Here is a 55,468-nt window from a genome sequence, read left to right as displayed (position 1 = left end):
ATCCCCGCGATGGTCTTCAACGTCCGGCGTTTCCGAAGGAGTCAGCGATGAACGCGGTGAGGCGGGGGCTGGGCAACGGGCTGGTGCAGGCCTTCCTGGTGGTGGTCGGCCTGATCTGGCTGACCCCGCTGGCGGGGCTGTTCGTGTCGTCGCTGCGGTCGTCGGAGGACACGGCGAAGGGCGGCTGGTGGACAGCGCTGGTCAGCCCCGGGCAGCTGTCCTTCGACAACTACTCGACGCTGCTGAAGAACGCCGGGATCACGCAGGCCTTCTGGAACACCGTGCTGATCTCGGTGCCGGCGACGGTGCTGGTGGTCGTGCTGGCGGCGCTCGCCGGGTACGCCTTCGCGTGGCTGGACTTCCCCGGGCGGGAGCCGCTGTTCCTGCTGGTGGTGGCGCTGCTGGTGGTGCCGGTGCAGATCGGTCTGCTGCCGGTGGCGAAGCTCTTCGGCGCGCTGGGCCTGTTCGGGACGATCCCCGGCGTCGTCCTCTTCCACGTCGCGTACGGGCTGCCGTTCGCGGTGTTCCTGCTGCGGAACTACTTCGCGGAGATGCCGAAGGAGATGCTGGAGGCGGCGCGGATGGACGGGGGGAGCGAGTGGCGGATCTTCACCCGGCTGGTCCTGCCGGTGGGGCGGCCCGCGATCGCGAGCCTCGCCATCTTCCAGTTCCTGTGGGTGTGGAACGACATGCTGGTGGCGCTGCTGTTCGCGGACAGTTCCTCACAACCGCTGACGGTCGCACTCCAGTCCCAGATACGGCAGTTCGGCAGCAACATCGATGTACTGGCGCCGGGCGCCTTCCTGTCACTGATCGTGCCGGTGGTCGTGTTCTTCGCGTTCCAGCGGCACTTCGTGCAGGGGGTGATGGCGGGCTCGGTCAAGTGACCGAGCCACGCGACGGCGCCTCGTGCGGGGGCAGGCCTGGGAGTCGGCCGCCCCCGCTCACGCGTACGTCCAGCGCCAGGCGCCCGCGCCGGGCGCACCTGATCCGCCGTACTGCCCGCGTTGGTGGTCAGTGCCCCGACGTCGCTACGGCAGAACTGCCCACGTGGTAGCAGTTGCCCGCGTTGCGACGCAGGCGGGCCGCAGCCACGTGTGTCCGTGCCGCGGCCGGATGCCGGCCGGTCGTCACGTGCGCCGGTACCGTTTCGGGTCGTCCTCCCGGGACGGCGCGGCGTCAGCCGTGGAAGGTGATGTAACCGTTGCCGTCCCGGTCGTTCTGGGACTTGGTGTAGGCGTGGGTGTCCGCGTGGGCACCGGACGGCTTGTACAGGTAGATGGTGTCCTTGTCGTTGTTCCAGATGAAGTTGCAGTTCTGGCGGTAGACGACGTTCCCGGCGTCCGAGTCGGTGCCGTGGCCCCCGCGCAGGTTCACGTAGTCGCCGGGCTGGAGGTAGTGGTTGGCGGGGAAGGTGAACCGGTTGCCGACGGCGTCCTTGACGACGTAGCCCTTCAGGTTGACCGTCGTGCTGCGCGAGTAGTTCTTGATCGTGAGGTACTCGTTCTTGGTGTTGCCCGTACGGCAGTTGTTGGAGTCCCGCCCCGGTGCGTCGTACTGGACGCCCTTGATCTTCAGGGCGGAGGAGTACTCGGTGGCCTGGGCCGGGCTCGCGACGACGACGGCGAGCGCTGCGGCCGTGACGGCGGTCAGTGCGAAGCGTATACGCATGAGGTCCCCCCTCAGTGGTGCGGTTGATGCGCCAGGAGCCTACACAAAGTTGACCAGTGCATGAATGTCTGGTGCAGAAAATGTGAAGGCTCGTGAGGGGGTCAACTGAGGCGACGGGGGCGGCAGTCGGGTCATCCGCTGCCGCCCCCGTTCCTCACGGCGACGCAGGTGGGTACAAAGAGCGCGGTAGCTTCGACGCCGCCGCCGCGTCCAGCAGCCACAGCGTGCGCGAGCGGCCGTGCGCGCCGGCCGCCGGCGCCTGGATCTCGCCGGCGCCCGACAGGGCGATGGCCGCCGCCTGCGCCTTGTCCTCGCCCGCCGCCAGCAGCCACACCTCGCGCGCCGCCCGGATCGCCGGCAGCGTGAGGGAGATACGCGTGGGCGGCGGCTTCGGCGCGCCGTGGACGGCGACGACCGTTCGTTCCGTTTCCCGCACCGCCGGCAGTTCCGGGAACAGCGACGCCACATGCGTGTCCGGGCCGACGCCCAGCATCAGTACATCGAAGGTGGGCACCGAGCCGTGGTTCTCGGGACCCGCGGCACGGGCCAGTTCCGCCGCGTACGCCTCGGCCGCGGACTCCACGTCCGCACCGTACGGGCTGTCGGACGCGGGCATGGCGTGCACGCGCTTGGGGTCCAGCGGCACGGAGTCGAGCAGAGCCTCCCTGGCCTGGGTCACGTTGCGCTCCGGGTCGCCCTCCGGCAGGTACCGCTCGTCGCCCCACCACAGGTCCAGGCGGCCCCAGTCGACGGCGTCCCGGGCCGGTGCGGCGGCGAGCGCGGCGAGCAGGCCGTTGCCGTTGCGGCCACCGGTGAGCACGACCGACGCCGAGCCGCGTGAGGCCTGCGCGTCCACGATCTTCGTGATCAGCCGGGCCGCCGCGGCCTGGGCCATCAACTCCTTGTCGCGGTGCACGACGAGCTGGGGAGCAGTCACTTGGCGGCCGCCTTCTTCGCCGGGGCCTTCTTGGTGGCCTTCTTCGCGGGTGCCTTCGCGGCCGTCTCCACGGGGGCCTCGACCGCCTCCGGCTCCTGAGCCGCAGGCTCGCCTGCCACGGGATCGCCGGCCACGGACTCGTCGGCCTCCGTGTTCAGCCGGTCCACCCCGTACCGCAGCGCCGACGCGTACGTGTCGTCCGGGTCCAGCCGCCGCAGCTCCTCCGCGATCAGCTCGGCCGTCTCCCGGCGCTTGAGCGCCACGGCACGGTCCGGCTGACCCTGGATGGACAGGGTCGCGAGCGAGCCGTCCGCGCGGCCCAGCGTGATCGGGCCGCAGCTCGTCTCCATGCGGACCGCGGTCAGGCCGGGGCCGGAGGAGAGCGAGCGCTTCACCGGGACGTGCAAGCGGTCCGCCAGCCACATCGCCAGGAGTTCGCAGCTCGGGTTGAACTCCTCGCCCTCCACCTCGACCTTGCGCACCTCGCAGGTGACCTGGTCGAGGGCCGCGGCCAGCATCGACCGCCAAGGCGTGATGCGGGTCCACGACAGGTCCGTGTCGCCGGGTGTGTAGGCATCGGCCCGGGCGCTCAGCTCCTGTACCGGCGCCTGCGCCGTGTAGGAGTCCGTCACCCGGCGCTGCGCGAGGGCGCCGAGCGGATCGTTCGCCGGGTCGAGCGGTGCGTTCACCGGCCACCAGGCGACGACCGGCGCGTCCGGCAGCAGCAGCGGCAGCACCACGGACTGGGCGTGGTCCACCACCTCGCCGTACAGCCGCAGCACCACCGTCTCGCCGGTGCCCGCCTCCGCGCCCACCCGCACCTCCGCGTCCAGACGCGAGGAGGTGCGGTCGCGCGGCGAACGCGAGACGCGCTTGATGACCACGAGGGTGCGCGAGGGGTGCTCGCGCGAGGCCTCGCTCGCGGCTTTCAGCGCGTCGTAGGCGTTCTCCTCGTCGGTGACGATGACCAGCGTGAGCACCATGCCGACGGCGGGCGTGCCGATCGCTCGGCGGCCCTCCACCAGCGCCTTGTTGATCTTGCTGGCCGTGGTGTCCGTGAGGTCTATCTTCATGGCCGGCGCCAGCTCCGTCCGTCTCGCTGAAGCATCTCGTCCGCCTCGACGGGCCCCCAGGTTCCGGCCGGGTACTGCGCGGGCCTGCCGTGCTTGTCCCAGTACTCCTCGATCGGGTCGAGGATCTTCCAGGACAGCTCGACCTCCTCGGTCCGCGGGAAGAGGTTGGCGTCACCCAGCAGTACGTCCAGGATCAGGCGCTCGTACGCCTCCGGGCTGGACTCCGTGAAGGACTCGCCATAGGCGAAGTCCATGGACACGTCCCGGATCTCCATCGAGGTGCCGGGCACCTTGGAACCGAAGCGCACGGTGACGCCCTCGTCCGGCTGGACGCGGATGACGACCGCGTTCTGGCCCAGCTCCTCGGTGGCCGTGGTGTCGAAGGGGGAGTGCGGGGCCCGCTGGAAGACGACCGCGATCTCCGTCACCCTGCGGCCCAGCCGCTTGCCGGTGCGCAGGTAGAACGGCACGCCCGCCCAGCGGCGGTTGTCGATCGCCAGCTTCACCGCGGCGTAGGTGTCGGTCTTCGACTTCTTGTCGATGCCCTCTTCCTCGAGGTACCCGATGACCTTCTCGCCGCCCTGCCAGCCGGCCGCGTACTGCCCGAACACGGTCGAGGCGCCCAGGTCCTTCGGCAGCCGGACCGCGCCGAGCACCTTGGTCTTCTCCGCGGCGAGCGCGTCGGCGTCGAAGGAGGCGGGCTCCTCCATGGCCGTCAGCGCCAGCAACTGGAGCAGGTGGTTCTGGATGACGTCCCGGGCGGCACCGATGCCGTCGTAGTAGCCCGCGCGGCCGCCGATGCCGATGTCCTCCGCCATGGTGATCTGCACATGGTCCACGAAGGACCGGTTCCAGATCGGCTCGAACATCGTGTTGGCGAAGCGCAGCGCCAGGATGTTCTGGACGGTCTCCTTGCCCAGGTAGTGGTCGATGCGGAAGACCTGGTCCGGGGCGAAGACCTCGTGCACGACCTTGTTGAGTTCCTCGGCCGACTTCAGGTCGTGGCCGAACGGCTTCTCGATGACCGCGCGCCGCCAGGAACCGCCCGACTGCTCGGCCAGGCCGTGCTTCTTCAGCTGCTGGATGACGACCGGGAAGGACTTCGGCGGCACGGAGAGGTAGAAGGCGAAGTTGCCGCCCGTGCCCTGCGCCTTGTCGAGCTCCTCGATCGTCGAGCGCAGCCGCTCGAACGCGTCGTCGTCGTCGAAGGTGCCCTGGACGAAGCGCATCCCCTGGAGGAGCTGCTGCCAGACCTCCTCGCGGAACGGCGTGCGGGCGTGCTCCTTGACGGCGTCGTGGACCACTCTGGCGAAGTCCTCGTGCTCCCAGTCGCGGCGGGCGAAGCCGACGAGCGAGAAGCCCGGGGGCAGCAGACCCCGATTTGCCAGGTCGTAAACGGCCGGCATCAGCTTTTTACGTGACAAATCGCCCGTAACGCCGAAGATCACCAGGCCCGACGGCCCCGCGATGCGCGGGAGCCGTCGGTCCGCGGCGTCACGAAGCGGATTCGCTCCGTGTGCGGATGTCAAGATGTCAGCCCTCCGAGGGCGCGAGGCGCTGCAGTTCCGCCTCGGTCGACTTGAGCAGGTCGTTCCAGGAGGCCTCGAACTTCTCGACGCCCTCGTCCTCCAGGAGCTGGACCACCTCGTCGTACGAGATCCCGAGCTTCGCGAGCGCGTCGAGGTCGGCGCGCGCCTGCTCGTAGGTGCCGGCGATGGTGTTGCCGGTGATCTCGCCGTGGTCCTCGGTGGCCACCAAGGTGGCCTCCGGCATGGTGTTCACCGTGTTCGGCGCCACCAGCTCGTCCACGTACAGGGTGTCCTTGTACGCCTTGTCCTTCACGCCGGTGGAGGCCCACAGCGGACGCTGCTTGTTCGCGCCCGCCTTCTCCAGCGCGCTCCACCGGTCCGAGGAGAAGGCCTCCTCGTACGCCTCGTACGCCAGGCGCGCGTTGGCGATGGCGGCCTTGCCGCGCAGCGCCTTGGCCTCGTCGGTGCCCAACTTGTCGATCCGCTTGTCGATCTCGGTGTCGACGCGGGAGACGAAGAAGGACGCCACCGAGTGGATCTTGGAGAGGTCCAGACCCTTCTCGCGGGCCTTCTCAAGGCCGCTGAGGTAGGCGTCCATGACCTCGCGGTAGCGCTCCAGCGAGAAGATCAGCGTGACGTTGACGCTGATGCCGTTGCCGATCGTCTCGGTGATCGCCGGCAGGCCCGCACGGGTCGCCGGGATCTTGATGAGGGTGTTGGGGCGGTCGACCAGCCAGGCCAGCTGCTTGGCCTCGGCGACGGTGGCCCGGGTGTTGTGCGCGAGCCGCGGGTCGACCTCGATCGACACCCGGCCGTCCTGGCCCTCGGTGGCGTCGAACACCGGACGCAGGATGTCGGCGGCGTCCCGGACGTCCGCCGTGGTGATCATGCGGATCGCCTCTTCGACGGTGACCTTGCGGGCGGCGAGGTCAGCGAGCTGCTGGTCGTAGCCGTCGCCCTCGGAGATCGCCTTCTGGAAGATCGTCGGGTTGGTGGTGACGCCCACGACGTGCTGCTGGTCGATCAGTTCGGCGAGGTTGCCGGACGTGATCCGCTTGCGCGACAGGTCGTCCAGCCAGATCGCGACGCCTTCCTCGGAGAGGCGCTTGAGTGCGTCTGTCATGGAAAATGCATCTCCTACGTGTCGTGTATCAGCGTCAGCGCTGGGCTGCGGCGATCGATTCCCGGGCGGCGGATGCGACGTTCTCGGCAGTGAAACCGAACTCGCGGAAGAGCACCTTGCCGTCGGCCGAAGCACCGAAGTGCTCCAGGGAAACGATGCGTCCCGCATCCCCGACGTACTTGTGCCAGGTGAGGCCGATCCCGGCCTCGACCGCGACCCGCGCCTTCACAGACGGCGGCAGGACGCTGTCCCGGTACCCCTGGTCCTGCTCCTCGAACCACTCCACGGACGGCATCGACACGACCCGCGTGGGAACGCCGTCGGCCTGGAGCTGCTCGCGCGCCTCCACGGCGACGTGCACCTCGGACCCGGTGGCGATCAGGATCACCTGCGGCTCGCCGCCTTCCGCCTCGAACAGCACGTAGCCGCCGCGTGCGGTGTCCTCGTTCGGCTCGTACGTCGGCACGCCCTGACGGGTCAGCGCCAGACCGTGCGGGGCGCCCTTGCCGAACTCCTTCGTCCAGCGCTTGAGGATCTCGCGCCAGGCGATGGCGGTCTCGTTGGCGTCGGCCGGGCGCACGATGTTCAGGCCCGGGATCGCGCGCAGGGATGCGAGGTGCTCGATCGGCTGGTGGGTGGGGCCGTCCTCACCGAGGCCGATGGAGTCGTGCGTCCACACGTACGTCACCGGCAGGTGCATCAGCGCGGACAGGCGCACGGCGTTGCGCATGTAGTCGGAGAACACGAGGAACGTGCCGCCGTAGATACGGGTGTTGCCGTGCAGGGCGATGCCGTTCATCTCCGCGGCCATGGAGTGCTCGCGGATGCCGAAGTGGATCGTGCGGCCGTAGGGGCTCGCCTCCGGCAGCGGGTTGTCCGCCGGGAGGAACGAGCTGTTCTTGTCGATCGTGGTGTTGTTCGACCCGGCGAGGTCGGCGGAGCCGCCCCACAGCTCGGGGATGACCGCACCGAGGGCCTGGAGCACCTTGCCGGACGCGGCACGCGTGGCGACGCCCTTGCCCGCCTCGAAGACCGGGAGCTTCTCCTCCCAGCCGGTGGGCAGCTCGCCCTTGCTGATCCGGTCGAACTCGGCGGCGCGCTCGGGGTTGTTGTCCCGCCACTGCTGGAAGGACTTCTCCCACTCGGCCTTGGCCTCACGGCCCCGCTGAAGCGCCTCGCGGGTGTGCGCCAGGACCTCGTCCGCGACCTCGAAGGACTTCTCCGGGTCGAAGCCGAGGACCCGCTTGGTGGCCGCGACCTCGTCCTCGCCCAGCGCGGAGCCGTGCGCGGCCTCGGTGTTCTGCGCGTTCGGCGCGGGCCAGGCGATGATCGAACGCATCGCGATGAAGGACGGCCGGTCCGTGACCTTCTTCGCCGCCTGGATGGCGTTGTAGATCGCGTGCGGGTCCAGGTCGCCGTCCGGCTTCGGGGCGACGCGCTGCACGTGCCAGCCGTAGGCCTCGTACCGCTTGACCGTGTCCTCGGAGACAGCGGTCGCGGTGTCGCCCTCGATCGAGATGTGGTTGTCGTCCCACAGAAGGATCAGATTGCCGAGCCTCTGGTGCCCGGCCAGCGAGGACGCCTCCGCGGAGATGCCCTCCTGCAGGCAGCCGTCACCGGCGATGCAGTAGATGAAGTGGTCGAAGGGGGACTCGCCCTGCGGGGCGTCCGGGTCGAACAGGCCGCGCTCGTAGCGGGCGGCCATCGCCATGCCCACGGCGTTCGCGACACCCTGGCCCAGCGGGCCGGTCGTCGTCTCCACGCCCACCGTGTGCCCGTACTCGGGGTGGCCGGGGGTCTTCGAGCCCCAGGTGCGGAAGGCCTTCAGGTCGTCCAGCTCCAGGCCGAAACCGGCCAGGTAGAGCTGGGTGTAGAGGGTCAGGGACGAGTGGCCGGCGGACAGCACGAAGCGGTCACGGCCCACCCAGTCGGCGTCGGCCGGGTCGTGGCGCATCACCTTCTGGAAGAGGGTGTAGGCGGCCGGAGCCAGGCTCATCGCCGTACCCGGATGGCCGTTTCCGACCTTCTGTACGGCATCGGCGGCCAGGACACGCGCGGTGTCGACCGCACGCTGGTCCAACTCGGTCCACTCGAGGTCTGTGGTGGTCGGCTTGGTGCTCACCCTGGGTCAGGGCTCCTCTCCACATGTCGAATGCCGGTGCACTGGGCGCCCACCGGCCGCTGCTGAGCCTACCCCTGTAAGTACGTGCGTCTTTTCGGGTCATTCCAGACTGCCGGGAGTCTTTGAGGTCCGCCTCCCGACCCGCCATATCCGTAGTCGGCAACTGAATACGGACCCGCTCATCCGATCGCTCAATCGAGCTCTGTCCGGCTCTCCCATCCCCCGCACTCACCAGCGGCACGGCCACCGTCCAACACGACCCACCCCCCGCGAAGGGCGCGCTTCGGGCAACGTCTAAAGTTGCGTGAGTACGCGCGAGCCTTTACTGGGCGTTCACAGCCACGGCTCGCTGGGAAGTCTCTGTCAGGGGTGTGCGTGACGGCCGTCGAATCCCGTCCTGGGGGCACCTCCCAGGCCCTTAAGGCGCTGGGGGAGGGGGTGCTCGGTGCGAGCCAGAGCCCGAGCCACCGGCCGTTCGGGGCCCGTGTCAAGGCGTTCGTGGCACTGACCAAGCCGCGGATCATCGAGCTGCTGCTGATCACCACGGTCCCGGTGATGTTCCTCGCCCAGCAGGGCGTGCCGGACTTGAAGCTGGTCCTGCTCACCTGCATCGGCGGCTACCTGTCCGCGGGCGGCGCCAACGCGCTGAACATGTACATCGACCGTGACATCGACGCGCTCATGGACCGCACCTCCCAGCGCCCGCTGGTCACCGGCATGGTCAGCCCGCGGGAATGCCTCGCCTTCGGCATCACGCTGGCGGTCGTCTCGACGCTCCTGTTCGGCTTCACCGTCAACTGGCTGTCGGCGTGGCTGTCGCTCGGAGCCCTCCTCTTCTACGTCGTCGTCTACACGATGATCCTCAAGCGCCGTACCTCGCAGAACATCGTGTGGGGCGGCATCGCCGGCTGCATGCCGGTGCTCATCGGCTGGTCCTCCGTCACCGACTCCATGTCGTGGGCGCCGGTCATCCTCTTCCTCGCGATGTTCTTCTGGACGCCGCCGCACTACTGGCCGCTGTCCATGAAGGTCAGGGAGGACTACGCGCGCGTGGGCGTGCCGATGCTGCCGGTCATCGCCTCCAACAAGGTGGTCGCCCGGCAGATCGTGATCTACAGCTGGGTGATGGTCGTGGTCTCCCTGCTGCTGACCCCGCTCGGCTACACCGGCTGGTTCTACACGGCGGTCGCGCTCGCGGCGGGCGGCTGGTGGCTGTGGGAGGCGCACGCGCTGCAGAACCGGGCGAAGGCGGAGGCCACCGGGGCCAAGCTGAAGGAGATGCGGCTCTTCCACTGGTCGATCACGTACGTCTCGCTGCTGTTCGTCGCGGTGGCGGTGGATCCGTTCCTCCGCTGACGAAGACCTCGGGCAGCGGACGTACGTCACAGGGCACTGCTCTCGCCAGTCGATCTACTCGTCGGTAGCATCCTGACCATGGCAGACACGCAGCAGGTTGACCCCAAGGACGAGCGCAGGGCGGCCCGGATCGCCCGGCGGATCGACTCCTTCTCCAAGGCCCACGGCGGCGCCGAGGGCCAGGTCGCGTACATCGGGCAGCGCGGGGCCCGCATCGTGCTCGTCGGTGAGGACGGCACCTGGGGCGACCTCGTGGCGCCCACCTACGCCGTGGCCGAGAAGGCGGTGGAGAAGTCCGGCATCACCGTCCACGAGGCGTTCGACGGCGAGTTCGCGGGCAAGGTGAAGACCGGCCCGTACGAGTGGACGCGCATGGCGGGGATCCAGGTGGGCGGTACGCGCACCGCCCAGTAGCAACACCTCACGCCGGGTTCACCCGTTAGGACCTTCAGGAGGCACGGTCCAGTCACGGGAGTCCGGATGATCGAAACGCCGTCCCTGGTGGACCAGTACTGTCACGGCGTGGTCCGTACCGAGCTGGGCCTCGGCACCTTCGAGGCCCACCTCGCCCGTACCGAGGGCCCGCCCGCCGCCGGTACGACCCTGTTCGACACCCAGACGGGCTTCGCCGTACGCCGCTGGTGTCCGCCGCTGCTCGGTCTGGAGCCGCACTGCCCGCCGGCCCGCTATCTCGCCCGGCGGCGCGAACTCGGAGTCCTGGAGGCGGGGCGCAGGCTGCTCCGCGGCAGCGGCATCACCACCTACCTCGTCGACACCGGGCTGCCCGGCGATCTGACCGGGCCCGCCGAGATGGCCTCCGCCGGTGAAGCCGAGGCACACGAGATCGTCCGCCTGGAACTGCTCGCCGAACAAGTGGCCGACACCTCCGGCACGGTCGAGGGATTCCTCGCCAATCTCGCCGAGTCGATCCACGGGGCGGCGGCCCACGCGGTCGCGTTCACCTCGGTGGCGGGCGTACGGCACGGTCTGGCGCTCGCGCCGGAGCCGCCGGGCCCGGGGGAGGTACGAGGCGCGGCCGGCCGCTGGCTGGCGGGACGCAGAGTCGGAGGCACCCTGTCGGACCCGGTGCTGCTGCGCCATCTGCTGTGGAGCGCGGTGGCCTCGGGCCGGCCGCTCCAGCTCCACGCGGGCCTCGGCGAACCTGGCCTGCGCATCGACCGCACCGACCCCGTCCTGCTCACCGACTTCGTGCGCGCCACGGCCGGTCTCGGCACGGACCTGATCCTGCTGCACGGCTATCCGTACCACCGGCACGCCGCGCATCTGGCCGGGGTCTTCCCGCACGTCTACGCGGACCTGGGCGCGGCCCTGGTGCGCACCGGCGCCCGGGCCGCCGCGGTCCTGGCCGAGGTCCTGGAGCTGGCGCCCTTCGGCAAGGTCCTCTTCTCCAGCGGCGCCCACGGCCTGCCCGAACTCCATGTGATCGGCGCCCGCCTCTTCCGCGAGGCGCTGTCCCGACTACTGGGCGGCTGGGTCGCCGAGGGCGCCTGGTCGCTCGCGGACGCGCAGCGGGTGGCGGGGATGATCGCGGCGGGGAACGCGCGGCGGGTCTACGGGCTGGAGTGAGCCGTACGGCCGGGGCGCGGAGACCGTCAGGCGTTGGTGAGGGCCGACTCCGTCGAGGGACCCGGAAGGCCGGCGGTCACGCCGGTGCGTTCGCGCAGCGACAGCAGCACCCGCAGGACCCCGATCCACACCAGGCAGGAGCCGAACATGTGCAGGCCGACCAGAAGCTCCGGCAGGTGCGTGAAGTACTGGACATAGCCGATGACGCCCTGGCCGAGGAGGATCAGGAACAGCTCACGGGTGCGGTGCAGCGGGCCGCTCGGCGCGTCGACCGCCTTCAGGACGAACCACAGGGCGAACGTCAGCGTCACCACGATCCAGGCGAGCACGGCGTGCAGCTTGGCGACGGTCTCCCAGTCGATCGGGATGCGCTCGACCTCCCGGGAGTCGCCCGCGTGCGGTCCCGCACCGGTGACGACCGTGCCGACCGCGATCAGCAGCACCGAGGCGACGACCAGGAACCACACCAACTGCTGGACGGCCTTGCCCACCAGCGGGCGCGGCTCCGCGTCGCCCTCCCGTGTGCGCTGCCACATCACCGTGGCCACCGTGATGAGCGCGGTGGACAGCAGGAAGTGGGCGGCGACGGTGTACGGGTTGAGGCCGACGAGGACCACGATGCCGCCGAGGACGGCATTGCTCATCACGATCCAGAACTGCGCCCAGCCGAGCCGGGTGAGGCTGCGCCGCCGCGGCTTCTCCGAACGGGCCGCGATGATCGCCCAGCCGACGGCCGCGCACAGCACGTACGTCAGCATGCGGTTGCCGAACTCGATGGCGCCGTGCCAGCCCATGGCGCGGGTCGTGGTCAGCGAGCCGTCCGTGCACTCGGGCCAGGTGGGGCAGCCCAGCCCGGAGCCGGTCAGGCGCACGGCACCGCCGGTGACGACGATCACCACCGACATCAGGAGCGCGGCGAGCGCCGCCCGCTGAACCGTCCTGGGATGCGGGGTCCAGCGTGCGGCGATGAAGGCGAGCGGGTTGCGCGCGGCCGCTACGGCGTCGGCGCGGGTCACGTATGGCACGCCTTTCATGGTAGGGGGCCGCTTGTGCACGCTTTCACGAGGGGTCGGCCCAGGGGGAACGGGTCACTCCCAGCGGAAGAACCTCCCGGCCGCGGACAGCCCCACCACGGCCCACACCGCCAGGATGCCCAGGTCGCCCCAGGGCGTTGCGGCCCCGTGCTGCAACACGGACCTGAGGCCGTCGGAGAGGGCGGAGATCGGGAGCAGACCGAGCACGTCCTGGGCGCCGGAGGGGAACTTGTCCAGCGGCACGATCACGCCGCCGCCCACGAGCAGCAGCAGGAACACCAGGTTGGCTGCGGCCAGGGTGGCCTCTGCCTTCAGCGTGCCCGCCATCAGCAGGCCGAGCCCGGAGAAGGCGGCCGTGCCGAGGACCAGCAGGAGCAGCACGGCGAGGGGGTTGCCGTGCGGCGACCAGCCCAGCGCGAACGCGATCACCGTCAGCAGGACCACCTGGAGGACCTCGGTGACCAGGACTGAGGCCGTCTTGGCGGTCATCAGCCCCCAGCGGGGGAGCGGGGAGGACGCGAGCCGCTTCAGCACGCCGTAGCGGCGCTCGAAGCCGGTCGCGATGGCCTGCCCCGTGAACGCGGTCGACATCACGGCGAGCGCCAGGATGCCCGGGGCGAGGAAGTCGACGGCCTTGCCCGCACCGGTGTCGACGATGTCGACCGAGCTGAAGAGGACCAGCAGCAGTGTGGGGATGACGACCGTCAGGAGCAGCTGCTCGCCGTTGCGCAGCAGCATCCGCGTCTCGAGCGCGGCCTGCGCGGCGATCATGCGGGGCAGGGGGGCGGCGCCGGGCTTGGGCGTGTAGGTGCCGACGGTGGTCACGAGCGCAGCTCCTTGCCGGTGAGCTCCAAGAAGACGTCCTCCAGGGTGTGCCGTTCGACCGAGATCCTGTCCGGCATCACCCCGTGCTGCGCGCACCACGAGGTGACCGTGGCCAGCAGCTGCGGATCGACCTTGCCGATGACGCGGTACGCGCCCGGCGTCAGCTCCGCCGCCGAACAGTCCGCCGGCAGCGCCTTCAGCAGGGAGCCCACGTCCAGGCCGGGCCGCCCGGTGAAGCGGAGCGTGTTCTCGGCGCCGCCGCGGCACAGCTCCTCCGGATGGCCCTGGGCGATGACCCGGCCCGCGTCGATGATCGCGACGTCGTCGGCGAGCTGCTCGGCCTCGTCCATGTAGTGGGTGGTCAGGATGACGGAGACCCCGTCGGTGCGCAGGTCCCGGACGAGGTCCCAGGTGGCCCTGCGGGCCTGCGGGTCCAGGCCGGCGGTCGGCTCGTCCAGGAACACCAGCTCGGGGCGGCCGACGACGGCCATGGCGAGCGCGAGCCGCTGCTGTTGCCCGCCCGACAGGCGCCGGTACGGCGTCCGCCCGCAGCTGCCGAGCCCCAGCCGCTCGATGAGCGCGTCCACGTCGAGGGGGTGCGCGTGCAGCTTGGCCACGTGCCGGAGCATCTCCTCCGCCCGGGCACCCGAGTACACGCCGCCGGACTGGAGCATCACACCGATCCGGGGGCGCAGTGCGGCGGCCTCCCGGACCGGGTCGAGGCCCAGGACGCGGACCGTGCCCGAGTCCGGCTTCCGGTAGCCCTCGCAGGTCTCGACCGTGGTCGTCTTTCCCGCCCCGTTGGGGCCGAGAACAGCGGTGATGCCCGCCCGGGCCACCAGGTCGAGCCCGTTCACCGCGGTCTTCGTGCCATACCGCTTCACCAGGGCCTGTACCTGGACGACCGGCTCACTTCCCATGGGTCCAGAGTCTAGGTAGGCGCGCCGTCCACCGGACGAGGGGGGCCGGAAACCGATTGCACCGGGTACGACCACGTCCGGAAACTACTCGTCACGCGGCCTGTGCAGTGCCAGCCACCGCTCCGCATAGGCCACCGCGTCCGCGACCGGGAACAGCCGCGCGTCGGCCGCGCCCACCTTTCCCCGTGTGACGGGCCGGTCCCGCTCGAAGTCGTGCCCCAGTTCGTCGAAGAGCTCGGAAGTGATCGACACCTCGGTCACCACTTCCCATCCGTTCGGTCCCGGCCGCCCCACCCGGACGAGCGGCGAGGGTATGCGGTACTCGGCCAGATGGAAGCAGGTGCAGGAGTCGTATCCGGCCCCCAGCAGCAGCACGCGGGCGCCCAGGGCCTCCAGCCGGGCCAGCGGGCTGCTCCCCCACTGCCTTAAGGGCGTGGGCGGTGCCCCCAGCCCAGGCGGCAGTCGGCCGAGTGTCCCTCGACGATCTCCGCGGCGTGCGGGCCGACCGCGGCGAAGGACGTCTGGGGGTGCGCGCTGCGCAGGGCGCCCGGCCAGGTGCGTACGGTCTCCGGGACCACGCCTACCCCGCGCGTGGGCGTGGTCCGCGGGTCGTAGGCGGGCATGGTGGCCCGGATGGTCTCCCACCATTCCTCGGGCACCGGCGGATTTCCCCACAGCGCCGGGTCGGACAGATCGCCGGACTGCGTCGGCACCACCAGCGTGCCGTCCGGGCCGAGGGCGTCGAGCAGTGCCTGGACGACCGTGACGGCGCCTCCGTTGACCCAGCCGAGCGCGCTGAGCGAGGAGTGGACGAGGAGGATCTCGCCGGGGGTGACGCCGAGCGCGCGCAGCTGTGCGCGAAGGCCGCCCCTGGTGACAAGAGGGCCGGTCGGAAGGGGTGTGGGCATGGCCCCGGAGTCTTGTCCACACCGCCGGTGCCCGCCACCGGTTTGATCGGTCGCCCAGCGTTTCCGCAGGTCGGCTTAGGTATGCCTAAGTGACGTACCGCACCGGCCGCCCGTCCGGACGGCGCTTGTCAGCTTCTGCGGAATTACGCAACAATGGCGTTGTGAAAAACGTCGGCGAGGCTCGGGAGACCCCGGTGGGGGCCCCTCAGGAGGAACTCGCGACCGGGGAGCGCTCGACGCGCAACCGGGTCGCGCGGTCCATCCTGGACCACGGCCCGTCGACCGTCGCCGAGCTGGCCGGACGGCTGGGACTCACCCAGGCGGCCGTACGCCGTCATCTGGACGCGCTCGTCGCCGACGACGTCGTGGAGGCGCGCGAGCAGCGTGTGTACGGCACGCGCACGCGCGGGCGGCCCGCCAAGGTCTTCGCGCTCACGGACTGCGGCCGCGACGCCTTCGACCAGTCGTACGACAAGCTCGCAGCGGACGCCCTGCGCTGGATCGCCGAGCACGAGGGCGGTGAGGCGGCCGTGACCGCGTTCGCCCGCGCCCGGATCGCCGCCCAGGCCGGCGCGTACCGCGAGGCGATCGAGGCCGCCGCGCCCGAACGGCGCACCGAAGCGCTGGCCAAGGCCCTGAGCGCGGACGGGTACGCTGCTACGGCGCGCAGCGCACCGGTCGGCGAGCAGCTGTGCCAGCACCACTGCCCGGTCGCCCATGTCGCGGAGCAGTTCCCGCAGCTGTGCGAGGCCGAGACGGAGGTCTTCTCCCAGCTGCTCGGCACGCACGTTCAGCGACTGGCCACGATCGCGCACGGCGACGGCGTCTGCACGACGTTCATCCCCAAGGCGGCGCACCAGACGCCCCGCAAGGCTTCGAAGATTTCCGAGACCACCCACAACGCATCTGCAAGCACGGCCGGGAGGAACCCCGCATGACTCTCCCCACGGAGACTGCCCACCCTGAGCTCGAGGGCCTGGGCAAGTACGAATACGGCTGGGCCGACTCCGACGTGGCCGGTGCCTCCGCCAGGCGCGGCCTCAACGAGGAGGTCGTCCGCGACATCTCGGCGAAGAAGTCCGAGCCGGAGTGGATGACCAAGCTGCGCCTGAAGGGCCTGAAGCTCTTCGAGAAGAAGCCCATGCCGAACTGGGGCTCGGACCTGTCCGGCATCGACTTCGACAACATCAAGTACTTCGTGCGCTCCACGGAGAAGCAGGCGGAGTCCTGGGAGGACCTCCCCGAGGACATCAAGAACACGTACGACAAGCTGGGCATCCCGGAGGCGGAGAAGCAGCGCCTCGTGGCCGGTGTCGCGGCCCAGTACGAGTCGGAGGTCGTCTACCACCAGATCCGTGAGGACCTGGAGCAGCAGGGCGTCATCTTCCTCGACACCGACACGGCGCTGAAGGAGCACCCGGAGCTCTTCAAGGAGTACTTCGGCACGGTCATCCCGGCCGGTGACAACAAGTTCGCCGCGCTGAACACCGCCGTGTGGTCCGGCGGCTCCTTCATCTACGTGCCGAAGGGCGTGCACGTGGAGATCCCGCTCCAGGCCTATTTCCGCATCAACACGGAGAACATGGGCCAGTTCGAGCGGACCCTGATCATCGTCGACGAGGGTGCCTACGTGCACTACGTCGAGGGTTGTACGGCCCCGATCTACAAGAGCGACTCCCTGCACAGCGCGGTCGTCGAGATCATCGTCAAGAAGAACGCCCGCTGCCGCTACACGACCATCCAGAACTGGTCGAACAACGTCTACAACCTGGTCACCAAGCGCGCCGTCGCCTACGAGGGCGCGACCATGGAGTGGGTGGACGGCAACATCGGCTCCAAGGTGACGATGAAGTACCCCGCCGTCTACCTGATGGGCGAGCACGCCAAGGGCGAGACCCTCTCCATCGCCTTCGCGGGCGAGGGCCAGCACCAGGACGCGGGCGCCAAGATGGTCCACATGGCGCCGAACACGTCGTCCAACATCGTGTCGAAGTCCGTCGCGCGCGGTGGCGGCCGTACGTCCTACCGTGGTCTGATCGAGATCGGCGAGGGCGCCGCCGGGTCGAAGTCGAACGTGCTCTGCGACGCGCTGCTCGTCGACACCATCTCCCGGTCGGACACGTACCCGTACGTGGACGTCCGTGAGGACGACGTCTCCATGGGGCACGAGGCCACCGTCTCCAAGGTCTCCGAGGACCAGCTCTTCTACCTGATGAGCCGCGGCCTGTCCGAGGACGAGGCGATGGCGATGATCGTGCGCGGCTTCGTCGAGCCGATCGCCAAGGAGCTGCCCATGGAGTACGCGCTGGAGCTCAACCGGCTGATCGAGCTGCAGATGGAGGGTGCGGTCGGCTGACGACCGCCGCCGGACAAGCAGCACGCAGATTTCTGACGCAGGAAGAGAGCACAACGACAGCCATGGCTGAGGCCCAGAACATCCCCGTGGGATCCACCACCGCGGGCTCGATCGCGGTCGCCGCCGAGTCGACCGTCGCCACGCGCATGAGCGCGCCGCCGTCCTTCGACGTGGCGGACTTCCCGGTGCCGCACGGTCGCGAGGAGGAGTGGCGGTTCACCCCGCTGGAGCGGCTGCGCGGGCTGCACGACGGCACCGCCGTCGCGAACGGCGACGGCGTGAAGGTCGACGTCCAGGCCCCCGAGGGCGTCACCGTCGAGACCGTCGGCCGCGACGACGCGCGGCTCGGCAAGGCGGGCACCCCGGTGGACCGCGTCGCCGCCCAGGCGTACTCCGCCTTCGAGAAGGCCTCGGTCGTGACCGTCGCCAAGGACACCGTCCTCACCGAGCCGATCCGTATCGCGGTGCACGGCGAGGGCGGGACCGCCTTCGGCCACCAGGTCATCGAGCTGGGCGCCTTCGCCGAGGCCGTCGTCGTCATCGACCACACCGGTGACGCGGTGCTCGCCGCCAACGTCGACTACATCGTGGGTGACGGCGCCAAGCTGACCGTCGTCTCCGTCCAGGACTGGGACGACAAGGCCGTGCACGTGGCCCAGCACAACGCGCTGGTCGGCCGGGACGCGAGCTTCAAGTCCGTGGTCGTGACCTTCGGCGGCGACGTGGTCCGTCTGCACCCCCGGGTGACCTACGCCGGCACCGGCGGCGAGGTCGAGCTGTTCGGCCTGTACTTCACCGACCGTGGCCAGCACCAGGAGCACCGGCTTTTCGTCGACCACAACACCCCGCACTGCAAGTCGAACGTCGTCTACAAGGGCGCGCTCCAGGGCGACGACGCGCACGCCGTGTGGATCGGTGACGTGCTCATCGAGGCCAAGGCCGAGGGCACGGACACGTACGAGATGAACCGCAACCTCGTCCTGACGGACGGCGCCCGCGTCGACTCGGTCCCCAACCTGGAGATCGAGACCGGCGAGATCGTCGGCGCCGGCCACGCCAGCGCCACCGGCCGCTTCGACGACGAGCAGCTGTTCTACCTGATGGCCCGCGGTATCCCGGAGCACGAGGCGCGCCGCCTGGTGGTCCGCGGCTTCTTCGCCGAGCTGGTCCAGCAGATCGGCGTCGCGGACATCGAGGAGCGGCTGATCGCCAAGATCGAAGAGGAGCTGGAGGCGTCCGTCGCATGAGCGCCTTCGTACGTGTCTGCGGTCTGAGCGAGCTGGAGGAGGACACCCCGAAGCGGGTGGAACTCGACGGCACGCCCATCTCCGTCGTGCGCACCGAGGGCGAGGTGTTCGCGATCAACGACATCTGCTCGCACGCGAACGTCTCCCTGTCCGAGGGCGAGGTCGACGACTGCCACATCGAGTGCTGGCTGCACGGCTCGCGCTTCGACCTCCGCTCCGGCAAGCCGGACGCCCTTCCCGCGACGCGCCCCGTCCCCGTATACCCCGTAAAGATCGAAGGGGACGACGTGCTCGTCTCCCTCACCCAGGAGTCCTGAGGCACCCATGGCAACGCTTGAAATCCGAGACCTGCACGTCACCGTCGAGGCCGACAACGCCACGAAGGAGATCCTCAAGGGCGTCGACCTCACCGTGAAGCAGGGCGAGACGCACGCCATCATGGGCCCCAACGGCTCGGGCAAGTCGACCCTCGCCTACTCCCTCGCGGGTCACCCCAAGTACACGATCACCAGCGGCACCGTGCTGCTCGACGGCGAGGACGTCCTGGAGATGTCCGTCGACGAGCGCGCCCGTGCGGGCCTGTTCCTGGCGATGCAGTACCCGGTCGAGGTCCCCGGCGTCTCGGTCTCCAACTTCCTGCGCACCTCCGCCACCGCCATCCGCGGCGAGGCCCCCAAGCTGCGTACCTGGGTGAAGGAGGTCAAGGAGGCCATGGAGCGCCTCAACATGGACCCGTCCTTCGCCGAGCGCAACGTGAACGAGGGCTTCTCCGGCGGTGAGAAGAAGCGTCACGAGATCCTCCAGCTCGAGCTGCTCAAGCCGAAGGTCGCGATCCTGGACGAGACCGACTCGGGCCTGGACGTCGACGCGCTTCGCATCGTCTCCGAGGGCGTCAACCGCGTCCGCGAGACCGGCGAGGTCGGCACCCTGCTGATCACGCACTACACGCGCATCCTGCGCTACATCAAGCCCGACTTCGTCCACGTCTTCTCCGGCGGCCGGATCGTCGAGTCCGGCGGCGCCGAGCTCGCCGACAAGCTGGAGGACGAGGGCTACGAGGCATACACGAAGGGTGGCGCATCCGCGTGACACAGCTGCCGGGCCTCCTCGACACCGAGGCGATCCGTAAGGACTTCCCCGTCCTGGACCGACTGGTTCACGACGGCAAGAAGCTCGTGTACCTGGACAACGCGGCGACGTCGCAGAAGCCGCGCCAGGTGCTGGACGCCCTCAGCGAGTACTACGAGCGCTACAACGCCAACGTCCACCGCGGTGTGCATGTGCTCGCCGAGGAGGCCACGGCGCTGTACGAGGGCGCGCGTGACAAGGTCGCCGAGTTCATCAACGCGCCGAGCCGCGACGAGGTGATCTTCACCAAGAACGCCTCCGAGTCGCTGAACCTCGTGGCGAACATGCTCGGATGGGCCGACGAGCCCTACCGGGTGGACTCCGAGACCGAGATCGTCATCACGGAGATGGAGCACCACTCCAACATCGTGCCGTGGCAGCTGCTGGCGCAGCGCACGGGCGCGAAGCTGAAGTGGTTCGGCCTGACCGACGACGGCCGCCTCGACCTGTCCGACATCGACGAGATCATCACGGAGAAGACGAAGATCGTCTCCTTCGTGCTGGTGTCGAACATCCTGGGCACCGTGAACCCGGTCGAGGCGATAGTGCGCCGCGCCCAGGAGGTCGGCGCCCTGGTCTGCGTCGACGCCTCCCAGGCCGCGCCGCACATGCCGCTGGACGTACAGGCCCTGCAGGCCGACTTCGTGGCCTTCACCGGCCACAAGATGTGCGGCCCGACCGGCATCGGCGTGCTGTGGGGACGCCAGGAGCTGCTGGAGGACCTGCCTCCCTTCCTGGGCGGCGGCGAGATGATCGAGACGGTGTCGATGCACTCGTCGACGTACGCTCCCGCCCCGCACAAGTTCGAGGCGGGCACCCCGCCGATCGCGCAGGCGGTCGGTCTCGGCGCGGCCATCGACTACCTGAACTCGATCGGCATGGACAAGATCCTCGCCCACGAGCACGCGCTCACCGAGTACGCGGTGAAGCGGCTGAGCGAGGTTCCCGATCTGAAGATCATCGGCCCCACCACGGCCGAGGACCGGGGCGCCGCGATCTCCTTCACGCTCGGCGACATCCACCCGCACGACGTGGGCCAGGTCCTCGACGAGCAGGGCATCGCGGTCCGCGTCGGCCACCACTGCGCCCGCCCGGTGTGCCTCAGGTACGGAATTCCTGCGACCACGCGAGCGTCGTTCTATCTGTACTCCACGCCGGCCGAGATCGACGCTCTGGTCGAGGGCCTGGAGCACGTTCGGAACTTCTTCGGCTGAAGGGCGTGAGCTGAAACGTGAAGCTGGACTCCATGTACCAGGAAGTCATCCTGGACCACTACAAGAACCCGCACGGGCGGGGCTTGCGGGATGGCGACGCCGAGGTGCACCACGTGAACCCGACGTGCGGCGACGAGATCACCCTTCGCGTGAAGTACGACGGCACGACGATCAAGGACGTCTCGTACGAGGGCCAGGGCTGCTCCATCAGCCAGGCCTCGGCCTCCGTACTGAACGAGCTGCTCGTCGGCAAGGAACTGGCCGAGGCGCAGAAGATCCAGGAGACCTTCCTGGAGCTGATGCAGTCCAAGGGCAGGATCGAGCCCGACGACGCGATGGAGGAGGTCCTGGAGGACGCGGTCGCGTTCGCCGGGGTGTCCAAGTACCCGGCGCGGGTGAAGTGCGCCCTCCTGAGCTGGATGGCGTGGAAGGACGCGACGGCCCAGGCGCTGGGCGGAGCCGAGGCCGAAAGGAAGACGGCATGAGCGACACCGTGGAGATGAAGCCGGTCTCGGAGGAGGAGCTCCGCGAGGCCCTGATGGACGTCGTCGACCCCGAGCTGGGCATCGACGTCGTCAATCTGGGTCTGATCTACGGCATCCACATCGACGAGGCGGCGAACATCGCCACCGTCGACATGACCCTGACCTCGGCGGCCTGCCCGCTGACGGACGTGATCGAGGACCAGGCCAAGTCCGCCACGGACGGCCTCGTCAACGAGCTGCGCATCAACTGGGTCTGGATGCCGCCGTGGGGCCCCGACAAGATCACGGACGACGGCCGCGAGCAGCTGCGGGCGCTCGGGTTCAACGTCTGAGATCCACGAGGCGAGAGCCACGAGGCACGAGCCGCAAGCGGGAGGAACGGCGAGGTCCGATGGGGCCTCGCCGTTTCGCATGCCCGGACGGGTTCAGGCGAGTCCGTCCACCAGACGGAACGCCGAGTCCGCCCGGTACAGGTCGCCGGCCTGGTACGGGTCCAGCTTGAGCTGGAAGTTCCGGTGGCGCAGGAAGCGGCCGGGGTAGTTGACCGACTCCAGCATGACCGCTCCGGAGTACGACGACGGGCGGGGGCAGAAGGTCGCGTCCTGCCGGAACAGGGAGGAGCCGTCGTCGGGCTCGTCGCGCAGGAGGAAGCTCCGGTGGCGCAGGTAGGTGCCGTCGGCCGTGGTGAAGGAGTAACAGGAGCCGTCCGCAAGGCCATTGACGACCTTGAAGGTGGCGTCGCGGCGGGCCGGGGCGGAGCCGATCGGGTCGAGCTTCACGTAGTCGCCGCTGATGTGCCAGTACCGGTCGGGGTAGTTGACCGAGCGGACCGAGCTCCAGGTGGCGGACGGCGCGGACTTCGGGGGCTTGGGGGCGGACGGCTTCGAGGCGTGAGAGGCGGGCTCGGCCCCGGCCGTGTGCTTGGCGGGCTCGGGAGAGGGCGAGTCGGCCCGGGTGGCCGGGGACGCCTTGCCGGACGTCAGGCCGCTCTTCCCGCTGGGCGCCGCCGCGGGGGAGGGGGGCAGCGAGAAGTCGGGCACGTCCGGGTCGCCCAGTGCGACGGCCGTGTCCTGCGCGCGTTTCGGTGACGGCGAGTCACTTGTCCTGCCCAGCACGGAGATCGCTATCGCGCTGGTGGAGAAGACGGCCACGGCGAGCAGCCCTGCCGCCCAGAGTCTGCGGGATCCCGGTGCCCGGGCTTCGCCCGGGACATTGCCGGTCTCCCACACCGGGGAAGGGGCGGGCCGGTCCGGAGCGGGTGGGGGGTTGGTGTCTGGCATGCGCGGTTCCCTCGGCGTCGCCGTACGGCGGACGCGGAATCGTCAGAAGGCGGGTCGTGGCACAACGGGAGAAAGCGGGGAAGACAGGGGCCGACCCGGGCCACGGGCACGCGGAACGGCGGCGACCGTGAAAGCCGAGTGATCGACCGGTGAAACTGTAGTGGACATGACGGGTTCTCAGCACCCGTTTGAGAGCGGTTTCTCGACGGCGCGCCCATGCGTCCCCGTTTCGTGCGCGCACCCATGTGTACGGTCGTACACATCGATGCGTACACTCGTACACATGGGATACGCGTTCCTCTCCGGGGCCATCGCCGCCGAAGTCGCGGCCACGACCGCCATGAAGTACAGCGACGGGTTCAGCAGGCTCGGGCCCTCGCTGGTGACCCTCCTCGGCTATGTCCTCTCCTTCCTGCTGCTCGCACAGACCCTGAAGACCCTGTCGATCGGCACCGCGTACGCGATCTGGTCCGGCGCCGGAACCGCCACGGTGGCCATGATCGGCCTGGTGCTCTTCGGGGAGGGGCTGGGCCTTGCGAAGATCGCCGGCATCACGCTGATCGTCGGCGGGGTGGTGGTCCTGAACCTGGGAGGTGCGCACTGATGCCCCGCCGCTACGACCCCGAGCGGCGCCGGCGGATCATCGACGCGGCGATCCGGGTGGTGGGGAAGAAGGGCATCGCCGGACTGAGCCACCGCTCGGTCGCCGCCGAGGCCGACGTGCCGCTCGGCTCCACGACGTACCACTTCAAAACCCTGGACGAACTGATGGTCGCCGCGCTGCGGCAGGCGAACGAGGGGTTCGCCAGGACGCTCACCGAGAGCGGCCTGCTGGAGGACACCGAGGGCGACCTCGCGGCGGGCCTCGCCCGGCTGCTGGGTCAGTGGCTGGGCGGCGACCGCGCGGGCGTCGAGCTGGAGTACGAGCTGTATCTCGCGGCCCTGCGCCGCCCGGCGCTGCGGCCCGTCGCCGCCGAGTGGGCGGAGCAGACCGCCGAGTGGCTGGCGCGGCGTACGGATCCGGCCACGGCGCGGGCGCTGCTCGCCCTGCTGGACGGGATCTGTCTCCAGGTACTGCTGACGGGGGCGCCGTACGACGAGGAGTACGCGCGGGAGGCCCTGGCCCGGGTCATCCCCTGATCCGTGCCCGACTCCGGCGACGAGGCCGACCGGCACCTGAGACGCCCCCCGCACCGGTTCGCCCCTGCGCGCCCGGCCACGTTAGGTTTCCCCTATGACCGACACGACTGCCCCCCGTACCACCGGTGCCGTGGCCGCCGGCCTCGCCACCGTCGCCGCCGACGGCACCGTTCTCGACACCTGGTTCCCCGCGCCCGAGCTGGCCGACGAGCCCGGCCCGTCCGGCACCGAGCGGCTGTCCGCCGAGAAGGCCGTGGAGCTGCTCGGCGAAGGCGCCGTCAAGGCGATCGGCCCGGACGCCCGTCGGGGCGTCGAGGTGGTCGCGGTGCGCACGGTCATCGCCTCGCTCGACGAGAAGCCGATCGACACGCACGACGTCTATCTGCGCCTCCACCTGCTCTCCCACCGCCTGGTCAAGCCGCACGGCCAGAACCTGGAGGGCATCTTCGGGCTCCTCGCCAACGTCGCCTGGACCTCGCTCGGCCCGGTCGCCGTCGACGACGTCGAGAAGGTGCGCCTGAACGCCCGCGCCGAGGGCCTGCACCTCCAGGTGACCTCCATCGACAAGTTCCCGCGCATGACGGACTACGTCGCCCCCAAGGGCGTCCGCATCGCCGACGCCGACCGGGTCCGCCTCGGCGCGCACCTCGCCGAGGGCACGACCGTCATGCACGAGGGCTTCGTGAACTTCAACGCCGGCACGCTCGGCACCTCCATGGTCGAGGGCCGCATCTCCGCGGGCGTCGTGGTCGGCGACGGCTCGGACATCGGCGGCGGCGCCTCCACCATGGGCACGCTGTCCGGCGGCGGCAACGTGATCATCTCCATCGGCGAGCGCTGCCTGATCGGCGCGGAGGCGGGTGTCGGCATCGCGCTCGGCGACGAGTGCGTCGTCGAGGCCGGCCTGTACGTCACCGCCGGCACCCGGGTCACCCTGCCCGACGGCCAGATCGTCAAGGCCCGTGAGCTCAACGGCGCCTCCAACATCCTCTTCCGCCGCAACTCCGTCACCGGCAAGGTCGAGGCCCGCCCGAACAACGCGGTCTGGGGCGGTCTGAACGAGATCCTGCACAGCCACAACTGACCAACGGCGGCCGTGACCTGCGGCCGCCTCATCGATCAACGCCCTGACCTGCCGCCGAGGTGTGGCAGTCGTCGGCGTCGGTCATCGTTGAGCGCCCTTCCACCGCCCGAGAACGGCCCGGGAGGGCGCTCGTGTCGCTCGTGTCCTGTCCCGGACGACAGTGGGCGGGGCCAGGTTCTGGCCTGCGGCCGCCTCAGTGCTGTTCATCGCGGACGTCCACCGATCGGTTGGGAGATGCCGTGCCCCTGCAGATGAAGTTGGTCGCGATAACCCTCGACTGCCCTGATCCGCCGGCTTTGGCGGCGTTCTACCAGCAGGCCACCGGTCTCGAACCCCACCCGAAGTCGGACGCCGACTTCGCCGGTCTCAACCATGAAGACGGGCTCTTCATCGGTTTTCAACGGGTCGACGACTACCGGGCTCCGCGCTGGCCGGAACAAACCGTTCCCCAGCAGCTTCACATCTGCTTCAAGGTCGATGACTTGGACGAAGCCGAAGCCCGCCTGCTGGAGCTGGGCGCGGGCAAGCCGGATCACCAGCCTCACGAGGCCGCCAGGGCGCGGGTTCTCACCGATCCGGCTGGACATCCCTTCTGCATCACCAGGAGCTGACCGGGGATTCGGAGGGCCCGGAAGGGGCCGGCGGTCCTGCTCAGCGGCGGCGACCGGTACGCCGTCGAGGACCTGCTGCGGAACACGCCGCGCTGATCAGGCCGTCACCAGCCGCTCGTACGCCGCCAGCAGTCCGTCGACCGTCTCGCGGCCGGCGGGCCGCAGCGGCGCGCGGACCGGGCCCGCGGGCAGACCGAGCGCCCCCAGCAGGCCCTTGGCGGTCACCGTGCCGGGCAGGCCGGCGGACATCATCAGGTCGATGAGCGGGGTGGCCTGTTGCTGCAGCCGGGCCGCACGAGCCGTGTCCCCCGCGTCGAACGCGTCCAGAACCGACCGGAGCCGGCGCGGGACTGCGTTCGCGACCGTGCTGACGTAACCTGCGGCGCCGACCGCGTAGAGGGCGAGGTTGTGCTCGTCGCAGCCCGCGTAGTACGCCAACTCGGTCCGCGCCAGCACCTTCTGGGTGCCGAGGAAGTCGTACGCGCAGTCCTTGACCGCCACGATCCGCGGATGCTCCGTCAGCCGGATCATCGTCTCCGGTTCGATGCGGGTGCCGGTGCGGCCCGGGATGTCGTAGAGCATGAGTGGCAGTCCCGAGGCGTCGGCGATCTCGCGGAAGTGGGCCTCGACCGCGTCCTGCGGGGGTCGGCTGTAGTACGGCGTGACCACCAACAGTCCGTCCGCGCCCGCCTTTTCGGCCTCCAGCGCCAGCTCCACGGTGTGCCGGGTGTCCGACGTGCCGACGCCCGCGACGATGGACGCCCGCCCGCCGACCGCCTCCCGTACCGCCCGCACCAGCGCGGACTTCTCGGCGTCGGTGGTGGTCGGGGACTCTCCCGTGGTGCCCGACAGCACCAGGCCGTCGCAGCCCTCGCTCACGAGCAGGTCGGCGAGCCGCTGTGCGCCGTCGAGGTCGAGCGCGCCGGCCTCGGTGAAGGGGGTGATCATGGCGCACAGCGCGCGGCCGAAGGGACGGGCGGTGAGGGGTGTGGTCGTCATGGGAGTAGTGTCGGCATCGAGACTGTGAAGCTCCACTTAATTCTTCTACAGGATATTGATTAGTGGTGCTTGAGTGAGGAGGGGCTTCCAGCGGAGCGAGCGCCCGCAGCCCCAGGTCAGGGAGCGGTGGCGGGAGCGGCGGCGGATGTTGCTCGGGGCGCGGTGAGCCGAGCGCGGGAGGCGCGGTGCGGGGCGCGGAGTGCGCGGTGCGGGGCGCGCGCAGTGCGCGGTGCGGGACCGTCGGCGACCAGGCACTGGTGCCAAATCGGGCCGCGTGGGTCACCATGGCCGGGACGGTAACCAACAGCCGGGAGGCGTCATGAAGCTGGGCAAGGCACTCGCCACCGGGGTCGCCGAGGAGCGCCCGCAGCTGCACGAGGAACAGGCCGACCTCCGGGTCGCCGACGTCGCCGACATCGTGGAGCCCGTCGAGGAGGCGCCCGCCCCCGAAGAGGTTCCGGTCGCGCGATGAGACTGCGGCTCCCCGAGGAACGACCGACGGAGCCGCCGACCGGATACAAGATCGCCCACCCGGTGCTGTCCCAGGACGGCACCCGGGCCGGGTTCACCGGTGTGTCGCTGGGCGGCGCATTGCCCTACGCGGTCCTCGACGAGGCCCGGTGCGTCTACGGCCTGCGGCACCGCGCGCCGCACCGCCGCTGCGACTGCGGCTTCCACTGCGTCCACGACCGCGCGGAGGCGGAGGCGCTGCTGTGCACCGGGGAGCACCGGGCGGCCGTGCTGCTCGAGGTCGCGGTCCTCGGCGCGTACATCCGCTTCGAACGCGGCTTCCGGTACGCGCGCCAGCGGGTGCGGACGATGACGGTCGGCGCCTGCGCGTGCGGAGCGTCGGCCGCGGCGCTGGCCGACGCCGGCTGGGGACGGCCGGGCTGGCGCGTCCTGCAGGCGTCGTGCGCCGGGTGCGTACGCGGCCGTACGTCCCTGTCGCTCGCGGCGTTCGCCCGGCTCGCGGGGGAGGGGCTGCGGGTGCGGGCCGCATCCGGTGCCGAGGCCCCACCGGCCGATCTCGGCGTGTCCGAGCTGGTCGCCGAGGCCGCCCTGCTCCAGGCCCGGCTCGACTGGTTCCAGAGCCGACTGGCGCGTCTGGAGAACGGCGGACCCAAGCGGTGACCCGGCCTCTGGGGACCGGGTCTCGGCCCGGTCCCCAGAGGCGGGCTTGACCTCAAGCTTGGTCGAGGTCGGAACGTGGTCGATGCATGCTGAAACAGCGACCACGGAGGCCTTTCATGACCCGTCGTACCATCGCGCACCCCGACTTCACGGATTCCAGGGCGCAGGCGCCCTTCTTCAGCACCTGGCGGGTGGGGACACCGCTGCGGCAGCGGCAGACGGTCGAGGCCATCGCCGAGACCTGGGAGCGCCGGCAGTGGCCCGCCGACGGGCTGCTCGGCTACTTCGTGTACACCGGACACGACGGCTCCACCCTGCTGCACCACTCGCGCTGGGCGGACGAGCAGGCCTACGAGGCGTACCTCAAGACGCAGCGCCAGGAGCGCGTCGATGAGGTCGACACCGCCGTGCCGGGCATCGAACGGCTGTGGCTGGGCCGGTACCGGTACTACCGCAGCCACGGTCCGGCCGACCGGGCGGGGCGGGCGCCCGGATGCATCGTGATCGTCGACGTCGAGTTCGACGGGCCCGACCCCGAGCGGCAGCGCGCGTGGGTCGACGCCGTCGTCGAGGCGCTGGAGAGCGAGCCGAACCCGCGTCCCGGCGGCATCGGCGCCCATTTCCACCTCAGCACGGACGGCACGCGGGTCCTGAACTACGCCGAGTGGGAGAGTGCCCAGGCCCACCTGGAGGCGCTCGCCGCGCCCGGCGACGGCATCGGTTCCGGCACGGCGCAGTGGGGGCGCGTGCAGACGTGGCCAGGGCTCAGGAGCACCACCGTCAACCGCTACGACTACGCGCTCGGACTCCTGCCGGACTGAGACCTGGGACAGGGCCGGCCGGACGAGGTGTCCAGCCGGCCCCGGGCCCGAGGGACGGCTACGGCCGGAACCGCAGCACCTGCGGGTCGTGGTCGCTGATCTGGTCGTGGAACTCCGAGTTGACGTGCACGCTGTCGTAGTCCAGGTCGCAGCCGCGGCGGATCGACGGACTGACCAGGATCTGGTCCAGGACCTGCTCGTTGCCCTGGTAGTCGTACGTGTACCGCTCGCTCTTCGGCAGCGACTTGATCGCCGACCACAGCTCGCCGTCACCCTCGAGGATCTTCGCGGTGTCGGAGAACTCGAAGTCGTTCATGTCGCCGAGTGCGATGACGTCGGCGTTCTTCTGCGTGTCGAGGATGTCCTTGACGAAGGTGTTCACCTCGGTGGCCTGCAGGTGGCGCTGTACCTCCGAGCTGCGGGTCGGCGGCTGGTACTGCGCGTGCAGCGACTGGTCGCCGCCCTTGGAGGTGAGGTGGTTGGCGATCACGAAGACGGTCCGGCCGCGGAAGACGAACTCGCCGACCAGCGGCTTGCGGCTGGATTTCCACGCGGCGCTGGCCGGGTCGATACGACCGGGCGACACCGTCAGCTGCGCCTTGCCGTGCACCCTGGTGACACCCACGGCCGTCGTGGAGTCGCCGCCCGGCCGGTCGGTGAAGGAGACCCGCTGCGGATTGAACAGGAAGACCTGGCGGATGTTGCCGCCGGGCTCGCCGCCGTCCTGGTCGTTGACCGGGTCGATCGAGCGCCAGTCGTACTTCGGGCCGCCCGCCGCGACGATCGCGTCGATCAGCTTGTTCACGGTCTGGCTCGCGTCGACCGTGCCGTCGTCCTTGGCGCCGTTGTCGTCCTGGATCTCCTCCAGGGACACGATGTCCGGCGACTGCAGGTTGTTCACGATCGCGGAGGCGTGGGCCGCGAACGTGGTGTCCGACGGGTCCAGGTTCTCCACGTTGTAGGTCGCCACGGCCAACTCGCCGCGCTCCTGCTTGCGGGTGGTCTCCCGCTGCAGCCCGCCGCTCTCGAGCGACCCCAGCCGGCCGGCGACCAGGGTGTAACCGCCGAACTGGTTGTAGTCCAGCGGGCCGGTCGTGGTGCCGGCGAGCGTGTCACCGACGTTCGCCTGCGGGAAGTCGGCGGTCGAGCCGAGGGACTGGATCTGCAGCCGGCCGGTGTTCTGGGAGTCGTAGGAGCCGTAGACCGTGCCGCCGCGGCGATTGGCGTGCTCGTACGGCTTCACCGTGACCCACAGCTCGCTGTACGGGTCGGTGGCGGTGACCACGCGGGCGTCGGCGACCTGGACGTTCATGCCCTCCAGGGACTCGTAGTAGTCCAGGGCGTACGTCGACGGCCGAAGCGTCAGGCCGTTGATCGAGCCGTTCGCGGCCGGGTCGCCCGCAGGGGTGTACTCGGCGGGGACGGAGTCCTCGTCGATCACGACCGGCGCCGGGACGGCGTTGCCGCTGGAACGGACCGTCACCGTCGGCTTGGTGATCTCCGTGACCGACTGGTTGCCGGACGAGGTGCCGCCCGGGACGTACTCCGAGACCGTGCCCGTCACCGTCACCGCGTCGCCGACCGCGACCTTCGGGGTGGAGCCGGTGAAGACGAAGACGCCCTCACTGGTGGCCGGGTCGTCGTCCGGGGTCGGGTCCTGCATCCAGAACCCTCTCGACGAGCCGTAGGTCCGCACACCCGTGACGATTCCGGCCACGTCCGTGACCTTCTGGCCCGCGAGCGGTGATATCCGGGTGGTGCCCTGGATGTCGTGGATGCGCACGGTGTCCGCGTGCGCGGGAGAGGTGAGGACCACACCGGACACGGCGGAGCAGACGGCGGCGACGGTGAGCGCCGCGAGGCGCGCGGAAGACTTGCTCGGCAACGGAATCCCTCCGGGGAGATACGTGGGCGCCGGGACGAAGTGGAGCGTGGAACCGGGGGCCGCGACCGGTGGGGCGGTGGCGACGCGCGTAGCAGGCGACGGACGGCACCGAACCTCAGTGAACAGCTGTCCCCCGACTTCTACGCGCGTCAATCTCCTGCGTTCACAGGCCAGTTGTCAAGGTTTCGGCCATGTACGGCAGCCGGCGAGGAGATGAACCGGGCGGCATGGGTGGAAATCCGTCTAGGCTGAGCAGTGTGTTTCGGGGCGCCCCTCGGCCACCACGTACGTCCCCCAAGGAGACCCAGCCGATGTCACACAGCTCCCTCCTGCCGCCGGTCCGGCTGCGTTCCGAGGCGGAGCTCGCACGGGACGCGCTCGCCACACCCCTGCTCTCCCGCGCCGCCCGGCTCGCCCGCTGGGCCGGACCGGACACACGCGTCGGCCCCGGGGGCGAGCTGGTCGAGGAGCAGCTGCCCGCCGCGGCCGAAGTCCTCGGGCTGACCGGCGAGGGCGCCGTCGCCGACGCGAGCGAGGCCTGGCGGGTCGCCGTCGACGCCGGCCTCGTCCAAGTCGTCGACCAGGAGGCGGGGACGGTCACCACTGGCGCCGACCTCGCACTGCTCACCTCCGGCAGCCCGGGCGAGGTGCTCGGCGTCTGGCTGGGCGCGCTGGAGGCCGTGCTCGCCGACGCGAGCGTGCCCGAGCTGGACGGGCTCGCCGACGCCATGGGGGAGGACGGCGGGATCGACCTGTCCTCCCTCGACTGGGACCCGGAGGCGGAGGCCGAGTTCCTCGACGGAGTGCTCGGCAACCTCTACGTGCTGACGGTCAGTGAGGAGGGTCCCGGAGACAGCGCGGTGCCGCTGCCCGCCCTCGCCGCGTCGATGATCGTGCCCGACGACATGGGCGAACCCACCAACGACGTCCTGGAGCAGGTCTCGGACGCCATGATGCGGCTGGACGACCAGTTCCGGATCCTTCAGCCCATCGGGCTCGTCGACTTCCAGCCGGTCGACGAGGCGCTGATGACCGACGCCGAGGACGAGTCCACGGAGGGCGTCGACGTGACGGACGTGAGCCGGTACGGGATGGTACGGCTGACGCCGCTCGGGCTGTACGGGATGCGGACCCGGCTGCAGGAGGCCGGGATGACGGCGCCCGCGGTGGGGGAGCTGGCCGACAAGGGCGCGGACGCCCTGCTCGACGGCACGTCGGGGTTCCCGCCCGCGGCCGCGCAGGCGGAGACGGAGCAGTGGCTGGCACGCCGGGAACCGCTGACGGCGGCGCGGGAGCTGCTGGCTGCCGCACGGGGCTCGGACGCCGGGGCGCCCCTGCGCAGGCTCCGCTGCCAGCAGGCGCTGTCCCTCGTCGGACTGCAGGCGGAGCCCGCGCTGCGCGAGGTGCTGGACGACGCCGAACTGGGCGGCCTGGCACGGGTATGGCTCACCGAGCGCGGGGCGGCCGACGTGCCGGCACCGCCGGAGTCGATGGTGTTCTGGCTGACCATCGACACGGTGGCCGCGCAGCTGGCGGCCGAGGGCAACTCGGAGGAACTGCAGGGCCTGGTGGAGGGTCTGGCGGCCCAGCACAGCGGCTTCTTCGCGACGGCGTGGCGGGTGGACCATCCGGCCACTCCGGACGTCCTGGAGGCGATGGGGCGTCTGCACCCGGACAAGAAGGTGGCGAAGGAGGCGAGGAAGGCGGCGTTCAAGGCGCGGTCGCAGCAGGGGGGTTGACCGTCGGCGCCGTGGCCTCGCTCGGTGGGTGACGGGGCGGGACGTTGCCGTGGCATTGCCCGGTATTGGTGTGCGCCCTGCCCGCCCCAGAGCTGTGCTTTGCGGATTCATGGAAAAACGTGCCCAGCCGTCGGCTGCCGTTCAACGGGAGTTCAGGAGCGAGCGCGAGCGTGTGCGCCCGGCGGAGGTCCGCCAGCCACCCCCCGACCGATTCCCTCCCCTCCTACAGGAGACAGCATGTCGCTCACCCGCAGGGACTTCACCAGGCAGTCCGCGCTCACCGGTGCCGGCATCGCCCTGGCCGGCAGTGTCGGCGCCCTCGCCACCGCTCCCCACGCCCTCGCGTCCACCGACACCGAGACCACGGACGGCCACGAGGAGCAGCGGCACCACGGCGTGGGCTACGGACCGCTCGTCCCCGACCCGAACGGCATCCTCGCCCTGCCCGCCGGGTTCTCGTACCGCGTCATCACCTACAGCGGCAGGACCAAGCTGGAATCCGGCGAGTTCACCCCGTCCAACCACGACGGCACCTCCACCTTCCCCGGCCCGCGCGGCGCCACCCTCCTCGTCAACAACCACGAGCTCAAGGGCCCCCGCTCCAAGTGGAAGTACCCGGTACCGCTCACCGAGGGCCTCGTCTACGACCCGGCCGCGTCCGGCGGCTGCACCGTCGTCGAGGTCCGCCACGACCACGTCGCCGAGTGGGTCGGCATCGCCGGCACCTCCACCAACTGCGCCGGTGGCAACACTCCCTGGGGGACCTGGCTGACCTGTGAGGAGACCGAGGACAAGGCCGGCCAGAACGGCATGACCAAGGACCACGGCTACGTCTTCGAGGTGGACCCCGCCGACCGGCGCGCCAACCGCGACCCCAAGCCCGTCAAGGCGCTCGGCCGTTACGCCCACGAGGCCGTCGTCGTCGACCCCAAGCGCGGCCACCTGTACCTGACGGAGGACGCCTCCGGCCCGAACGGCCTGCTCTACCGCTGGACCCCGCCGGAGGGCTTCGAGCACGGCCGCGGCAAGCTGCGCGCCCTCGCCGACGACGCGGGCCGTCTGCAGGCCTTCAAGTGCTTCGACTCCGGCGGCCGGTTCGTCGACGACCTCTCCCGCGCCACGAAGATCGGCACCGTCTACGGCGTCGACTGGATCGACGTCCCGGACCGCGACGCCAAGACGGTCCCCGTGCGCAAGCAGTTCGCCGACGGTGAGATCACCCGGGCCCGCAAGCTGGAGGGCATGTGGTGGGGTGACGGCGGCACCTACATCGTCTCCTCCTACGCCCGCGAGGAGAGCCCCGGCCGGCACGACGGCCAGGTCTGGTTCTACGACCCCAAGCGCCGCACCCTCACCTTGAAGGTCCTGCTCGGGGTGAACCCGGACCCGGCCGAGGACGGTAGCTTCGACGGCCCCGACAACATCACCGTCTCGCCGTACGGCGGCCTGGTCATCGCCGAGGACGGCGAGGGCATCCAGCACCTCTTCGGCGCCACCGACAGCGGCCGCACGTACCCCATCGCCCGCAACGAACTGAACATCGGCACCGAAGAGGAGCCGGAATACAGCGAGTTCACCGGCGTCACCTTCTCACCCGACGGAAAGACCCTGTACGCCAACATCCAGGAGCCCGGCATCATGCTGGCCATCACCGGCCCCTGGAAGCGCCAGCGGCGCTAGAGCAGAGAGTCACTCGTACGGGTGGGCCCGTCCTGTTCGGCGGGCGGTCCTGGGCGCCGGCCAGGCCCGCACCTTCACGAGGGTGCGGGCCACACCCTTGTTCGGGCCGCTATTGATATCTAACATTTCAATTCGTGGAAGCCCTTCGACCCGTGCCCCGAACCCTGCTGCGGGACCGGGCCTACGAAGCCATTCGGGACGCCATCGTGGCCGGGGAGATCGAGCCCGGCGCGGTGGTGCGCGACACCGAGCTCGCCGCGCGGCTCGGGCTGTCGCGTGCGCCCGTGCGGGAGGCTTTCTCGAGGCTCGTGGACGAGGGGCTGCTGGAGAGCAAGCCGCAGAGCTACACACGGGTGACCCCGGTCGTCGCCGACGACGTACGGGACGCGGCGGCCGTCGTGGGAGCCATGCACGAGCTGGCCACGAGGGTCGCCGTGCCCCGGTTGCGGGCAGCGGACGTGGCGGAGATGCGCGCGGCCAACGAGCGGTTCGCGGGCGCCGTACGCGCCGGTGACGTGGACGCCGCCCTGCGCGCCGACGACGAGCTGCACGACGTGCTGGTCCGGGTCTGCGGCAATCGAGCGGCCGCCGCCACCATCGCCCGTTACATGCCGCTCATCCGCCGCCTGGAGCGTCGGCGCTTCGGCGAGGGCGGCACCTGCCGCTCCGCCGGGCTGCACGAGCGGCTCATCGAGGCCTGTGCGGACGGTGACGTGGACGGGTCGGTTCGCGTCACCGCGGAGATCTGGCGCACTCTCGCAGACCTGGCCGACGAAACCGACCGAACCGACGAAGAGGCCCGCTGAACCCGGGAGGTCCCATGTCCCTGTCCGCGTACGAGCGTTGTCCCCTGCTCTTCGGGCCCTCCCCGGTCCACCCGCTTCAGCGGCTCACCGCCCACCTCGGCGGTGCCTCTGTGTGGGCCAAGCGGGAGGACTGCAACTCCGGCATCGCGTACGGCGGGAACAAGACCCGCAAGCTGGAGTACCTCGTCGCCGACGCGCTCGCACAGGGCTGCGACACGCTGGTCTCGATCGGCGGGGTGCAGTCCAACCACACCCGGCAGGTCGCCGCGGTCGCGGCCCACGTAGGGCTCAAGTGCGTGCTGGTCCAGGAGAGTTGGGTCGACTGGCCCGACTCCGTGTACGACAAGGTCGGCAACATCCTCGTCAGCCGGCTCGCCGGGGCCGACGTACGGCTGGTCAGGGCCGGGTTCGGGATCGGCTTCAAGGAGAGCTGGGAGCAGGCGCTGCGGGAGGTCGAGGAGGCGGGCGGCAAGCCGTACGCCATCCCGGCCGGTGCCTCCGACCACCCGCTCGGCGGTCTCGGCTTCGCGAACTGGGCGTACGAGGTCGCCGAGCAGGAGCGGGAGTCGGGCGTCTTCTTCGACACCGTGATCGTGTGTTCCGTGACCGGCTCCACCCAGGCCGGCATGATCGCCGGGTTCCGCGCGCTGGAGGAGGCGGGCGGGCGTCCGCGCCGTGTGATCGGCATCGACGCGTCCGCGGAGCCCGCCCGCACACGGCAGCAGATCGCCCGGATCGCCCGCGCCACCGGACGGCTCATCGGAGTGGAGAAGGAGTTGACGGAGGCGGACGTCGAGCTGGACGAGCGGTACCACGCGGGCACCTACGGCATCCCGGACGAGAGGACGCTGGAGGCGATGCGGCTCGCCGCACGCACGGAGGGGATGGTCACCGATCCCGTCTACGAGGGGAAGTCGATGGCCGGGCTCGTCGACCTGGTCTCGCGCGGGGAGATCGGCCGGGACTCCACCGTCCTCTATGCCCACCTGGGCGGACAACCCGCGCTGAACGCGTACAGCGCGCTCTTCTAGCCCGTCATCCAGCCTGACGGCCGCTGAGCATGGCGGCCACGGCAGGTAGTCACCCCATCGCGTGAGCCACCGCGAGGCCGTCCATGTAGTCGCGCACGTGCACGATCAAGCCGTTCCGGACCCGCATCACCAGAAGTCCCGGGAAGGCGAACGGTTCACCGGTGGTGGCCACGGTCCCGGTGACGATCTGCTCCACGGTGATCACCTCGGGATCGGTGGACGCGTGCACGGCCACCTCATGGATCTGCCGCGGCTGCGCCGGGCTTGCGCCCCAGGCGGCCCTGTACCCCGCGCGTACCTCTTCGCGTCCGTGATAGCGCGCGGGCATGCCCGGGAAGAGGAACGGAAACTCATGGACGGCATCGACCGAGTACAGGTCGGCCAGATCGTCCGCCGACTTGTCGACCATGGCACTCCGGTAGCGGGCGAGAACGTCTCGGGGGCCGAGGGCGGCCGGGGCAGCGGGGGGCATACGGTGGGACTCCGTTCACTCGGCCGAGGCTCAGATAACCGGGGACTGTCTCCGGTTCAAGTGCCGGATAAGATACGGAGAGAGTCCCCGGTTCGCAAGGAGTAGCTGGATGGCGCAGGTCAGGCCCATGCGAGCGGACGCACGGCGCAACTACGAGCGGTTGCTGAAGGTGGCGGCGGAGGCTTTCGCCGAGCATGGCGAGAACGCGTCGCTCGACGACATCGCGAAGCGGGCGGGGGTCGGGTCGGGGACGCTGTACCGGCACTTCCCGAACCGTCAGGCGCTGCTGGAGGCCGCGTACGTCGACCGGATCGAGGCGATCGCGACCCGGGCCGACGAGATCGCGAAGGCGCTTCCGCCGGGTGAGGCGCTGGTGGAGTGGCTGCACGAGCTGTGCGTCGGGACGATCCAGGTGCGCGGGATGAAGGCCCTGCTGGGTTCGGCCGTCACGGACGGCAGCTCCGCCGCGGTCACGGCCTGCGGCACCTCGATGAAGGAGGCGGCGTCACGACTGGTGGAGGCGGCGCAGCGGGAGGGGACCCTGCGGGCCGACGTCGAGCCGATCGAGGTGCTGCGGCTGGCCCACGGCATCGCCATCGCCTCGGAACTGGCGAACGGTCAGGGCGCCTACATCCGCCGCTATCTGTCGCTGCTGACGGAGGGACTGCGGCCGTAGACCCCCGGCTGCCGCACCCGCGGGCGCCCGCCGAGGGGCACCCGCGAGTGTGGTGGCTGCCGTACGACCGGCTACAGCGCCTCGGCCGCCGGCTTGACCATGTTCCGTACCGTGCGGGCCTTGACGAAGTCGCCCATCGCGGTCATGTCCCACTCGCCGGAGAACTGGCGGACGAGCTTGGCCATCATCACGCCCGTCTGCGGCTCCGCGCCCGTGAGGTCGAAACGCACCAGCTCCTGGTCGGTGGCGGCGTCCACGAGGCGGCAGTACGCCTTGGCGACCTCCGTGAACTTCTGGCCGGAGAACGAGTTCACGGTGAAGACCAGGCCCGTGACCTCCTGGGGCAGGCGTCCGAGGTCGACGGCGATGACCTCGTCGTCGCCTCCGCCCTCGCCCGTGAGATTGTCCCCGGAGTGCTTGATCGCGCCGTTGAGGATGGTCAGCTTGCCGAAGTAGCAGCTGTCGATGTGGTTGCGCTGCGGGCCGTACGCGATGACGGAGGCGTCCAGGTCGATGTCCTTGCCGTGGAAGGCGGGCTCCCAGCCGAGGCCCATCCTGACCTGGGAGAGCAGCGGGCGGCCGCCCTTGACGAGGGACACGGTCTGGTTCTTCTGGAGGCTGACACGGCCCTTGTCGAGGTTGATCTTTCCGGCGCCGGGGGCCGGGGTGGGCGGTGCCGGCGGAGCTACGGGTGCCGGGGGCATGGTCTGCGGCGGGGCGACGGGCTGTGGCGGCGCGGCCGGTTCCTCCACCGTGACGCCGAAGTCGGTCGCGATGCCCGCGAGGCCGTTGGCGTAGCCCTGCCCCACGGCACGCGCCTTCCATGCGCCGCCCCGCAGATAGACCTCCACGACCACCAGCGCGGTCTCGGTGCCGAGCTGCGGCGGCGTGAACGTGGCCAGCACGCTGTTGTCGTCCGCGTTGCGGAGGGTGGCCGTCGGCTCGATGCCCTGGAAGGTCTGGCCGGCGGCGTCGGGGCTCGCGGTGACGACGATCTTCTCGATGCCCGGGGGGAGGGAGGCGGTGTCGACGGTGATCGAGTCGGGGCTCGTGCCGCCGCCGGAGCGGTAGGTGACACCCGGGCCCATCGGCTGGTTGTAGAAGATGAAGTCGTCGTCGGAGCGCACCTTGCCGTCGGCGGTGAGCAGCAGGGCCGACACGTCGAGCCGCACCGGGGCGGCGACGTCGACGGTCACGCGGGGGACGCCGAGGGCGATGTTCGAGCCGGGGGTCATAGCTGTCATGCCAGGGGTAACGAGCGAGGCCGCTTTACCGTTCCCTTACCCGATGCCCCACCGCACGGCCCTCGCCCCCGCCGCCCCTACCCGTCCCACCTCCAGGGGCTCCGCCCCTTCAACCCCATCAGGGTCTCCGCCCCTGCACATCGCCGGGGGCTCCGCCCCAGGTCCCGTCCGGGGGCGGCCCCCGACCTCCGCTCCTCAAACGCCGGAGGGGCTGATTTTTCGCCGGTCGGCATTGTTGAGCCCGTCCGGCGTTTGAGGACGAGGCCGTTCAGGCCGAAGGGGGTCTGGGGGCGGCAGCCCCCAGGGACGGGAAGGGTAGGGGCGGCGGGGGCGAGAACCATCCACGCCGCGCCCCTACGGCACCACCACGATCTTCCGCCCCACCCCCGCCGCGAACTGCTCCAGCGCCTGCGGATACCGCTCCAGAGGCAGGCGATCGCTGATGAACACCTCGGGGTTCAGCACCCCGTTCGCGAACAGCTCCGCCGCCCGTTCGAAGCTGTGCAGCACCGCCATCGAGCCCGTGATCGTCAGTTCCTGGTTGTAGATCCGGTACGGATCGATCGTGACCCGCGTCGCATAGTCCGCCACCCCGAACTGCAGAAACGTCCCCGCCTTCGCCACCCGCTCCAGGCCGTCCTGGATCGCCGCCGCGTTGCCCGTGGCGTCCACCACCACGTCCCAGCCCTGCGGCCGGTCCAGTTCGTCCGCGTTCGCCGCCGAGCCCGAGACACCCAGCCGCCGTGCCGTCTCCAGCCGCGCCGGGTTGACGTCCACCACGTCCACGCTCGCCGCTCCGGTCCGCTTGGCCAGTTCCAGCATCATCAGGCCCATCGTTCCCGAGCCGTAGATCAGGACGTGTGCCCCGAGACGGGATCGCAGGACGTCGTAGCCGCGCACCGCGCACGACAGCGGCTCCACCAACGCCGCGTCCTGGGTGCGGACATGCTCCGGGAGCTTCACGCAGTTCGCCACCGGCGCCACCGCGTACTGCGCGGCCCCGCCGGCCGTCGTCACCCCGATCGCCGCCCAGCGCTCGCACAGGTTGTTGTGACCCGTACGGCAGTACCGGCACTCGTGGCAGTACAGGGACGGGTCCACGGCGACCCGGTCGCCGACCGCCAGCTCCGTGACCTGCGTACCCACCCCGACGACCTTGCCCGCGAACTCGTGCCCGGGCACGATCGGCAGCTTGGGCGCGAACTCTCCCTGGAGGATGTGCAGGTCGGTGCCGCACAGTCCGCAGGCCGCGACCTCGACGACGACCTCGCGCGGTCCGGGCGTCGGGTCCGGGACCTCGGAGACGACGGCGCGGCCCACGGACTCGATGACGGCGGCCTTCATTTCACGGCTCCCAACGACAGGCCCTGGACCAGTTTGTCCTGGGCGGCGAACCCCGCGGCGAGCACCGGCAGGGAGATGACGAGCGACGCGGCGCACACCTTCGCCAGGAACAGGCCCTGGCTGGTGATGAAGCCGGTCAGGAAGACGGGGGCCGTCTCGGCCACCACGCCGGTGAGCACCCGGGCGAAGAGCAGCTCGTTCCAGCTGAAGATGAAGCAGATCAACGCCGTCGCCGCGATGCCGGGCAGCGCGATCGGGGCCACCACCCGCGCCAGGACCGTCGGCAGGCGCGCCCCGTCCACCCGAGCCGCCTCGATCACCGCGACCGGCACCTCGGCGAGGAACGACTGCATCATCCACACCGCGATCGGCAGGTTCATGGATGTGTAGAGGATGACGAGCAGCCAGATGTTGTCGAGCATCCCGGCGTTCTTCGCGAACAGGTAGATCGGCAGCAGGCCCGCCACCACCGGCAGCATCTTGGTGGACAGGAAGAAGAACAGGACGTCCGTCCACTTCCTCACCCGGCGGATCGAGAGCGCGTAGGCCGCGGGCAGCGCCAGCAGCAGCACGCACAGCGTCGACACCACCGACGCCACCGTCGAGTTGATCAGGGCGGGCCAGGGGCTCGCGCCGCCTCCCACGCCGAAGAAGTCGCGATAGCCGTCCAGGGTCAGGGCGGCCCCGAAGGACGGGGGGTTCGTGGCCGCGTCCGCCTCCGAGTGGAACGACGTCAGGGCCATCCAGGCGATGGGCAGGAAGAACAGCAGACCGGCCAGCCAGGCCAGCAGGCCGAGCCCGACTCCGCGGCGACGGCGGGGGCGTACGGTGGCGGTGCGTGCGGCGGTGGCGCTCATGCGCGGGACACCTCCTCGCGGAACAGGGACGACACCACGCGCAGGGCGAAGGTCGCGATGATGATCGAACCGATGACGACCAGAACGCCGGCGGCCGAGGCGAGGCCGTTCTCGTGGGCCTGGTAGAAGGTCTGGTAGACGGTGTAGGGGAGGTTCGCGGTGCCCAGACCGCCCGAGGTGAGCGTGAAGACCGCGTCGAAGTTCTGGACGATGTAGATCGAGCCCAGCAGTGCGCCGAGTTCCAGATAGCGGCGCAGGTGCGGGAGCGTCAGGTGACGGAAGATCTGCCAGTCGCTCGCGCCGTCCACCCGCGCGGCCTCGATCTGCTGGTGGTCGCGGCTCTGCAGACCGGCCAGCAGGATCAGCATCATGAACGGTGTCCACTGCCAGATGAGGGAGGCCTCGACCGCGAGCAGCGGGGTGCCCGAGATCCAGTCCGGCTGGGGGCCGCCCACATAGTGCAGCAACCCGTTGAACAGGCCGTATTCAGGGTTGTAGAGCACATGCTTCCAGAGCAGGGCCGCCGCCACGGGGACCACCAGGAAGGGTGCGATCAGCAGGGTGCGCACCATGCCCCGGCCGCGGAACTTCCGGTCCAGGAGCAGCGCCAGCGCGAGGCCCAGGACCAGGCTGACCAGCACCACGGCGACCGTCAGCAGGATGGTCGTCCACACCGAGTGGCGCAGGTCCGGATCGGTGAGGACCTGGCGGTAGTTGTCGACGCCGGTGAAGTGGCGGGCCTTCGGGTAGAGGGCGTTCCAGTCGAAGAAGGAGATCACCAGCGTCGCCACGAACGGCAGCTGGGTCACGACGATCATGAAGATCAGGGCGGGCAGCAGCGGGGCCCTCGTGGCCCAGGCTCGCAGCCGGGCCGACGGTTGGTGCGCGGTGCGTACGGGAGTGGCGGCCACGGGGGCCGTGGTCGTGGCGGTCATCGTCCCTCGTACTCCTTGGAGATCTGCTCGGCGAGCTTCTGGGACTTCTTCAGGGCCGACTCGACGGACTGGCGTCCGGCGATGGCCGCGCTGATCTCCTGGGAGACCTTGGTGCCGAGGTCGGTGAACTCGGGGATGCCGACGAACTGGATGCCGGGCGCGGGACGCGGCTGCACGCCGGGGTCGCGGGGCCGTGCGCCCTCGATGGCCTCGCGGGTCATCTCCTGGAAGGAGGCGGCGGCCTTGCGGTAGTCGGCGTTCTCGTAGGTGGAGGCGCGTTTGCCCGCCGGAACGTCGGCCCAGCCGCTGGTGTCGCCGACGAGCTGTTCGTACTGCTTGCTGGACGCCCAGGAGACGAACTTCCAGGCCTTGTCGGGGTTGCGGGAGGCCTTCTGGATGCCCCAGGCCCAGGTGTAGAGCCACCCGGAGGACCTGGTCTCCTCCACGGGGGCGGGGGCGTAGCCGAGCTTGCCCTTGACGGGGGAGCCGGACGCCTCCAGGGAGCCGGCCGCGGAGGTGGCGTCATACCACATGGCGACCTTGCCCTGGGTCATGTTGTTGAGGCACTCGGCGAACCCGGACTGCGCGGCGCCCGACTCGCCGTGCGTGCGGACGAGGTCGACGTAGAACTTCGTCGCCTTCTCGAACTCGGGGGAGTCCAGGTGCGCCTTCCAGTTCTTGTCGAACCAGGTGCCGCCGAAGGTGTTCACGACCGTCGTGAGCGGCGCCATGAGCTCGCCCCAGCCGGGCAGGCCGCGCAGACAGATGCCCCGCATCCCCGGCTTCGCGCCGTCCACCTCGGCGGCGAGGTCGGCGACCTGCTGCCAGGTGGGGTGGGCGGGCATCGTCAGGCCCTTCTCGGCGAAGACGTCCTTGCGGTACATGAGGAAGGACGACTCGCCGTAGAACGGCTGTCCGTACAGCTTGCCGTCGTCACCGGTCAGCGACTGGCGCATGGGGACCAGGACGTCCTGCTCGTCGTAGGCGTGGTCCTTGGCCACATACGCGTCCATGTCCTGCAGCCAGCCGTTGCGGGCGTAGATCGGTATCTCGTAGTTGCTGAGGGTGGCGACGTCGTACTGGCCCGCCTGGTTGGCGAAGTCCTGGCTGATCTTGTCGCGGACGTCGTTCTCGGGCAGCACGGTGAAGTTCACCTTGATGCCGGTGTCCTTGGTGAAGTGTGCGGCGGTGAGCTTCTGCAACTCCACCATCTGCGGGTTGTTGACCATCAGGACGTTGATGGAGTTGCCGCCGGAACCGGACCCGCCTGCTCCGACCCAGCAGCCGGAAAGCAGCGGGGCGAGCAGCGTCCCTGCGGCGGCCATGGCGAGCACGGCTCGCGGCCTCCGTCGGCTCTGGGTGCGCATGGATCGCTCCTGGACTTATGGGGAGATAAGGGGCGCACTGGGGCGTGAGCGTCCCTGGGGAGGGGTTATGGCATTCACATGTTCTCGGACGGTGTCAGACCCGGATGACCTGTGGGCCCAGCAGTGAGTAGCGGTGCGCCTCGGTCGTCGGCAGGAGCGTGCTCGTGACGATCGCCTCCAGCGCGCCGATCTCCGCGAACCGGCAGAAGCTGACCGCGCCGAACTTGGTGTGCACCCCCGCGAACACCGTGCGCCGGGACGCGCGGATCGCCTGGGCCTTGACCTCGCTGACCGCGGGGTCCGGCGTGGTCAGGCCGTGTTCGCGGGAGATGCCGTTCGCGCCGATGTACGCCAGGTCGATCACGAAACCGGCGAGCATCTTCGTCGTCCAGTGGTCGACGGTGGCGAGCGTGCCGTGCCGCACCCGGCCGCCCAGCAGCAGGACGGTGGTGTTCTCGGCCTCGGCGAGCGCGCCCGCGGTGGCCAGGGACGCGGTGACCACGGTCAGCGGCCGGTCCCGGGGCAGCGCCTCGGCGATGAGCTGGGGGGTGAAGCCCTCGTCGACGAAGACCGTCTCGGCGTCCCCGAGCAGCTCGGCCGCGGCGGCCGCGATCCGGCGCTTCTCGGGCACGTGGCTGGTGGCGCGGAAGGCGAGGGTCGTCTCGAAGCCGGCGCTCTCCACGGGGTAGGCGCCGCCGTGGGTGCGGCGGACCAGCCCGTGGTCCTCCAGGGCGCGCAGATCGCGACGTACGGTCTCCTTGGCGACGCCCAGTTCGGCGGCGAGCGTGGTGACGTCGACCGAGCCCGTGCGACGGGCGGCCTTGACGATCTCACGCTGCCGTTCCTCCGCGGTCCTGGCCGTCATCGCGCCTCCCGTCTCCGCTCAGGTGTGCCCGTTCGGGCCCGGTGGGGCCCATGGAGGATTTTCTACAGCGGGAGTGCGGCGCTGACCAGGTCTGTTACGCGATCGAGTGTGCCCGACCCCGCCCGTTCGGCGGCAAGCGTGACCGTCCCGGACCTGCGGTGAAGCGGGCCGGCCGGTGGGATCGGGCAGCCGCCGTGCCCGAAAAGCGGCGCGGGCGGGCCCGTTCGGTGCCCGCCCGCCCTTGGAGTGCGTCTCTCAGTACGGCCAGATCGGCGGGTCCGTGACGAAGTGGCCGCCCAGGTGCGCGTGCGCCGGGTTGTCCGGGTCCAGCTCGCCCTGCTCGGCGATGAGCTTCTCGGCGTACGGCTCGGAGTCGTCCTGCGGTTCGTAGCCGAGGGCCCGCGCGGTGGTCAGGTCCCACCACAGGCGGGTGTTGGCCGAGGAGCCGTAGACGACGGTGTGGCCGACGTCCTCGGCGGTCAGGGCCGCGTGAAAGAGGCGGGCGCCGTCCTCGGGGCTCATCCAGACGGAGAGCATGCGGACGCTGGTGGGCTCCGGGAAGCAGGAGCCGATGCGCACCGACACGGTCTCCAGGCCGTGCTTGTCCCAGTAGAACTGGGCCAGGTCCTCGCCGAAGGACTTGGACAGCCCGTAGAAGGTGTCGGGGCGGCGCGGGGTGTCGATCGGAATCAGCGGGTCGTCGCCCTGGGGGCGAGGGGTGAAGCCGACCGCGTGGTTGGAGGAGGCGAACACGATCCGGCGTACGCCTTCCTCGCGCGCCGCCTCGTACACGTTGTACGCGCCCTCGATGTTCGCCTTCAGGATCTTCTCGAACGTGGACTCCAAGGAGATGCCCGCGAGGTGGATGATCGCGTCGACGCCCCGTACGGCCTCGCGCACGGCGTCCTTGTCCGCGAGATCCGCGGTGATCGCGCCCGGCTCGCCCTCGATCGGCAGCAGGTCGAGGAGGCGCAGCTGGTAGCCGTACTGGGGCAGCAGTCCCCGCATCAGGGTGCCGAGTCCGCCGGCGGCGCCGGTGAGCAGAACGGTGCGGGGAGCGGGCATCCTCGGTCTCCTTGAGATCCACGGCCGCATTCGTGCACAGGATTCACATTCATGGACACGCTAAGGAGCGTCGGCCCGGCCCGTCAAGTGGGGCGCGGAAGTGCGGAATCCACCTCTGACTTGCCTGGTTGCGCGCTTGACCCGCCCCGAGGCGGCCCCATAGCGTGGATTCGTTCAGAAATATGGACACGGATCAGAAGCGTGCACCTATCCGGGGTGTGGTGGTCACCTGTCCGGGGTGTGGTCCACTCGGGAGCGCGCGTCGGTCCGCGTAGGAGCGCCTGTTCAAGGGAGAGCCCGTGACGTCAGCCCTTCTCGCCGCTCGACTCGGCATCCCGAGCGGGCCGCTGTTCTTCCCCGTCACCGCGTACGGGCCCGACGGCTCCCTCGCGCTCGACGTCTACCGCGCCCATGTGCGCAGGGGGGTTGAGGCGGGCGCCGCCGCCGTGTTCGCGTGCTGCGGCACGGGTGAGTTCCACGCGCTGACGCCCGAGGAGTTCGAGGCCTGCGTACGGGCGGCCGTCGAGGCGACCGACGGACGGGTTCCGGTCGTGGCGGGCGCCGGCTACGGGACCGCGCTCGCCGTGCGCTACGCGAAGCTCGCGGAGGACGCCGGGGCGGACGGGCTGCTCGCCATGCCGCCTTACCTGGTGGTCGCGGGCCAGGAGGGGCTGCTGCGGCACTACCGGGAGCTGGCCGCCGCGACCTCGCTGCCGACCGTCGTCTACCAGCGCGACAACGCCGTGTTCACACCCGGGACGGTGGTGGAACTCGCCCGTACGGACGGTGTCATCGGCCTGAAGGACGGGCTCGGCGACCTGGACCTGATGCAGCGCATCGTCAGCGCCGTGCGCAGCGAGGTCCCGGGCGACTTCCTCTACTTCAACGGGCTGCCGACCGCCGAACAGACCCAGCTCGCCTACCGCGGCATCGGCGTCACGCTGTACTCGTCCGCCGTGTTCTGCTTCGCCCCGGAGATCGCCCTCGCCTTCCACCGCGCGCTCACCTCCGGCGACGACACCACCGTGAACCGGCTCCTCGACGGCTTCTACCGCCCGTTCGTCGAACTGCGCTCCCGCGGCCGCGGCTACGCCGTCTCCCTCGTCAAGGCGGGCGTACGGCTGCGCGGACTCGACGTCGGCGAGGTGCGGCCGCCCCTGCACGAGCCGTCCGAGGACCACGTCAAACAGCTCGCCGCTCTGATCGACCACGGGCACGCGCTGCTCGAGGAGGGCATGTGAAGGCGTCGGCGTTCGTCTACCCCTGGGACGTCAACGGGGACCCCGAGGCCCCCGACCGCATCGCCGCGCTGGGCGTCCGGCAGGCGACCCTCGCCTCCGCGTACCACTCCACACGCGCCCTCACGCCCCGGCACCCGCACCACCGCATCGTGACCGCCCGCCATGCGGCCGTGCTCTACCCGGCGGACGCGCGCTGGGAGGGCCGCACCCTGCGCCCCTGGCCGGCCGGCGACTGGGCCCCGGGCGACGCCTTCGGCGAGGCGGCCCGCGCGCTCACCGCGGCCGGGCTCGAGGTGCACACCTGGGTGGTGCTGGCGCACAACTCCCGCATGGGCGAGGAGCATCCCGGCACCTCCGTGGTCAACGCCTACGGTGACCGCTATCCCTGGGCGCCGTGCATCGCGCAGCCCGCCACGCGCGCGTACCTCGTCGACCTGGCGGCCGAGGCGGCCGTACGGCCCGGCGCGCGCGGCACCGAGCTCGAATCGCTCGGCTGGTACGGACTGGCCCACCTGCACGCCCACGACAAGATCGGCGGCGTCACGCTCGGGGACGCCGGGCAGTACCTCATGTCCCTGTGCTTCTGCCCGAGTTGCCGTGAGGGCTACGGACGGCATGGTCAGGATGCCGGGGAACTGGCCGCGGCGGTACGGGCAGCGCTGGAGCCGGTGTGGCGCGGTGCGCCCTCCGACGGGGGCTGGGCGGGCGTCGAGAAGCTCCTCGGTGAGGAGAAAGCGGCCGCCACGCGCGCGTGGCGCGACACCACCGCCCGCACGCTCCAGGAGGAGGCCGTGGCAGCGGTCCGGGCGGCCGCGCCCGAGGGCTTCCAGGTGCTGCTGCACGCGGACCCGGTCCCGTACCACTGCGGCGCCAACGCAGGCGTCGACCCCGCGCACATCCTGTCCGTGGCCGACGGTGCGGTGGTGCCCTGCACGGGCGGCGCCGGCCTGCTGGCCCCGTTCGCGGAACAGAACCGGACGGGTGCCGTCCTCGCGGCCAACTTCACGGTGGTCTCCGGCATGGGCGGCAGCCCGGGGACACTCGCGCGGGACGCCCGGGGCGCCGCCGCGCTGGGCGCGAGCGAACTGCGGCTCTATCACGCCGGGTTGGCGTCCGACGGCGACCTCGACGCCGTACGGGACGCACTCGCGGGGCTCTGAAGCAGCGGCACCACCGCCACCGGCGCGACCAGGCCCAGCACCACCAGCACCGGCCGGTGGCCGACCAGTTCGACGAGCCCCGCCCCGACGGCCAGCCCGACCGCGTTCGGACCGAACAGCAGCGTGCTCGCCGTGGCGGCCGCACGGCCCAGCAGCGGCCCCGGCGTCTCCCGCTGCACCGCGGTGAACGCCGCGATCAGGACACACGGCAGTCCCGCACCGATGGCCGCGCTGCACACCAGCGCCAGCGGGTCGGACGGGATCGCCCTGAGCGCCACGCCGACGGCGAACAGGGCGATGCCGCAGGCCGCGAACCGGCGTTCGCCCAGGCGGCACAGGGCGGGGCCCGAGACCATGCCGATCAGCACCGAACCGGTGCCCTGGACGGCGAAGAGCACCCCGGCGTACGCGGGGGAGCGGCCGAGGCCGTCCACGACCGCGTAGACCATCGCGCCGTTGAGCCCGGCGAACAGCATGGTGGTCCCGCCCGCCAGGACCAGCGGCCGCAGCCGCTCGTGCCGCCACAGATGACGCGTGCCCTCGACGGTCCGGGCGCGCCACCCGGCGGTGGGCGGCTCCGGTCTGTCCTCGCGGACCCGCAGCAGCGCGTACAGGCCGGTGGCGAGCACGAACGTGACGGCGTCCAGGAACGCCACGCAGGGACCCCCGTACGCCGCGTAGATCCCCGCGCCGGCCAGCGGGGCGACGAGCTTCATGCCCTCCGTCGCCGTCATCCTCAGTCCGTTGAAGTCGCCGAGCAGCGAACCGTCGACGGCGGCGGCGACCACCGCCGACTCGGCCGCGTCGTGCACGATCCCGGCCGCCCCGTAGACGAACAGGACCGCGTACAGCAGCCACAGCCCGTCCCGGGAGTGGACGGTGAAGAGCGTCAGCAGGAGGGCCGCGAGGCCGAGATTCACGGCGATCAGCAGCGGCTTGCGGCGGACGCGGTCGGCAAGCGTGCCCAGGACCGGGCCGGCCAGGACCGGCGCCCACAGGGCGAGGAGGCACAGCGCGGCCAGGCCGTCCGAGCCGGTGAGGTCCTTGACCCACACGCCGGAGGCCAACCACAGCGCCGACGTGCCGAAGCCGGACACCACCACCCCGGCCAGACAGAGCCCCGCATCACGGTCGCGCAGCACGCGCGCCCCCGTCCATGTCGTCGTCATGCCCGGTCATCGTGGCTCTAAGGACACGGGGACGGGATCGGGCAGGTGCCTTAGAAGCGCCCGGGTCGGGGGCCGTGCCGGACGGAAATCTGTTGGAACATCGTCACTTGTGCCCCTGGGAGCGATACGCGTCGAGTGACCGCCCGTCACCCACACGATGCCGCAGCTCCCTTTGTCGGAAGCATTGACGAAACACAGGACCGCTCTTACCTTCGACGCGTCGTACTTCGTACGTCATATATGAGACGTGATACGCGAGATCAGATACGCGACATCACATACGCGACATCCGAGAGGCGCGCATGACCTCTGTGCCCACGCCGATCCCCTCCCGCACGCAGTACGTGCTGGAGGGGATCAAACACCGCATCCTCACCGGGCAGCTGACACCCGGTCAGGCCCTGGTGGAGACCGAACTCGCCGCACAGTTCGGGGTGTCCAAGACCCCTGTGCGCGAGGCGCTCAAGACCCTGGCCGGGACCGGGCTCGTCGTGATGAGCCAGTACAAGGGCGTCACGGTGCGCATGGTGGACGCGGACATGGCGCGCGAGGTCTACGACGTCCGGCTGCTCCTGGAGCCGGAGGCGCTGCGGCGCTCGGTGCGGCGCGGGGCCTCCCTGGACGCCGCGCGCGACGCGCTGAAGCGGGCCGACGAGGCGAGCGACACCGCCGAACGCTCCCTGGCCAACCGGGAGTTCCACCGCGCCCTGTACCTGCCGTGCGGCAACCCGCTGCTCGGCCGGATGCTCGACGAGGTCCGCGACCAGGCCGCCCTCGTCTCCGCCGTCGCCTGGGCCGCCGACCCCTCCTGGGAGCGGGAGGCCACCGAGCACCGGGAGATCCTGCGGCTCGCCCTCGGAGGCGACGCCGACGGGGCCGCGAGCGCCCTCCACGCCCACATCGCGTCGTTCGTGCGACGGGCCTTCCCCGCGACCGAAGGGGCGGAGCCGGAGGCCCAGGGAGAGGACGGTCAGGCATGACAACGACGTTCGAGACCCAGCGGACGGCATTGGCCGACGTGGTGGCGATCCCGGTGACCCCGTTCACCGAGGACGGCCGCGTGGACCAGGACGCCCACCGGGCCCTGCTGCGTCGCCTGCTCGACGGCGGGGTGAGGACCCTGACGCCCAACGGAAACACCGGCGAGTTCTACGCCCTCACCCCGGAGGAGCGGCGCCTCGTCACCGAACTGACCGTGCAGGAGGCGGGAGAGCGGGCCGCCATCCTGGTCGGGGTGGGGCACGACGTGCCCACCGCCGTGGCCTCCGCTCGGCACGCCCGCGAGCTCGGCGCCCGGATGGTGATGGTCCACCAGCCCGTCCACCCGTACGTCTCGGCCGCCGGCTGGGTCGACTACCACTGCGCGATCGCCGAGGCCGTGCCCGAACTGGGCGTCGTGCCCTACATCCGCAACGCCCAGCTGTCCGGCGCGCGGCTCGCCGAGCTCGCCGACCACTGCCCGAACGTCATCGGGGTGAAGTACGCCGTCCCGGACGCCGCGAAGTTCGCGGCCTTCGCCCGCGACGCCGGTCTGGACCGGTTCGTATGGGTGGCCGGCCTCGCCGAACCGTACGCGCCCTCCTACTTCTCGGCGGGCGCCACGGGCTTCACCTCGGGGCTCGTGAACATCGCCCCCTCCGTCTCGCTGAACATGATCGAAGCGCTTCGATCGGGCGACTACCCGGCCGCCATGAAGGTCTGGGAGCAGATCCGCCGCTTCGAGGAGCTGCGCGCGGCGAACGGCTCCGCCGACAACGTCACCGTCGTCAAGGAGGCCCTCGCCTCCCTCGGCCTGTGCCGCCGGGACGTGCGCCCGCCGAGCAGGGCGCTGCCCGAGGAGAGGCGTGCGGAGGTCGCCGCCATAGCCGCCGGGTGGTCCGTATGAAGAAGCCGGAACAGCTCAGAAGCCACCAGTGGTACGGCACTGACGGACTGCGCTCCTTCAGCCACCGGGCCCGCACCCGTCAGCTCGGCTATCTGCCCGAGGAGCACCTGGGCAAGCCCGTCATCGCCATTCTGAACACCTGGTCCGACATCAATCCCTGTCATGTGCATCTGCGGGATCGCGCGCAGGCCGTGAAGCGGGGCGTGTGGCAGGCGGGCGGCTTCCCGCTGGAGTTCCCGGTCTCCACGCTCAGCGAGACCTTCCAGAAGCCGACCCCGATGCTGTACCGCAACCTGCTGTCGATGGAGACCGAGGAGCTGCTGCGGTCCTACCCGGTCGACGGGGCCGTGCTGATGGGCGGCTGCGACAAGTCCACGCCCGCGCTGCTCATGGGCGCCGCGAGCGTCGACCTGCCCACGGTCTTCGTGCCCGCGGGGCCGATGCTGCCGGGCCACTGGCGGGGTGAGGTCCTCGGCTCCGGCACCGACATGTGGAAGTACTGGGACGACAAGCGCGCCGGCCTCATCGGCGACTGCGAGATGCAGGAGCTGGAGAGCGGCCTCGCCCGGTCGCCCGGGCACTGCATGACGATGGGGACGGCGTCCACGCTGACGGCCGCCGCCGAAGCGCTCGGTGTCACGATCCCGGGCGCCTCCAGCATCCCCGCCGTCGACTCCGGGCACGACCGGATGGCCGCCGCCGCCGGCCTGAGGATCGTCGAACTGGTCCACCAGGACCGGAAGCTGTCCGACATCCTCACCCCTGAGGCGTTCGAGGACGCGGTGACGACGGTCCTCGGGCTCGGCGGCTCCACCAATGCCGTCATCCACCTGATCGCCATGGCCGGACGGGCCGGGGTCAAGCTCACGCTCGACGACTTCGACCGCATCGCGCGCACGGTCCCCGTGCTCGCCAACGTCCGGCCCGGCGGCGAGCGGTACCTGATGGAGGACTTCCACTTCGCCGGTGGCCTGCCCGGGTTCCTCTCCCGGATCCCGGACCTGCTGCACCTGGACCGGCCGACGGTGTCCCACGACACCCTGCGCGAGCAGATCGCGGGCGCCCAGGTCCACAACGACGACGTCATCCGGCCCCGCGACAACCCGGTCGCCCGCGAGGGCGGCGTCGCCGTCCTGCGCGGCAACCTCTGCCCGGACGGCGCCGTCATCAAGCACATCGCCGCCGAACCGCACCTGCTGAAGCACACAGGTCCCGCGGTCGTCTTCGACGACTACCGGACCATGCAGCGCACCATCAACGACCCGGACCTCGGCATCACCGCCGACAGCGTGCTCGTGTTGCGCAACGCGGGACCCAAGGGCGGCCCCGGGATGCCCGAGTACGGGATGCTGCCGATCCCGGACCACCTGCTCAAGCACGGCGTGCGGGACATGGTGCGAATCTCCGACGCCAGGATGAGCGGCACGAGTTACGGCGCGTGCGTGCTGCACGTGGCGCCCGAGTCGTACATCGGCGGACCGCTCGCCCTGGTGCGCACCGGGGACAGCATCACCCTCGACGTCGAGGCCCGCACCCTTCGGCTCAACGTGGACGACGCGGAGCTCGGGCGCCGCAGGGCGGAGTGGACACCGCCGCCCGTGCGCTACGAGCGCGGCTACGGCGTGCTCTACGCCTCCCAGATCACCCAGGCCGACACCGGCTGCGACTTCGAGTTCCTGGCCCGGCCCGGTCAGGTCCCGGACCCGTACGCCGGCTGACACACCGCACGACCCCCGGGCCTGCTCACGCACCACCGCAGGTCCCGGGGTACCGAGCACCTCGGTACCACTGTCGAAGCGCTTCACCCATGCGTACCGTAGCGAGCGCTTCCTGTACTCGCTGACGGCTCCCTGCCTGACACGACCTTCCTGACCACGGGCAGCACCACCATGGCGCGACCATGAACTGACCCGGGAGGGGCAGCGCGTTGGGCCCGTTGGCCGGTCGGGAAGGTATCGATCGGGCAACGGGCCTCGCGCTCACGGTGGTGACGCGCGTAGAAAACCTGTCATGCATAAGCCACTTCGTATCGCGGCCCTCGTCGCCGCCTGTGCCGTCGCCGGCGGGGCGCTCTACGGCGCCGGCGCGGCCACCGCCGGTCAGTCGACGGCGAACTCCACCCACGAGCCCTACAACATCGGGCTCCTGGTGAAGGACATCGACACCTACTACGGCACCACGGCCGACGCCGACGGCGTCTACCAGGCGTCCCCGGACAGCCCGTACGCCAAGGACCTGGCCCGCATCGACGCCGACGCCAAGCGCTACATCGACAAGGCCGCCCGCAAGGCGCACCACAGGGGTGAGAAGCCGGCCGTCGTCTTCGACATCGACGACACGCTGCTGCTCAGCCTCGACTACGAGAAGCGCTACAACTACACGTACAACTCGGCGACCTGGGCCGCGTACGTGAACAAGGCGGACCGTCCCGCGGTGTTCGGCAGCCCCGATCTCGTCCGGTACGCCGCCTCCAAGGGCGTCGAGGTCTTCTACAACTCGGGGCTGAGCGAGGCGCAGCGCTCCGCCGCCGTCGAGAACCTGAAGAAGGTCGGCGCCGATGTGAACCTCGACGCCGACCACATGTTCCTCAAGGACGCGGCCAACCCTCCGTCCTACCTGAGCGGCTGTGCCGCCCCGGGTGCCTGGAAGTGCACCACCGTCCAGTACAAGTCCGGCACCCGCAAGCACATCGAGGAGGACCTCGGGTACGAGATCGTCGCCGACTTCGGCGACCAGTACTCCGACCTCGACGGCGGTTACACGGGCCGGACGTACAAGCTGCCCAACCCCACGTACTTCGTCAGCTAGGCCGCACCGGCGGGACCGACTGCAGGGTCGGCACCACCGGCTTGATCGTGCCGTCGGCCGCGAACTCCATGCGGTCGACGGTCGTTTCCCGGTGCATGCCGTCCCCGCCCGACTTCCCGGGGCCGTTCAGCGCGAACCGGTGGTAGACGATGTACCAGTCGTCGGTGCCGGGCACGTTCACCACGGAGTGGTGCCCGGTGCCGAGGATGCCGTACTCGGGGCGCTTGGACAGGATGGTGCCCCGCTTGGTCCACGGGCCGAGCGGGGACGGGCCGGTGGCGTAGGCGACGTGGTAGTTCTCGCTGCGCGTGTCGTCCTCGGACCACATGAAGTAGTACGTGCCGTTGCGCTTGATCACGAAGGAACCCTCACGGAAGTTCTCCGTGGTGATCTCCTTCACCTTGGACGCGTCGTACGACGCCATGTCCGCGTTCAGCGGGACGACGTACGCGTGGCCGTTGCCCCAGTACAGATAGGACTGGCCGTCGTCGTCCGTGAAGACCGCCGGGTCGATCATCTGGCCCTTCAGGCTCCCGCCCTTGGCGACCAGCGGCTTGCCCAGCACGTCCTTGAACGGGCCCGCGGGCGAGTCGGCCACCGCCACGCCGATCTGCTGCTCGGCGCAGAAGTAGAAGTAGTACTTGCCGTTCTTCTCGGCGATCGTCGGCGCCCACGCGTACGTGTCCGCCCAGGAGACGTCCGGGCCGAGGTCCAGGATCACGCCGTGGTCCTTCCAGTGGACCAGGTCCTTCGACGAGTACGCCTTGAAGCTGGTGCCGCTCCAGCCGTTGTAGCCGTCGCTCGTCGGGTAGATCCAGTACTGGCCGTCCAGGTAGGCGATGTCGGGGTCGGCGGTCAGGCCGGGCAGGACCGGGCTGCGGGTCGGCACCGCCTCCACCGTCCAGGTGCGCTTGGTGCCGTCGGCGGCCGTGACGCTGTACGTCTGCGGGGTGCGGAAGTCACGGCGGGTACCGGAGGGCGGGGTGATGGTCGCGCCCTCGCCCAGCCACAGCTTGGGAGCCAGGTGCCGCAGGTCCGCGCCCGGGTCCATCGGCAGGACCACCTTGCTCGACGCCTCGGTGACGATCGCGTACCCCTTCTGGCCGTGTGCCGTCGCGTCCACCACCGAGGTGCCGGTCGCCGGGTAGGCGGCCAGCAGCCGGTCGTACTCGGCCTGCGTCACCGGGAGCACGGTGCCGTGCCGGGGGCTCGCCGGCAGCTGGTAGTTCGTGGACGGGATCCACTTGCCCGAGTCCAGGTCGGTCGTCTCGAACGGGACGTAGCCCCGGCCGCCGTACTCGTCGATGAACAGGTACCACTTCTTCTCGGTGTTGGACTTGAACACCGTCGGGCCCTCGCCGCGGTCCATCGCGCCGCTGCCGATGCAGTCGGCGACGAAGTCGTACTTCGTCGAGGTCAGCGACGTCGACTTCTCCGCGGTGATGAACTTCGAGCAGGGGGAGCTGGAGGACGGGTCCCGCTCGTCCTTGGTGTAGCGGTAGTAGGTGTCCTTGTACTTGACCACCGTGGAGTCGATCACCGAGTAGCCGGGGTCGTCCCAGACCTTGGGCGCGCTGAAGGTGCGGAAGTCCTTCGTCGTCGCGTAGAGCATCTTGTTGTACGTCGAACCCGTGTGGTCCGGGTCGTCGTCGGCGTACAGCTTCGAGGCCCAGAAGACCACGTACTCGCCGAGCGAGTCGTCCCAGTAGGCCTCCGGCGCCCAGGTGTTGCCCGCGTTGTCGGGCGCGACCTTCACCAGGCGCTGGTCGGTCCAGTGGACCAGGTCGGTGGACTCCCAGATCATGATCGACTTGCTGCCGTGGCGCTGGACGTGGTCCCAGCTGCCACTGCTGTTCTTGTACATCCTGAGGTCGGTGGCGATCAGGTAGAACTTGTCACCCTTGGGGGAGCGGATGACGAAGGGGTCGCGCAGGCCCTTCTCGCCGATCGTGGACGTCAGCACCGGCTTGCCGCCGTTCAGCTCCCGCCAGTGCAGCGGGTCGTTGCCGCGGCTGAGCGCGTAGCGGATCTGCTCGCCGTCGGCAGTGCCCTCGCCGGTGAAGTAGGCGAAGAGGTAGCCGGCGTACTCGGGGTGGTTCACGGGCGGTGCTCCGGAGTGTGCGGGGCTGGGCGGCGCGGCGAGCAGGCCCAGCAGGAGGGCGAGGAGGGGGACCAGGAGCGTGCGGGCGGTGCGGGGTCGCATGACACATCCTGTGGAAGTCTGATGGATTCTGTTGGCTGCACTGCCATCGGAGTGTCACCAGTGGGGGACAGAACGTCAATCGGTGCGTGAGGGGTGCGGGGGACCGAAAATTTCGATCGCTTTCGGGCCTGGTGCGGCAACCCTCCTGGGCCACGGCGACGACCAGGTACTGCCCTCGCCGACCGGAACCGGCGGGGGCGTCCTCGTGCGCTCCTGCTCGCCGCTTGTTACGAGTCGCCGCTCGCGCCGTCGCCGTGCGCGGCGAAGCCGCCCTTCACCGCGAGGTGTTCACCACCCGCCGTCGCCGTCATCGTGTAGCTGTCGCCCCTGGCGTCACGGCCGCCGCGGTCGTGGTCGTACTGCCCCGCGAACACCCACTGGCCCGCGGGGACCGTACGGCCCTGATCGAGCACCCAGGTGTAGACGAGGAAGCCGTCCTTCTCGGCGACCGTGAA

Annotated in this window: 54 protein-coding genes and 1 pseudogene (2 of these 55 only partly in view); 31 read left to right on the top strand and 24 right to left on the bottom strand. The window is 70.3% G+C overall.

What is annotated here, in order from left to right:
* Nucleotides 1–51 carry the end of an ABC transporter permease subunit gene (locus tag SY2F82_RS35875; protein WP_200423287.1) on the top strand. The gene continues 1,308 nt to the left of window position 1, outside the view, so only the last 51 of its 1,359 coding nucleotides appear in the window; the start codon falls outside the window, past its left edge; it ends in the stop codon at nt 49–51.
* A complete protein-coding gene (locus SY2F82_RS35870; protein WP_200423286.1) occupies nt 48–887 on the top strand; it encodes a carbohydrate ABC transporter permease in 840 nt (279 codons plus the stop codon). The genes SY2F82_RS35875 and SY2F82_RS35870 overlap by 4 nt, the downstream gene beginning before the upstream one ends.
* A 292-nt stretch (nt 888–1,179) precedes the next feature.
* On the opposite strand, the gene SY2F82_RS35865 is transcribed toward SY2F82_RS35870, so the two are convergent.
* The 6 genes from SY2F82_RS35865 to tkt all read right to left on the bottom strand — a co-directional run bounded on the left by SY2F82_RS35865 (nt 1,180) and on the right by tkt (nt 8,455).
* The gene (locus tag SY2F82_RS35865; protein ID WP_200423285.1) at nt 1,180–1,671 is read right to left on the bottom strand and encodes a lamin tail domain-containing protein; all 492 of its coding nucleotides are present in this window, start codon (nt 1,669–1,671) and stop codon (nt 1,180–1,182) included.
* Between the two features lie 154 nt (nt 1,672–1,825).
* Nucleotides 1,826–2,608, bottom strand: coding sequence for a 6-phosphogluconolactonase (pgl, locus tag SY2F82_RS35860; RefSeq protein ID WP_200423284.1), 783 nt, complete (start codon nt 2,606–2,608; stop codon nt 1,826–1,828).
* Nucleotides 2,605–3,681 carry a glucose-6-phosphate dehydrogenase assembly protein OpcA gene (opcA, locus tag SY2F82_RS35855; RefSeq protein ID WP_200423283.1) on the bottom strand — a complete coding sequence of 359 codons (1,077 nt, stop codon included), beginning with the start codon at nt 3,679–3,681 and terminating at the stop codon, nt 2,605–2,607. The genes pgl and opcA overlap by 4 nt, the downstream gene beginning before the upstream one ends.
* Entirely contained in the window at nt 3,678–5,210 is a 1,533-nt protein-coding gene (zwf, locus tag SY2F82_RS35850) for a glucose-6-phosphate dehydrogenase (protein ID WP_200423282.1), read from the bottom strand. Before zwf ends, opcA begins: the two co-directional genes overlap by 4 nt.
* Before the next feature lie 4 nt (nt 5,211–5,214).
* Nucleotides 5,215–6,333, bottom strand: coding sequence for a transaldolase (gene tal / locus SY2F82_RS35845; protein ID WP_200423281.1), 1,119 nt, complete (start codon nt 6,331–6,333; stop codon nt 5,215–5,217).
* 34 nt (nt 6,334–6,367) lie between these two features.
* The gene (gene tkt / locus SY2F82_RS35840; RefSeq protein ID WP_200423280.1) at nt 6,368–8,455 is read right to left on the bottom strand and encodes a transketolase; all 2,088 of its coding nucleotides are present in this window, start codon (nt 8,453–8,455) and stop codon (nt 6,368–6,370) included.
* Nucleotides 8,456–8,824: 369 nt separating this feature from the next.
* Between tkt and SY2F82_RS35835 the strand changes: the two genes are divergently transcribed.
* The 3 genes from SY2F82_RS35835 (at nt 8,825) to SY2F82_RS35825 (ending at nt 11,398) form a co-directional block, all read left to right on the top strand.
* Nucleotides 8,825–9,811, top strand: coding sequence for a heme o synthase (locus SY2F82_RS35835; protein ID WP_374707234.1), 987 nt, complete (start codon nt 8,825–8,827; stop codon nt 9,809–9,811).
* A gap of 78 nt (nt 9,812–9,889) precedes the next feature.
* Nucleotides 9,890–10,225, top strand: a complete 336-nt coding sequence (locus tag SY2F82_RS35830) for a hypothetical protein (protein ID WP_200423279.1) — start codon at nt 9,890–9,892, stop codon at nt 10,223–10,225.
* Between the two features lie 66 nt (nt 10,226–10,291).
* On the top strand, nt 10,292–11,398 hold the full coding sequence (locus SY2F82_RS35825; RefSeq protein WP_200423278.1) for an amidohydrolase family protein: 1,107 nt from the start codon (nt 10,292–10,294) through the stop codon (nt 11,396–11,398).
* Nucleotides 11,399–11,424: 26 nt separating this feature from the next.
* On the opposite strand, the gene SY2F82_RS35820 is transcribed toward SY2F82_RS35825, so the two are convergent.
* The 4 genes and pseudogenes from SY2F82_RS35820 to SY2F82_RS35805 form a co-directional block, all read right to left on the bottom strand.
* Complete coding sequence (locus tag SY2F82_RS35820; RefSeq protein ID WP_200423277.1) at nt 11,425–12,432, bottom strand: heme A synthase; 1,008 nt, start codon at nt 12,430–12,432, stop codon at nt 11,425–11,427.
* Between the two features lie 54 nt (nt 12,433–12,486).
* Nucleotides 12,487–13,203, bottom strand: a complete 717-nt coding sequence (locus SY2F82_RS35815; RefSeq protein WP_236041997.1) for an ABC transporter permease — start codon at nt 13,201–13,203, stop codon at nt 12,487–12,489.
* A gap of 50 nt (nt 13,204–13,253) precedes the next feature.
* Entirely contained in the window at nt 13,254–14,177 is a 924-nt protein-coding gene (locus SY2F82_RS35810; protein WP_200423275.1) for an ABC transporter ATP-binding protein, read from the bottom strand.
* 84 nt (nt 14,178–14,261) lie between these two features.
* Nucleotides 14,262–15,085: pseudogene (locus tag SY2F82_RS35805) on the bottom strand (aminoglycoside N(3)-acetyltransferase).
* Nucleotides 15,086–15,246: 161 nt separating this feature from the next.
* Here SY2F82_RS35805 and SY2F82_RS35800 point away from each other — a divergent pair.
* From SY2F82_RS35800 to SY2F82_RS35765, 8 genes are all read left to right on the top strand, one after another.
* Entirely contained in the window at nt 15,247–16,023 is a 777-nt protein-coding gene (locus SY2F82_RS35800) for a metalloregulator ArsR/SmtB family transcription factor (RefSeq protein ID WP_200423274.1), read from the top strand.
* Nucleotides 16,020–17,441 (top strand): Fe-S cluster assembly protein SufB, encoded by a 1,422-nt coding sequence (gene sufB / locus SY2F82_RS35795; protein ID WP_200423273.1) that lies wholly within the window; start codon nt 16,020–16,022, stop codon nt 17,439–17,441. Before SY2F82_RS35800 ends, sufB begins: the two co-directional genes overlap by 4 nt.
* 62 nt (nt 17,442–17,503) lie before the next feature.
* On the top strand, nt 17,504–18,688 hold the full coding sequence (gene sufD / locus SY2F82_RS35790; RefSeq protein ID WP_200423272.1) for a Fe-S cluster assembly protein SufD: 1,185 nt from the start codon (nt 17,504–17,506) through the stop codon (nt 18,686–18,688).
* On the top strand, nt 18,685–19,005 hold the full coding sequence (locus tag SY2F82_RS35785; RefSeq protein WP_103844430.1) for a non-heme iron oxygenase ferredoxin subunit: 321 nt from the start codon (nt 18,685–18,687) through the stop codon (nt 19,003–19,005). The genes sufD and SY2F82_RS35785 overlap by 4 nt, the downstream gene beginning before the upstream one ends.
* A gap of 7 nt (nt 19,006–19,012) precedes the next feature.
* Nucleotides 19,013–19,777, top strand: a complete 765-nt coding sequence (gene sufC / locus SY2F82_RS35780) for a Fe-S cluster assembly ATPase SufC (RefSeq protein WP_200423271.1) — start codon at nt 19,013–19,015, stop codon at nt 19,775–19,777.
* Complete coding sequence (locus tag SY2F82_RS35775; protein WP_200423270.1) at nt 19,774–21,030, top strand: cysteine desulfurase; 1,257 nt, start codon at nt 19,774–19,776, stop codon at nt 21,028–21,030. Before sufC ends, SY2F82_RS35775 begins: the two co-directional genes overlap by 4 nt.
* Nucleotides 21,031–21,047: 17 nt before the next feature.
* Entirely contained in the window at nt 21,048–21,515 is a 468-nt protein-coding gene (gene sufU, locus SY2F82_RS35770; RefSeq protein WP_200423269.1) for a Fe-S cluster assembly sulfur transfer protein SufU, read from the top strand.
* Nucleotides 21,512–21,847 (top strand): metal-sulfur cluster assembly factor, encoded by a 336-nt coding sequence (locus SY2F82_RS35765; RefSeq protein ID WP_103844434.1) that lies wholly within the window; start codon nt 21,512–21,514, stop codon nt 21,845–21,847. The genes sufU and SY2F82_RS35765 overlap by 4 nt, the downstream gene beginning before the upstream one ends.
* 93 nt (nt 21,848–21,940) lie before the next feature.
* Here SY2F82_RS35765 and SY2F82_RS35760 read toward each other — a convergent pair whose 3' ends face one another.
* A complete protein-coding gene (locus tag SY2F82_RS35760) occupies nt 21,941–22,795 on the bottom strand; it encodes an AbfB domain-containing protein (RefSeq protein ID WP_200423268.1) in 855 nt (284 codons plus the stop codon).
* Between the two features lie 283 nt (nt 22,796–23,078).
* On the opposite strand from SY2F82_RS35760, the gene SY2F82_RS35755 reads away from it, so the two are divergent.
* The 4 genes from SY2F82_RS35755 (at nt 23,079) to SY2F82_RS35740 (ending at nt 25,630) form a co-directional block, all read left to right on the top strand.
* A complete protein-coding gene (locus SY2F82_RS35755) occupies nt 23,079–23,399 on the top strand; it encodes a multidrug efflux SMR transporter (RefSeq protein ID WP_200423267.1) in 321 nt (106 codons plus the stop codon).
* Nucleotides 23,399–23,935: a TetR/AcrR family transcriptional regulator gene (locus SY2F82_RS35750; RefSeq protein WP_200423266.1), complete on the top strand. Its 537-nt coding sequence runs from the start codon at nt 23,399–23,401 to the stop codon at nt 23,933–23,935. The genes SY2F82_RS35755 and SY2F82_RS35750 overlap by 1 nt, the downstream gene beginning before the upstream one ends.
* 94 nt (nt 23,936–24,029) lie before the next feature.
* Nucleotides 24,030–25,019 (top strand): 2,3,4,5-tetrahydropyridine-2,6-dicarboxylate N-succinyltransferase, encoded by a 990-nt coding sequence (dapD, locus tag SY2F82_RS35745; protein ID WP_200423265.1) that lies wholly within the window; start codon nt 24,030–24,032, stop codon nt 25,017–25,019.
* Nucleotides 25,020–25,258: 239 nt separating this feature from the next.
* Nucleotides 25,259–25,630 carry a VOC family protein gene (locus tag SY2F82_RS35740; protein ID WP_200423264.1) on the top strand — a complete coding sequence of 124 codons (372 nt, stop codon included), beginning with the start codon at nt 25,259–25,261 and terminating at the stop codon, nt 25,628–25,630.
* Nucleotides 25,631–25,726: 96 nt separating this feature from the next.
* Here the strand turns inward: SY2F82_RS35740 and dapA are convergent, their stop codons facing one another.
* Complete coding sequence (gene dapA / locus SY2F82_RS35735) at nt 25,727–26,629, bottom strand: 4-hydroxy-tetrahydrodipicolinate synthase (RefSeq protein ID WP_200423263.1); 903 nt, start codon at nt 26,627–26,629, stop codon at nt 25,727–25,729.
* Between the two features lie 319 nt (nt 26,630–26,948).
* Between dapA and SY2F82_RS35730 the strand changes: the two genes are divergently transcribed.
* From SY2F82_RS35730 to SY2F82_RS35720, 3 genes are all read left to right on the top strand, one after another.
* On the top strand, nt 26,949–27,101 hold the full coding sequence (locus tag SY2F82_RS35730; protein WP_200423262.1) for a hypothetical protein: 153 nt from the start codon (nt 26,949–26,951) through the stop codon (nt 27,099–27,101).
* On the top strand, nt 27,098–27,760 hold the full coding sequence (locus SY2F82_RS35725) for a hypothetical protein (protein ID WP_200423261.1): 663 nt from the start codon (nt 27,098–27,100) through the stop codon (nt 27,758–27,760). The genes SY2F82_RS35730 and SY2F82_RS35725 overlap by 4 nt, the downstream gene beginning before the upstream one ends.
* Before the next feature lie 116 nt (nt 27,761–27,876).
* Nucleotides 27,877–28,581, top strand: a complete 705-nt coding sequence (locus SY2F82_RS35720) for an antibiotic biosynthesis monooxygenase (RefSeq protein ID WP_200423260.1) — start codon at nt 27,877–27,879, stop codon at nt 28,579–28,581.
* Between the two features lie 58 nt (nt 28,582–28,639).
* Here SY2F82_RS35720 and SY2F82_RS35715 read toward each other — a convergent pair whose 3' ends face one another.
* Nucleotides 28,640–30,466, bottom strand: coding sequence for an endonuclease/exonuclease/phosphatase family protein (locus SY2F82_RS35715; RefSeq protein ID WP_200423259.1), 1,827 nt, complete (start codon nt 30,464–30,466; stop codon nt 28,640–28,642).
* A 311-nt stretch (nt 30,467–30,777) separates the two neighbouring features.
* Here SY2F82_RS35715 and SY2F82_RS35710 point away from each other — a divergent pair, with 311 nt between their 5' ends.
* The 4 genes from SY2F82_RS35710 (at nt 30,778) to SY2F82_RS35695 (ending at nt 35,722) form a co-directional block, all read left to right on the top strand.
* Nucleotides 30,778–32,205: a hypothetical protein gene (locus tag SY2F82_RS35710; protein ID WP_200423258.1), complete on the top strand. Its 1,428-nt coding sequence runs from the start codon at nt 30,778–30,780 to the stop codon at nt 32,203–32,205.
* A gap of 237 nt (nt 32,206–32,442) precedes the next feature.
* The gene (locus SY2F82_RS35705) at nt 32,443–33,885 is read left to right on the top strand and encodes an alkaline phosphatase PhoX (RefSeq protein ID WP_200423257.1); all 1,443 of its coding nucleotides are present in this window, start codon (nt 32,443–32,445) and stop codon (nt 33,883–33,885) included.
* Nucleotides 33,886–34,019: 134 nt separating this feature from the next.
* Nucleotides 34,020–34,691: a GntR family transcriptional regulator gene (locus tag SY2F82_RS35700; protein WP_200423256.1), complete on the top strand. Its 672-nt coding sequence runs from the start codon at nt 34,020–34,022 to the stop codon at nt 34,689–34,691.
* Between the two features lie 14 nt (nt 34,692–34,705).
* Complete coding sequence (locus SY2F82_RS35695; protein WP_200423255.1) at nt 34,706–35,722, top strand: 1-aminocyclopropane-1-carboxylate deaminase; 1,017 nt, start codon at nt 34,706–34,708, stop codon at nt 35,720–35,722.
* Nucleotides 35,723–35,771: 49 nt separating this feature from the next.
* Here SY2F82_RS35695 and SY2F82_RS35690 read toward each other — a convergent pair whose 3' ends face one another.
* Complete coding sequence (locus tag SY2F82_RS35690; protein WP_200423254.1) at nt 35,772–36,194, bottom strand: nuclear transport factor 2 family protein; 423 nt, start codon at nt 36,192–36,194, stop codon at nt 35,772–35,774.
* A 109-nt stretch (nt 36,195–36,303) separates the two neighbouring features.
* Here SY2F82_RS35690 and SY2F82_RS35685 point away from each other — a divergent pair, with 109 nt between their 5' ends.
* Nucleotides 36,304–36,870, top strand: coding sequence for a TetR/AcrR family transcriptional regulator (locus SY2F82_RS35685; protein ID WP_200423253.1), 567 nt, complete (start codon nt 36,304–36,306; stop codon nt 36,868–36,870).
* A 71-nt stretch (nt 36,871–36,941) separates the two neighbouring features.
* Here SY2F82_RS35685 and SY2F82_RS35680 read toward each other — a convergent pair whose 3' ends face one another.
* The 7 genes from SY2F82_RS35680 to SY2F82_RS35650 form a co-directional block, all read right to left on the bottom strand.
* The gene (locus SY2F82_RS35680) at nt 36,942–38,105 is read right to left on the bottom strand and encodes a TerD family protein (RefSeq protein ID WP_200423252.1); all 1,164 of its coding nucleotides are present in this window, start codon (nt 38,103–38,105) and stop codon (nt 36,942–36,944) included.
* A 363-nt stretch (nt 38,106–38,468) separates the two neighbouring features.
* A complete protein-coding gene (locus tag SY2F82_RS35675) occupies nt 38,469–39,458 on the bottom strand; it encodes a zinc-dependent alcohol dehydrogenase family protein (protein WP_200423251.1) in 990 nt (329 codons plus the stop codon).
* Nucleotides 39,455–40,315 (bottom strand): carbohydrate ABC transporter permease, encoded by an 861-nt coding sequence (locus tag SY2F82_RS35670; protein WP_200423250.1) that lies wholly within the window; start codon nt 40,313–40,315, stop codon nt 39,455–39,457. The genes SY2F82_RS35675 and SY2F82_RS35670 overlap by 4 nt, the downstream gene beginning before the upstream one ends.
* A complete protein-coding gene (locus tag SY2F82_RS35665; RefSeq protein ID WP_200423249.1) occupies nt 40,312–41,250 on the bottom strand; it encodes a carbohydrate ABC transporter permease in 939 nt (312 codons plus the stop codon). The genes SY2F82_RS35670 and SY2F82_RS35665 overlap by 4 nt, the downstream gene beginning before the upstream one ends.
* The gene (locus SY2F82_RS35660) at nt 41,247–42,617 is read right to left on the bottom strand and encodes a sugar ABC transporter substrate-binding protein (RefSeq protein WP_200423248.1); all 1,371 of its coding nucleotides are present in this window, start codon (nt 42,615–42,617) and stop codon (nt 41,247–41,249) included. Before SY2F82_RS35660 ends, SY2F82_RS35665 begins: the two co-directional genes overlap by 4 nt.
* Before the next feature lie 94 nt (nt 42,618–42,711).
* Nucleotides 42,712–43,482, bottom strand: a complete 771-nt coding sequence (locus SY2F82_RS35655) for a DeoR/GlpR family DNA-binding transcription regulator (RefSeq protein ID WP_200423247.1) — start codon at nt 43,480–43,482, stop codon at nt 42,712–42,714.
* Between the two features lie 255 nt (nt 43,483–43,737).
* The gene (locus SY2F82_RS35650; protein ID WP_200423246.1) at nt 43,738–44,547 is read right to left on the bottom strand and encodes an NAD(P)-dependent oxidoreductase; all 810 of its coding nucleotides are present in this window, start codon (nt 44,545–44,547) and stop codon (nt 43,738–43,740) included.
* Between the two features lie 299 nt (nt 44,548–44,846).
* Here SY2F82_RS35650 and SY2F82_RS35645 point away from each other — a divergent pair, with 299 nt between their 5' ends.
* Nucleotides 44,847–45,788 carry a 5-dehydro-4-deoxyglucarate dehydratase gene (locus SY2F82_RS35645; protein WP_200423245.1) on the top strand — a complete coding sequence of 314 codons (942 nt, stop codon included), beginning with the start codon at nt 44,847–44,849 and terminating at the stop codon, nt 45,786–45,788.
* Nucleotides 45,785–46,948, top strand: a complete 1,164-nt coding sequence (locus tag SY2F82_RS35640) for a hypothetical protein (protein ID WP_200423244.1) — start codon at nt 45,785–45,787, stop codon at nt 46,946–46,948. Before SY2F82_RS35645 ends, SY2F82_RS35640 begins: the two co-directional genes overlap by 4 nt.
* On the opposite strand, the gene SY2F82_RS35635 is transcribed toward SY2F82_RS35640, so the two are convergent.
* Nucleotides 46,885–48,117 (bottom strand): MFS transporter, encoded by a 1,233-nt coding sequence (locus SY2F82_RS35635; protein WP_200423243.1) that lies wholly within the window; start codon nt 48,115–48,117, stop codon nt 46,885–46,887. The genes SY2F82_RS35640 and SY2F82_RS35635 overlap by 64 nt on opposite strands.
* Before the next feature lie 302 nt (nt 48,118–48,419).
* Between SY2F82_RS35635 and SY2F82_RS35630 the strand changes: the two genes are divergently transcribed.
* From SY2F82_RS35630 to SY2F82_RS35615, 4 genes are all read left to right on the top strand, one after another.
* Nucleotides 48,420–49,097, top strand: coding sequence for a GntR family transcriptional regulator (locus SY2F82_RS35630; protein ID WP_200423242.1), 678 nt, complete (start codon nt 48,420–48,422; stop codon nt 49,095–49,097).
* Nucleotides 49,094–50,002 carry a dihydrodipicolinate synthase family protein gene (locus SY2F82_RS35625; protein WP_200423241.1) on the top strand — a complete coding sequence of 303 codons (909 nt, stop codon included), beginning with the start codon at nt 49,094–49,096 and terminating at the stop codon, nt 50,000–50,002. The genes SY2F82_RS35630 and SY2F82_RS35625 overlap by 4 nt, the downstream gene beginning before the upstream one ends.
* The gene (gene araD, locus SY2F82_RS35620) at nt 49,999–51,720 is read left to right on the top strand and encodes an L-arabinonate dehydratase (protein ID WP_200423240.1); all 1,722 of its coding nucleotides are present in this window, start codon (nt 49,999–50,001) and stop codon (nt 51,718–51,720) included. The genes SY2F82_RS35625 and araD overlap by 4 nt, the downstream gene beginning before the upstream one ends.
* 292 nt (nt 51,721–52,012) lie before the next feature.
* On the top strand, nt 52,013–52,810 hold the full coding sequence (locus tag SY2F82_RS35615; protein WP_200423239.1) for an HAD family acid phosphatase: 798 nt from the start codon (nt 52,013–52,015) through the stop codon (nt 52,808–52,810).
* On the opposite strand, the gene SY2F82_RS35610 is transcribed toward SY2F82_RS35615, so the two are convergent.
* Both SY2F82_RS35610 and SY2F82_RS35605 read right to left on the bottom strand, forming a co-directional pair.
* Nucleotides 52,803–55,013: a family 43 glycosylhydrolase gene (locus SY2F82_RS35610; protein WP_200423238.1), complete on the bottom strand. Its 2,211-nt coding sequence runs from the start codon at nt 55,011–55,013 to the stop codon at nt 52,803–52,805. The genes SY2F82_RS35615 and SY2F82_RS35610 overlap by 8 nt on opposite strands.
* A 227-nt stretch (nt 55,014–55,240) precedes the next feature.
* A protein-coding gene (locus tag SY2F82_RS35605) for a hypothetical protein (protein ID WP_200423237.1) crosses the window boundary here: on the bottom strand, nt 55,241–55,468 show its final stretch. Its footprint extends 633 nt past the window's final position; only the last 228 of its 861 coding nucleotides appear in the window; the start codon falls outside the window, past its right edge; the stop codon is at nt 55,241–55,243.

Source organism: Streptomyces sp. Y2F8-2, from assembly GCF_014905555.1.
Lineage (GTDB): Bacteria > Actinomycetota > Actinomycetes > Streptomycetales > Streptomycetaceae > Streptomyces > Streptomyces cynarae.
The sequence above is the reverse complement of the archived record's forward strand: the minus strand, read 5'-3'. Positions and strand labels throughout refer to the sequence as shown.

Excerpts from the sequence above, each read along its gene's own strand:
- SY2F82_RS35705 (WP_200423257.1), top strand. The coding sequence starts at position 32,443 with ATGTCGCTCACCCGCAGGGACTTCACCAGGCAGTCCGCGCTCACCGGT.
- SY2F82_RS35765 (WP_103844434.1), top strand. The coding sequence starts at position 21,512 with ATGAGCGACACCGTGGAGATGAAGCCGGTCTCGGAGGAGGAGCTCCGC.
- SY2F82_RS35755 (WP_200423267.1), top strand. The coding sequence starts at position 23,079 with ATGGGATACGCGTTCCTCTCCGGGGCCATCGCCGCCGAAGTCGCGGCC.
- SY2F82_RS35625 (WP_200423241.1), top strand. The coding sequence starts at position 49,094 with ATGACAACGACGTTCGAGACCCAGCGGACGGCATTGGCCGACGTGGTG.
- SY2F82_RS35710 (WP_200423258.1), top strand. The coding sequence starts at position 30,778 with ATGTCACACAGCTCCCTCCTGCCGCCGGTCCGGCTGCGTTCCGAGGCG.
- SY2F82_RS35655 (WP_200423247.1), bottom strand. The coding sequence starts at position 43,482 with ATGACGGCCAGGACCGCGGAGGAACGGCAGCGTGAGATCGTCAAGGCC.
- SY2F82_RS35635 (WP_200423243.1), bottom strand. The coding sequence starts at position 48,117 with ATGACGACGACATGGACGGGGGCGCGCGTGCTGCGCGACCGTGATGCG.
- SY2F82_RS35785 (WP_103844430.1), top strand. The coding sequence starts at position 18,685 with ATGAGCGCCTTCGTACGTGTCTGCGGTCTGAGCGAGCTGGAGGAGGAC.
- SY2F82_RS35660 (WP_200423248.1), bottom strand. The coding sequence starts at position 42,617 with ATGCGCACCCAGAGCCGACGGAGGCCGCGAGCCGTGCTCGCCATGGCC.
- SY2F82_RS35750 (WP_200423266.1), top strand. The coding sequence starts at position 23,399 with ATGCCCCGCCGCTACGACCCCGAGCGGCGCCGGCGGATCATCGACGCG.
- SY2F82_RS35690 (WP_200423254.1), bottom strand. The coding sequence starts at position 36,194 with ATGCCCCCCGCTGCCCCGGCCGCCCTCGGCCCCCGAGACGTTCTCGCC.
- SY2F82_RS35680 (WP_200423252.1), bottom strand. The coding sequence starts at position 38,105 with ATGACCCCCGGCTCGAACATCGCCCTCGGCGTCCCCCGCGTGACCGTC.
- SY2F82_RS35675 (WP_200423251.1), bottom strand. The coding sequence starts at position 39,458 with ATGAAGGCCGCCGTCATCGAGTCCGTGGGCCGCGCCGTCGTCTCCGAG.
- opcA (WP_200423283.1), bottom strand. The coding sequence starts at position 3,681 with ATGAAGATAGACCTCACGGACACCACGGCCAGCAAGATCAACAAGGCG.
- SY2F82_RS35730 (WP_200423262.1), top strand. The coding sequence starts at position 26,949 with ATGAAGCTGGGCAAGGCACTCGCCACCGGGGTCGCCGAGGAGCGCCCG.
- SY2F82_RS35630 (WP_200423242.1), top strand. The coding sequence starts at position 48,420 with ATGACCTCTGTGCCCACGCCGATCCCCTCCCGCACGCAGTACGTGCTG.
- SY2F82_RS35815 (WP_236041997.1), bottom strand. The coding sequence starts at position 13,203 with ATGATCGCCGCGCAGGCCGCGCTCGAGACGCGGATGCTGCTGCGCAAC.
- araD (WP_200423240.1), top strand. The coding sequence starts at position 49,999 with ATGAAGAAGCCGGAACAGCTCAGAAGCCACCAGTGGTACGGCACTGAC.
- SY2F82_RS35670 (WP_200423250.1), bottom strand. The coding sequence starts at position 40,315 with ATGAGCGCCACCGCCGCACGCACCGCCACCGTACGCCCCCGCCGTCGC.
- SY2F82_RS35820 (WP_200423277.1), bottom strand. The coding sequence starts at position 12,432 with ATGAAAGGCGTGCCATACGTGACCCGCGCCGACGCCGTAGCGGCCGCG.
- SY2F82_RS35615 (WP_200423239.1), top strand. The coding sequence starts at position 52,013 with ATGCATAAGCCACTTCGTATCGCGGCCCTCGTCGCCGCCTGTGCCGTC.
- SY2F82_RS35695 (WP_200423255.1), top strand. The coding sequence starts at position 34,706 with ATGTCCCTGTCCGCGTACGAGCGTTGTCCCCTGCTCTTCGGGCCCTCC.
- SY2F82_RS35810 (WP_200423275.1), bottom strand. The coding sequence starts at position 14,177 with ATGGGAAGTGAGCCGGTCGTCCAGGTACAGGCCCTGGTGAAGCGGTAT.
- SY2F82_RS35830 (WP_200423279.1), top strand. The coding sequence starts at position 9,890 with ATGGCAGACACGCAGCAGGTTGACCCCAAGGACGAGCGCAGGGCGGCC.
- SY2F82_RS35720 (WP_200423260.1), top strand. The coding sequence starts at position 27,877 with ATGACCCGTCGTACCATCGCGCACCCCGACTTCACGGATTCCAGGGCG.
- SY2F82_RS35650 (WP_200423246.1), bottom strand. The coding sequence starts at position 44,547 with ATGCCCGCTCCCCGCACCGTTCTGCTCACCGGCGCCGCCGGCGGACTC.
- SY2F82_RS35870 (WP_200423286.1), top strand. The coding sequence starts at position 48 with ATGAACGCGGTGAGGCGGGGGCTGGGCAACGGGCTGGTGCAGGCCTTC.
- tal (WP_200423281.1), bottom strand. The coding sequence starts at position 6,333 with ATGACAGACGCACTCAAGCGCCTCTCCGAGGAAGGCGTCGCGATCTGG.
- SY2F82_RS35610 (WP_200423238.1), bottom strand. The coding sequence starts at position 55,013 with ATGCGACCCCGCACCGCCCGCACGCTCCTGGTCCCCCTCCTCGCCCTC.
- sufC (WP_200423271.1), top strand. The coding sequence starts at position 19,013 with ATGGCAACGCTTGAAATCCGAGACCTGCACGTCACCGTCGAGGCCGAC.
- SY2F82_RS35760 (WP_200423268.1), bottom strand. The coding sequence starts at position 22,795 with ATGCCAGACACCAACCCCCCACCCGCTCCGGACCGGCCCGCCCCTTCC.
- dapA (WP_200423263.1), bottom strand. The coding sequence starts at position 26,629 with ATGACGACCACACCCCTCACCGCCCGTCCCTTCGGCCGCGCGCTGTGC.
- sufB (WP_200423273.1), top strand. The coding sequence starts at position 16,020 with ATGACTCTCCCCACGGAGACTGCCCACCCTGAGCTCGAGGGCCTGGGC.
- sufD (WP_200423272.1), top strand. The coding sequence starts at position 17,504 with ATGGCTGAGGCCCAGAACATCCCCGTGGGATCCACCACCGCGGGCTCG.
- SY2F82_RS35865 (WP_200423285.1), bottom strand. The coding sequence starts at position 1,671 with ATGCGTATACGCTTCGCACTGACCGCCGTCACGGCCGCAGCGCTCGCC.
- SY2F82_RS35665 (WP_200423249.1), bottom strand. The coding sequence starts at position 41,250 with ATGACCGCCACGACCACGGCCCCCGTGGCCGCCACTCCCGTACGCACC.
- SY2F82_RS35725 (WP_200423261.1), top strand. The coding sequence starts at position 27,098 with ATGAGACTGCGGCTCCCCGAGGAACGACCGACGGAGCCGCCGACCGGA.
- dapD (WP_200423265.1), top strand. The coding sequence starts at position 24,030 with ATGACCGACACGACTGCCCCCCGTACCACCGGTGCCGTGGCCGCCGGC.
- SY2F82_RS35685 (WP_200423253.1), top strand. The coding sequence starts at position 36,304 with ATGGCGCAGGTCAGGCCCATGCGAGCGGACGCACGGCGCAACTACGAG.
- SY2F82_RS35825 (WP_200423278.1), top strand. The coding sequence starts at position 10,292 with ATGATCGAAACGCCGTCCCTGGTGGACCAGTACTGTCACGGCGTGGTC.